This is a genomic window from Micromonospora sp. NPDC049274 (assembly GCF_040678875.1).
GTDB lineage: Bacteria > Actinomycetota > Actinomycetes > Mycobacteriales > Micromonosporaceae > Micromonospora.
This window is the reverse complement of sequence record NZ_JBFAQS010000024.1, coordinates 57,591-111,651: the sequence shown is the minus strand read 5'-3', so window position 1 is coordinate 111,651 and position 54,061 is coordinate 57,591. Positions and strand designations below refer to the sequence as shown.

Genomic DNA, 54,061 nt, shown 5'->3' with positions numbered 1-54,061 from the left:
GTGAGGGTGTGGGAGAGTAGGACACCGCCGGACAATCTTTCAGAAAAGCCCACCCCTTTCGGGGTGGGCTTTTCTGCGTTCCCGCATCGGGCACCAGCGCCCCCGATCATGGAGTTCCCGATGCCGGAAGGGCGGGATCAGTCGCGGGTCTGCATGTCCCCGCGAAGGTCGCGGAACAGGGCGCCGGCGTCGGTCACCGACCTTCCGGGGAACATCGCCATCACGACGCTGCCGTGGTCCGCCCAGCCGCACACCGCGAAGTCGCCGCCGTCGCCGCTGGTGCTGCCGCACTTCATGACGCCGCCCAGTGCACCCGCGGGGACCTCGCGAAGGCCTGTCACTGCCCCGGTCTCGTCGGACATCAGGCCGAAGAGGCTGTCCAGGTCGCGCTCGGGCTGCCAGAGCAGCGTCGTGCCACCGAAGATCAGCACCGAGCGCTTGTCGTCGGTGGGATCGCGGTAGACGGTGCCGAAGCTACGGTCCAGCTCGATGTCGGCGGCCAGGCCGCTGCGTAGGTAGTCAGCCGTGCTTTTGGCCCGCTCGCTGTCGTCCCGGGTCAGCCCCGCCACCTGGTCGGGCGAACTCAGCCGGGTGTCCTTCTGCTGCGCCACGCGCCACCCGCCGACCCCCAGCACGCTCGCACCCGCGAGACCGACGACCAGCGCGACCGTCCAACCGATCTTGCGGCGCCGGGACCAGCCGCCGGACCGCTCGCCGGGGTCGCCCCCGGTGTCCCGGGTGCTCAGCTGGATCGGCTCCTCGGTCAGCTCGATCGGCTCGCGACTGTCGTCGAGCGAACGTTGGGTGAGATGTGCGTCGGACATAGCCGACACCGTACGCGAACGACAGGTGGCGCACGTCAGGTCCGCGGAAGCCCTCCGTAGACTTGTCAGGTGACCGAGAGACTGGATGCCCGACGCCCCGACGCCCCGACCCTTGCCGGCCAGTATCAGCCCGGCGAGGTAGAGCAGCGACGGTACGAGCAGTGGGTAGCCGCTGGGCACTTCCGGGCCTCCGCCGACAGTGACAAGCCCCCCTTCACCATCGTCATCCCCCCGCCGAACGTCACCGGCTCGCTGCACATGGGCCACGCGTTCGAGCACACGCTCATGGACGCGTTGACCCGGCGCAAGCGGATGCAGGGCTTCGAGGCGCTGTGGCTGCCCGGCATGGACCATGCCGGCATCGCCACCCAGAACCTGGTCGAGCGCCAGCTCGCCGCCGAGGGCCTCTCCCGCCACGATCTCGGCCGGGAGAAGTTCGTGGAGCGGGTCTGGCAGTGGAAGGCCGAGTCCGGTGGCGCCATCCTCGGCCAGATGCGCCGCCTCGGTGACTCCGTCGACTGGGACCGGGAGCGTTTCACGATGGACGCGGGGCTGACCCGCGCCGTCCAGACGATCTTCAAGAAGCTCTTCGACGACGGCCTCATCTACCGGGCCAACCGGATCATCAACTGGTGTCCGCGCTGCCTCACCGCGCTCTCCGACATCGAGGTCGAGCACACCGACGACGACGGTGAGCTGATCTCCATCCGCTACAGCGACGAGGTCGTGGTGGCAACCACCCGGGCCGAGACGATGCTCGGCGACACCGCCGTGGCGGTGCACCCCGACGACGAGCGCTACCAGCACCTGATCGGCACCGAGGTCGAGCTGCCGTTGACCGGCCGCCGGATCCCGATCGTCGCCGACGCGCACGTCGACCCGAGCTTCGGCACCGGCATGGTGAAGGTGACGCCTGCGCACGACCCGAACGACTTCGAGATCGGCCAGCGCCACGACCTGCCCGCGCTGACCGTGATGGATGAGCGCGGCGTGATCACCGTGCCCGGCCCGTTCGAGGGACTGGACCGGTTCGAGGCGCGGCCGGCGATCGTGGCCGCCCTGCGCGAGCAGGGCCGGATCGTCGCCGAGAAGCGTCCGTACGTGCACGCGGTCGGGCACTGCTCCCGCTGCAAGACAACAGTCGAGCCGCGGCTGTCGCTGCAGTGGTTCGTCAACACCGCCCCGCTCGCGCAGGCCGCCGGCGACGCGGTCCGCGACGGTCGGGTCCGCATCGAGCCGGCCGAGTTGGCCAAGCGCTACTTCGCCTGGGTCGACAACATGCACGACTGGTGCATCTCCCGCCAGCTGTGGTGGGGGCACCGCATCCCGGTCTGGTACGGCCCGGCGGGCGAGATCGTCTGCGTCGGCCCCGACGAGGAGGCGCCGACCGGGGAGGGCTGGCACCAGGACGAGGACGTCCTGGACACGTGGTTCTCCAGCGGCCTGTGGCCGTTCTCCACCCTCGGTTGGCCCGAGCAGACCCCGGACCTGGCGAAGTTCTACCCGACGAGCGTGCTGGTCACCGGGTACGACATTCTGTTCTTCTGGGTCGCCCGGATGATGATGTTCGGCCTCTACGCGATGGACGGCCGGCCGCCCTTCGACGTGGTCGCGCTGCACGGCATGGTGCGCGACCAGTTCGGCAAGAAGATGTCGAAGTCGTTCGGCAACGTGGTCGACCCGCTGGACTGGATCGACAGGTACGGCGCCGACGCCACCCGGTTCACCCTGGCGCGGGGCGCGAACCCCGGCCAGGACGTGCCGGTCAGCGAGGAGTGGTGCCAGGGGTCGCGCAACTTCTGCAACAAGCTCTGGAACGCCACCCGGTTCGCCCTGATGAACGGCGCGCACACCACGGGTGACCTGCCGCCCGTCGAGCAGCTCTCCACCGTCGACAGGTGGATCCTGTCCCGGCTGGCGCACGTCACCGCCGAGGTCGACGAGCAGTTCGAGGCGTACGAGTTCGCCAAGGTGTGCGACCTGCTCTACCACTTCGCCTGGGACGACGTCTGCGACTGGTACGTGGAGCTGAGCAAGCCGGTGCTCGCCGAGGGCGGCGAGCGGGCCGACGCCACCCGGCGGGTGCTCGGGCACGTGCTCGACCAACTGCTGCGGCTGCTGCACCCGGTCATCCCGTTCGTCACCGAGGAGCTGTGGGTCGCGCTGACCGGCGGCGAGACGGTGCAGGCCGCGGCCTGGCCGGTGGCCGACCGGTCGCTCGTCGACGACGCCGCCGAGGCCGAGCTGGCCGGCGTGCAGCGGGTCGTCACCGAGATCCGCCGGTTCCGTTCCGACCAGGGTCTGCGCCCGACGCAGCGGGTGGCCGCCCGCCTGGACGGGCTGGCCGGGGCCGGCATCGCGGCCCACGAGCCGCTGATCCGGTCGCTGGTGCGGCTGGACGCGGCCGGCGACGACTTCCAGGCCAGCGCCACGCTGGCCATGCCCGGCGCGGTGGGTGTCGCGTTGGACACCCGGGGGTCGATCGACGTGGCTGCCGAGCGGGCCCGGCTGACGAAGGACCGTGCGGCGGCCGAGAAGGAGATCGCGCAGGCACGGGCCAAGCTCGACAACCCTGCCTTCATCGGCAAGGCCCCCGAGCCGGTCGTCGCGAAGATCCGCGAACGGCTCGCTACCGCCGAGGCCGACCTGGTCCGGATCACCGCTGCTCTGGAGACACTGCCCTCGTGACCGACCGTACCGATTTCGCCGCCGCCGAGGCCGAGCTGAACGCCCGCGGTTTCACCCGCATGGTCTTCGAGCTGGACCGCATCGAGTCGCTCCTCGACCTGCTGGGAAGCCCGCAGCGGGCGTACCCGTCGATCCACCTGACCGGCACCAATGGCAAGACCTCCACCGCGCGGATGATCGACTCGCTGCTGCGGGCGCACGGGCTGCACACCGGTCGGTACACGAGCCCGCACCTGGAGACCGTGCGGGAGCGGATCAGCCTGGACGGCGAGCCGGTGAGCGAGGAGCGGTTCGCCTCGGTTTACCGGGAGATCAAGCCGCTGGCCGAGCTGGTCGACGCACGGTCGGACGAGCCGCTGACCTACTTCGACATGACCACCGCGCTGGCGTTCGCCACGTTCGCCGACGCGCCTGTCGACATCGCGGTGGTCGAGGTGGGCCTCGGCGGCGCCGAGGATGCCACGAACGTCATCCAGGCCGGGGTCTGCGTGATCACCCCGATCGGCCTCGACCACACCGAATGGCTCGGCGACACCCTCCAGGACATCGCACTGGCCAAGGCCGGCATCATCCATCCGGGCGCCACGGTGATCGCCGCGGCGCAGGAGGAGGAGGCCGCGCGCCCCCTCCTCGAACGCTGCGCCGAGGTGGGTGCCACCATCGCCCGCGAGGGCGGCGAGTTCGGGGTCCTGAGCCGGGCGGTCGCCGTCGGCGGGCAGGTGCTCAAACTGCAGGGCCTCGGGGGCGTCTACGACGACGTGTTCCTCCCGCTGCACGGCGCGCACCAGGCGCAGAACGCCGCGGTGGCGCTCGCCGCGGTGGAGGCGTTCCTCGGTGCCGGGGCCCGGCGGCAGTTGGACGTCGAGGCCGTCCGGGAGGGCTTCGCCATGGCCAGCTCGCCGGGCCGGCTGGAGCGGGTCCGCAATGCCCCGACCGTCCTGCTCGACGGCGCGCACAACCCGCACGGCATGGCCGCGACAGTCACCGCACTGCAGGAGGAGTTCGCGTTCAGCAAGCTGGTGGCGCTGATCGGCGTGCTCGCCGACAAGGACGCGAGCAGCCTGTTGGAGCTGCTGGAGCCGGTGGCCGACGTCGTGGTGGTTACCCGCAACAGCTCGCCGCGGGCGATGCCGACGAAGGAACTCGCCGCACTGGCCGCCGAGATCTTCGGCGAGGAGCGCGTCGAGGTGGCCGAGGAGATGCCGGACGCGATCGAGCTGGCGGTCGCGCTGGCCGAGGAGGACGTCCCGGGCGAGCTCAGCGGCGTCGGAGTCCTGGTGACCGGTTCGGTGGTCACGGTGGCCGACGCACGCCGGCTGTTCAAGCGATGACCGGCCCGGAACAGGACCCGCACACCACGAGGGACCCCGCCGAGGCCCCGGCGGGGGAGCCGGGCGCCGGCCCGGCGCGGCGGTCCGGGCTGCGCAACCCCGAGCGGGCGGTACGCGGTCTGGGCGCGGGAACGCTCAGCCTGGAGGCGCTGGTGCTGCTGCTGGCCATCCAGCCGATCCGGGTGGTCGGTGGCGACCTCGGCGGGGCGGCGATCGCGGCGGTGGTGGCCCTGGCGGTGGCCGCCGTCGTGCTCGCCGGCATGATGCGCCGCCCCTGGGCCTGGCACGCCGGCACCGTGCTGCAGGGCCTGCTGATCCTGGCCGGTCTGCTGCACTGGTCGCTGTTCGCGCTGGGCATCATCTTCGCCCTGGTCTGGGCGTACGCCCTGCACGTCCGCCGGGTCATCCTCGGCTGACGGTCCGACCGGATCGGGTCAGGCGTCGGCCCGTTCGCGCCACTGGGTGAGGGCGATGCCGTGCCCGTCCGGGTCCCGGAAGGCCGCCGCCCACACCTCCAGCCTGCTGCCCCGGTTGACCACCCGAGGCGCGTACGTGAAGCGGACGCCGGAGTCGCGCAGCCGGCCGTACGCCGCCTCGATGTCGTCCACCTCGAGGTTGACGTGTACCAGCCGGCGGCTGATCGGCGCCGCTCCGGTCACCTCGCGCAGCACCAGCCGCGTCGTGCCGGAGGCGAGCACGGCATTGCCGGCGCCCTGGTCGACCTCGGTGAAGCCGAGCATGTCGCGGTAGAAGCCGAGCGACCGGGACAGGTCGGTGACCAGCAGGGTCAGGCCGACACCGCTGATCGGGCCGGCCGGATCAGCCGCGGACGCGCCGTCGTACCCGAAGATCGCCTCGTCCAGGGCCTCGGCGGTGACGGTCTCGCGGGCCGACCCGGTCGGGGTCGGATCGTCCAGTGGCAGGTCCAGCGGGTCCAGTGGGTCCATGGCGACCGGGCCGGTGCGCTGCGCGGGAGGTGGGTCGACACGCGGCGCGACGGGCGGGTCGAGGCGGTCCTCGGCGGTCGCGGGCCGGTCGTCTGGCCCCGGGTCGAAGCGGTCGTCGGGCCCCGGGTCGAAGCGGTCGTCGGGCCCCGGGTCGAAGCGGTCGTCGGGCCCCGGGTCGAAGCGGTCGTCGGGCCCCGGGCCGAAGCGGTCGTCGGGCCCCGGGCCGAAGCGGTCGTCGGGCCCCGGGTCGAAGCGGTCGCCTGGTCGGTCGGCGCGGTCGTCGAGCGGGTCGGGGCCGGGCTGGTCGAAGTGCTCCTCCGCCGGTGGGCGTGGTGCGGGGGTGGCGCGTCGGGGCAGCCCCGGGCCGGTCTGCGGCTCGACGACGACGCCTTCGAGCACCACCGGGCCGCCCGGGCTCTGGCTCATCACCACAGGCTCGCGCTCGTCGGGTGCGACCGCCGGGTCGTCGCGCAGCGGGTCCGGGCCGCGCGGGTCGCGGAACACGTCGGGGCCGCGCGGGTCGCGGAAGGGATCGCCGTCGCGGGCGTCGCGGAACACCTCACCGCCACGCGGCTCGCGGAACCCCTCGCCGTCGCGCGGATCCCGGTAGTCGTCACGAAAGTCTTCGTCCGTCGCGCGGTCCGCCCACGGCGGGGCGTCCTGCTGGATGAGCACGTCGTCCACGGCGTCGATGTCGCCGAACTCCGGTGGGAGGTCGCCGCCGACGGCCGCGGCAGTCTCGGCGTGAGTGGGCACCTCGTCCCAGAGAACCTTGACGTGCCGCTGGTCGTCCAGCGCGACCCGGATCGGCAGGGTCTGACCCAGCGACGGCCACTTGGAGACCGGCACCCGCGGCTCAATGATCTTCTTGGATCGGGGCGGCAGGCCGGGCGCGTCGATGACCAGTTGCAGCTCACACCGGCCGAACGCGTACTGGGTGGGTGGTTCGGAGGCGCTGTGCACGTGCGCCACGCCGACCACCCAGGTGCGCCCGCCGCCGCGCACGGTGGCCAGCGCGATCGCCAGCACCAGCAGGGCGACCCCGAGCGCCACGATGGCCCAGCTGGTCATCCCCAGCCCGAAGAGGACGACGAAGGTGGCCACGGTGCCGAGCACCGTGCCGATGAGCTTGCGTACCGGCGCGATGGGCCGGTTCCCGCCATTCGCCACAGTGGACCTCCCGGGGGTCAGGGCCAGGCTAGGCCGGATCGGCCACCGGAGGAAAGACCGGCCGCCGCGCCGGCGCCGGGACCGGGTCGCTAGGCTGACCGTACCGAGCCCAAGCGTTCTGCGCGTACAGGAGGAACCCAGCGTGTCCAGCAACAGCCCGGATGAGCGCAGCCTCGTGCTGATCAAGCCCGACGCGGTCCGCCGCGGCCTGGTCGGCGAGGTCCTCTCCCGCTTCGAGCGCAAGGGGCTGCGGATCGACGCGATGGTGCACCGGACGATGGACGCGGCGCTCGCCGACGCGCACTACGCCGAGCACGTCGACAAGGCGTTCTACCCGCCGCTGAAGGACTTCATGACCGGCGGTCCGCTGGTCGCCCTGGTGCTCTCCGGTGACCAGGTCATCGACGTGGTCCGTGGGCTGGTCGGCGCGACCGACGGCCGCAAGGCCGCCGCCGGCACGATCCGGGGTGACCTGTCGCTGTCCAACCGGGAGAACCTGGTGCACGCCTCCGACTCGACGGACAGCGCCAAGCGCGAGATCGCGCTCTGGTTCCCCGAGCTGGGCTGACGCTGAGCTGACGCGACACGGTCAGGGCTGATGCCCCGGTGCCGGGCTGACGCGACACGGTCTGGGCCCGCCGACGGCACCGGGATTCAGTCGACCGGCGGCAGTTTCGTCGGGTTGCCGACCACGTAGATCCCGGTGATCCGTCCGTCGGCCGCGGCGATGGTCAGCGTGTACCGACTGCCGTCCGCGCGCATGATCCACACGGCGGGTTCCCCGTTCAGCTCGACCGGACGCACGGTCATGGGGCGGCGGCCGGGGCCGTAGATCCCGGCGTAGAACCGGGCGATCCGGTCCGCGCCGGTGACCGGGTTTCGGGCGGCCCGGACCCGACCACCGCCGTCGTTCCAGGCCGTGGCGTCCGCCGCGACCAGGCCGGTGAGCGTCGCCAGGTCACCGTCGCGGGCGGCGGCGAGGAACGCGTCCAGCAACCGTTCCCGTTCGGCCCGGCTGGCGGTGAAGCGACGCTGCTCCTGATGGACCCGGTTGGTCGCCCGGTGATGGAGTTGGCGGCAGTCCTCCGGGGTCCGGTCCAGGATCTCGGCGATCTCGGCGTACGGCAGGTCGAAGGCGGTGTGCAGGACGTACACCGCCCGCTCCGGCGGGGTGAGCCGCTCCAGGACGTGCAACAACGCGGTGGAGAGCGAGTCGCGCAACTCCGCGCGGTCCAACGGTCCGAACGGCGAGGGCGCGGTCGGCACCGGCTCGGGCAGCCAGGTGCCGACGTACGTCTCGCGGGCCGCCTGCCGGGATCGCAACCGGTCCAGGGCGAGCCGGGTGACCACCCGGGACAGGTACCGGCGGGGTTCCTCGACCGCCGACCGGTCCACGCCGACCCAGCGCAGGTACGCCTCCTGGAGCACGTCCTCCGCGTCGTGCCGGCTGCCGAGCAGTCGGTACGCGAGCCCGAGCAGCATCGGCCGGTGCGCCTGGAGCGCACCGGCCGCCTCTGCCGCCTCGGTCGTCACACCTGCGCCGGGGGCTCCGTGTGCGTCGTTACGGCGATGCGATTCCACACGTTGATTGTGGCGATCGCGAGGACCAGATCCGCTAGTTCCTTCTCCGACCAGACCTTCGCGGCGGCGTCCCACACCTCGTCCGACACACCGTGCTCGCCGAGCCGGGTCACCGCGTCGGTGAGCGCCAGCGCGGTCTGCTCCCGCTCGTCGAAGAGCGACAGTGCCTCCCGCCAGGCGGACACCGCGAACAGTCGGCGGCTCGACTCGCCGGAGGCCAGGGCGTCGCGGCTGTGCATGTCCACGCAGTACGCGCAGCCGTTCAGCATCGACGCCCGCAGCTTGACCAGCTCCAGCACGGTGTGGTCGACGTTCGCCTGGACGTACTTCTCCAGGCCCGACACGGCCTGGTATCCCTGCGGCGCGACCTCGAAGAGCTTCATTCGTTGCATGACCAACTCCCTGTTCGATCCGACACCGCTACGACGCGGGAGCCGGGGCGTGCCGTGACAATCATGGCGGTGACCCGGGTCACGTCCGCCGGGGCGTGCCGTCCGGACAACAGGCGTTCCGACCGCGGACATCCGGGCCGCCGATCGCGGTCATCTCCGCCCGGTAGACCGACGGGGTCAACCCATGACCGGGAGGAAGCATGACCGAGCTTGATCGACGTACCCTGCTGCGGGCCGGCCTGGTGGCCGGGGCCGGAGTCGCCGGCGGCGCGTTGCTGAGCGGCGCCGGCGCGAACGCCGCTCCGGCCTGGCGCCCGGCGGGACGCCCCGTGCTCACCCACGGAGTGCAGAGCGGTGACGTGACCGCCGACTCGGCGCTGGTCTGGACGCGGGCCGACCGCCCGGGCCGGATGCTCGTCGAGGTGAGCCGGCGGCCCGACTTCCGGGGCGCGCGGCAACTGCGTGGCCCGGTGCTCGGCCCGAGCACGGACTTCACCGGCAAGGTCCGGCTGCGGGGCCTGCCGGACGCCGAGCGGCTGCACTACCGGGTCCGGGTGGAGAGCCTGGAGCGGCACGGAGTGGTCAGCGAGCCGCTGACCGGGTCGCTGACCACCGCGCCGGGCCGGCACCGGCGGCGCGACGTGACGTTCGTCTGGACCGGTGACATCGTCGGGCAGGGCTGGGGGATCGACAGCAACTTCGGCGGACTGTCGATCTTCCGGGCGATGCGGGAGAGGCGTCCGGACTTCTACCTGTGCAGCGGCGACACCGTGTACGCCGACGGCCCGCTTGTCGAGTCGGTGACGTTGCCCGACGGGCGGATCTGGCGCAACCTGGTGACCCCGGAGAAGAGCAAGGTCGCCGAGACGCTTACCGAGTACCGGGGACAGTTCGCCTACAACCTGCTCGACGCGCACCTGCGGGAGTTCGCCGCGGCGGTGCCGCAGATCAACCAGTGGGACGACCACGAGGTCCTCAACAACTGGTACCCGGGGGAGATCCTGGACGACCCGCGCTACACCGAGCAGCGGGTCGACGTGCTCGCAGCGCGGGCCAGTCAGGCGTTCCACGAGTGGCTGCCCGTGCCGGACAACGGGCCGCTGTACCGGCGGATCCCGTACGGGCCGCTGCTGGACGTGTTCGTGCTCGACATGCGGACCCACAAGGACCCCAACGACGGCAACACGTACGCCGACCCGAAGCGCGGTCTGCTCGGCCGGGAGCAGCGGGAGTGGCTGATCCGGGAGCTGAAGCGCTCCACGGCGACCTGGAAGGTGATCGCCAACGACCTGCCGATCGGGGTGGTGGTGCCGGACGGTCCGGGCACGCAGGAGGGTGTCGCGCAGGGCGACCCGGGCGCGCCGCTCGGCCGTGAGCTGGAGTTCGCCGAGGTGCTGCGGGCCACCCACCGGGCCGGCGTGACAGGCATGGTCTTCCTCACCGCCGACGTGCACTACTCCGCCGCGCACCACTACGACCCGGCCCGCGCGGCGGTCGGCGACTTCACGCCGTTCTGGGAGTTCGTGTCCGGGCCCGCGCACGCCGGCGCGTTCGGCCCGAACGCGCTGGACGGCACGTTCGGCCCGCAGGCGGTCTTCGTGCACGCCCCGCCGCACGCCAACACGTCGCCGGCCGAGGGCTTCCAGCACTTCGGCGAGGTGTCCATCGACGGCGGGTCGGCGGCCCTGACGGTCCACCTGCGCGACCGCGACGGCGCCTCCCTCTGGAACACCACCCTCCCGGCCCCGTAACCCCACCCCCCACCCCCCCACCCCCACCCCCTTTCGGTCGATCATGAAGTTGTTGTCACGACACGCCGCTGTGACGGGCAATAACTTCATGATCACCGGGGTGGGGTGGGGTGGGGCGGGGCGGGGCGGGGCGGGGCGGGGCGGGGCGGGGCGGGGTGGGGCGGGGTGGGGGTTAGAGGGTTTCTAGGGAGGCTCGGCGGCGGGATTCGGCTTCGAAGACCTTGAGCAGGGCGGCGGCCAGGATCGCGTACCCGACGCCGATGGCCAGTTCGGCGGCGAGCGGGGGCGCGGCGGCCCGGAACCCCTCGCCGGCGACCAGCCGGCGGGCCGCCTCGGCCGCGTGGGTGATCGGCAGCAGCCCGCCGGTGACCCGCATCCAGGCCGGCAGCCCGGCGGCCGGCACGTTCACCCCGGTCAGCAGGATCAGCAGGGCCACCGCAACGTTGGAGACCAGCCAGACGTCACGGAAGCGCAGCCCGATCGCACCAAGCGTCAGGCCGAAGAACCCGCAGGCCAACGCCGCCACCGCCAGGGTGAGCAGCAGCCCCGGCAGTGCGTCGACGGGCACCCGCAGGCCCAGCAGCAGCGACGCCGCGGTAAGCGTGGTCACCGCGATCAGCAGCCCGTTTCCGGCGTACGGCAGGACCCGACCGAGGAACACCGCGGTGCGGCTGCGGGGGGAGAGCAGTACGTGCCCGAGGGTCCCGAAGCGTCGTTCGTTGGAGACGGCCATGGTGCCGCCGAACACGCAGGCCAACGAGGCCGCCAGCACGGCGTTGCCGGTGATGTAGAAACCGTCGTCGGCGACGCCGAGCTGTCGTCCCAGGTAGGCGAAGAAGAGCAGTTGGAACAGCGGGCCGACGAGCAGCGTGCCGACGAACATCGCCGGGGTGGTCCAGTTGAACAGGGCCCGGTAGGCGATCACGCCACCGGTGCCGATCAGGCGCAGCAGTGCGGTCATCGTCGCCTCCTCAGGCCAGGGCGAGGGTGGCCGCCGCGCGGGCCCGCCGCTCCACGTGGGTCATCATGAGCGCGCCGAGGGCCAGGCAGGCCAGGCTGATCGCCAGGCAGATGCCGAGCGAGGGCCAGACCGGCCCGCTGCCGGTGGCCGCCTCCCGGACCGCCCGCGCTCCCCACGTGGTGGGCAGCACGGCGCCGATCGGGCCGGTCCAGCCGGGCAGGGCGGTGATCGGGATGAGCATCCCGGAGACCAGCCAGATGGGGTACTCCAGCGTGTTGGTGAGCGCGTTGGCGTTGCGCAGCAGCACGAACGTCGAGGCGAGCAGCAGGCCGAACATTCCGAGCCCGACGATGCAGCCGGGCACCGCCACCGCGAACGCCAGCGGGTCGGCGAAGGTCAGCCCGATGCCGTACAGCAGGCGACCCCAGGCCAGGGTGGCGAGCATGGCGTACGTGCCGGTGAGCGCGGTCGCGAGGGTGATCGGCAGCACCACCAGCGCCGGCGGCCGGGGCGCCAACATGATCATTTCCAGGGTGCCCTGCCAGCGCTGGTTCTGGATGGCGCCACCCGATCCGAACAGCACCGACGACCAGATGCCCATCAGCCCCGCCCCGACCGCCGCCTCCAGCAGCCGACCCGGCTCACCGCCGGCCCGGAACAGATAGACGGCAAGGGTCGCCTGCACCACCGGCACGATCAACGCGGTGGCGATCTCGAACGGCGAACGGCTGAGCTGCTTGGCGTGCAGCAGCGCGCCGACGGCGATCATGCGCAGCGTCCTCACACCCCCACCGCCTCGGCGGGGCGGGCCTGCGCGTCGACGCGGTTGACGATCGCCACGTACGCGTCCTCCAGGGTGGGTTGCCGGGCCGTGACCCGACCCAGCCGCACCCCGTCCAGCGCCCGCAGCACGTCCGCCTGCACGTCCACCCCCGCGTCGGACTGCACGGTCAGCATCTGCGCCGCGCCCGTGACGACGACGCTCGCCTCGCGCACCCCCGGCAGGGCGTGGATGGCGGCGAGCTGCGCGTCGCTGACCCCGTACGCCTCCACCTCCAGCACCTGCCGGCCGTCGGCGTGGTGCCGCAACTCGGCAGGGGTGCCGAGGGCCTGGATCGTGCCGTTGGCGATCACGGCGATCCGGCCGCACAGTTCGTCGGCCTCGGCCATGTAGTGGGTGGTGAGCAGCACTGTGGTGCCGGTGGCGGCGAGGTCGGCCACGGTCTGCCGCAGTTCCCGGGCCGCCACCGGGTCCACCCCGATCGACGGCTCGTCGAGGAACAGGACACTCGGCCGGTGCAGCAGTCCCCGGGCGATGTGCAGCCGCTGCCGCATGCCCCGCGAGTAGCCCTCCACCCTGTCGTTCTCCCGGCCGGTCAGCCGGACCAGCTCGAACAGCTCGGCGATCCGCCGCTTCTGCTCACGCCCCGGAACGCCGTACAGCTCGGCGAAGTAGCGCAGGTTGTCCCGCGCGGAGAGCCTGTCGTACAGGCCGCGGTCGCCGCCGAAGACGTACCCGATCCGCCGGCGTACCTCCCGGGTCTGCCGGACCACGTCGAACCCGCAGACCCGGGCCTCGCCGGCGGTCGGGATGAGCAGCGTGTTCAGCAGCTTGATGGTCGTCGTCTTGCCAGCGCCGTTCGGTCCGAGCAGGCCGAACAGCTCCCCGTTGCCGACCGTCAGGTCGACGCCGCGGACCGCCTGGACCTCCCGGCGCTGGGGTCGTAACCACCCGGTACGGCTGCGGTACGTGCGGCGCAGCCCGACCGCCTCGATCGCGTGTTCGCTCATCCCCGGAGGCTAGAAGTGGCTTGGGCGGGTGGGAAACGAATTCGGGCCGGGCCGAATCCTCAGGCCGAGGCGGACGTCGGCACGTCGCCGACGAGCTGCACCAGGGCCACGCCGGCCGGCTCCAGGCCGTACAGCACCCGACGGCCGACCCGACGGCGGTGCACCACGCCGGCGGCGAGCAGCGCGGAGAGCTGCTCCGAGACGGTGCTCGGGGCCAGTCCCAGGGTCGCGGCGAGACCCGCCGTGGTCGCCGGCCGGGTCAACGCCCGCAGCACCTGGGCCCGGCCCCGGCCGACAAGCACCGCCAACCGGTCGGTGGTCGGTGCGGCCCGAGACGCCGAAGCCGGCGCGCCCTCGGCGAGCAGCACCGCCCCGCGGGCCTGGTAGGAGACGGCGACGATCTCGGGATGGTCGGTGGAGCAGGTGAGCGCGCCCCGCGAGAAGATCAGCGGAACGAGCAGCAGCCGCTGGTTCACGGCCTCGAAGTGCTGCTCCAACGGCTTCTTGAGCGTCAGCACCGGCTTGTCCCAGCGCACGCGCTCGTGCAGGTCGGCCAGCAGCGCGTCCGGGCCGTCCGCGGCGAGCGCCCGCGCCCGGTGCAGCACCTCCTCGTCCAGCGCCGCCCGCATCGCCGGCCACCACGGCGCGATGGCCGCGTCCCAGTACGCCTCGATGCCCTCGGCGAGTCGGTCCAGGGCGGCCTGCCGGTCCGTCACGAACGGGCTCAGCCACCCGGGCAGGTCGTCCAGGCGGTGGTAGCGGGGGATCTGCTCGGCGATGACCTCGGCCGGCGTCGCGCGCAGCTCGGCGAGCTGCTCGCCCAGCGTCGGCGCGGCGGACGTGGGGACCGGGCTGAGGAAATCCGGCGCCCGCGAGCCGACGCTCAGCAGCCGGACCGGTGCGGTCGCCGGCACCTCGGCGAGGACCCGCCGGGCGTGCCGCGCCCAACCGGTGTACGGCCAGGGCGCCTCACCCGGATTGCGCTTGAGCACGTACAGGCTCGTCAACACCTCCCACAGCGGGCTGGTGGCGATCCGGGTGCGGGCCAGCGTCGGCTCGTCCAACTCGATCCGGATCACACGCCAAGCCTAGGGTCCCCGCGCGCGCCATTACTCGGCGGCGCGGCGGTGGGCGGGTCGAGTATCGTTGAGCACCGTAAGGCGATGACCCGGCCATCACCGGTGAGCCTCCGGAAGAACAGCCGGGCAACCGGCCCAGTAGAACCGGACGGGTGCGGCCCGTCACAGCCGGCAATGAGCGGGCGGTCGATCCTGACCGCCAAGCGGGGTGGTACCGCGGACCACCCGGGAGCGCCGTTTTCCAGGCGTACCCCGGACGGTTCGTCCTCGCAGACCCACGTTGAGTGAGCTGCATGAGGAGAGCGACACCCGATGGCCTATCCGTTGCACGACCCGACCGCCGCCGGTGTCCCGGCGAGCCCGGACCTGCCCGCGGTCGAGCGCCGGGTGCTGGAGCACTGGACGGCCGACAAGACCTTCGAGGCCAGCGTCGAGGCCCGCCCGGCCGGCGACGACGGCAAGAACGAGTACGTCTTCTACGACGGCCCGCCGTTCGCCAACGGCCTGCCGCACTACGGCCACCTGTTCACCGGTTACGTCAAGGACGTGGTGCCGCGCTACCAGACCATGCGCGGCCGGCACGTCGAGCGGCGCTTCGGCTGGGACTGCCACGGCCTGCCCGCCGAGGTGGTGGCCGAGAAGCAGCTCGGCATCACCAGCAAGGCCGAGATCATCGACCTGGGGGTGGCCCGGTTCAACGAGGCCTGCCGCACCTCGGTGCTGGAGTTCACCCAGGACTGGGAGCGGTACATCAACCGGCAGGCCCGCTGGGTCGACTTCGCCAACGACTACAAGACCCTCGACCTGGACTACATGGAAAGCGTCATGTGGGCCTTCAAGACCCTGCACGACAAGGGTCTGATCTACGAGGGCTTCCGGGTGCTGGCGTACTGCTGGCGCTGCGAGACGCCGCTGTCCAACACCGAGACCCGGATGGACGACGTCTACCGGGACCGGCACGACCCGACCCTGTCGGTGTGGTTCGGGCTGACCGCCGACGAGTCCGCGCCCGAGCTGGTGCGCGGGCCGGTCCGGCTGGGCGTCTGGACGACCACGCCGTGGACCCTGCCGTCGAACCTGGCGCTCGCCGTCGGCCCGGACATCGAGTACGCGGTGCTGGAGCGTGACGGGGACCGGTACGTGGTCGGCGCGGCGCGGCTGGCCGCGTACGCCAAGGAGTTGGACGGTTTCGAGCAGGTCGGCACGGTGTACGGCCGGGACCTGGTCGGACGCCGCTACACGCCGCTGTTCGACTTCCTCGTCGAGCAGGCCGGGGAGAACGCCTACCAGGTGCTCGGCGCGGAGTTCGTCACCACCGAGGACGGCACCGGGATCGTGCACCTCGCCCCGGCGTTCGGTGAGGACGACCAGAACGTCTGCAACGCCGCCGGCATCCCCACCATCGTCACTGTCGACGACCACACCCGGTTCACCGCGCTGGTCCCGCCGTACCAGGGTGAGCAGGTCTTCGACGTCAACAAGCCGGTGATCCGGGAGCTGAAGGAGCGGGGGGTGGTGCTCAAGCAGGACACCTACACCCACTCGTACCCGCACTGCTGGCGCTGCGACACCCCGCTCGTCTACAAGGCGGTGTCGTCGTGGTTCGTCGCGGTGACGACGTTCCGGGACCGGATGGTCGAGCTGAACCAGGAGATCAACTGGACGCCCGGCCACATCAAGGACGGCTCGTTCGGCAAGTGGCTGGCCAACGCCCGCGACTGGTCGATCAGCCGCAACCGGTTCTGGGGCTCGCCGATCCCGGTCTGGAAGTCCGACGACCCGAACTACCCGCGCCTCGACGTCTACGGCTCGCTCGCCGACATCGAGCGGGACTTCGGCGTACGCCTGAGCGACCTGCACCGGCCGGCGGTGGACGACCTGGTCCGCCCCAACCCGGACGACCCGACCGGTCAGTCGATGATGCGCCGGGTGCCGGAGGTGCTGGACTGCTGGTTCGAGTCCGGGTCGATGCCGTTCGCCCAGGTGCACTACCCGTTCGAGAACGCGGACTGGTTCGAGCACCACTACCCGGGTGACTTCATCGTCGAGTACATCGGGCAGACCCGCGGCTGGTTCTACACCATGCACGTGCTGGCCACCGCGCTGTTCGACAGGCCGGCGTTCCGCAACTGCCTGAGCCACGGCATCCTGCTCGGCTCGGACGGGCGCAAGATGTCCAAGAGCCTGCGCAACTACCCGGACGTCTACCACGTCTTCGACTCGTACGGCTCGGACGCGATGCGCTGGATGCTGATGTCCTCGCCGGTGCTGCGCGGCGGGGACATGGCGGTCACCGAGACGCTCATCCGCGACGCCGTCCGGCAGGTGCTGCTGCCGCTGTGGAACGTCTGGTACTTCTTCTCGCTCTACGCCAACGCGGACGGGTACCAGGCGCGGCGGCGCACCGACTCGACGCACCTGCTCGACAGGTACATCCTGGCGAAGACCAACGAGCTGGTGTCGACTGTCGGCGCGCAGATGGACGCGTACGACATCTCCGGCGCCTGCGCCACCGTCCGGTCCTACCTGGACGCGCTCACCAACTGGTACGTGCGTCGCTCGCGGGACCGGTTCTGGTCCGGGGACGCCAACGCGTTCGACACCCTGTCGACAGTGCTGGAGACGCTCTGCCGGGTGGTGGCGCCGCTCGCGCCGCTGACCGCGGAGGAGATCTGGCGTGGGCTGACCGGGGAACGGTCGGTGCACCTGACCGACTGGCCGGAGGCGAGCGAGTTCCCGGCCGACCACGACCTGGTCGCGGCGATGGACAACGTGCGGGCGGTCGCCTCGGCGGCGCTGTCGCTGCGCAAGGCCAAGGGCCTGCGGGTACGGCTGCCGCTGTCGACGCTGACCGTGGCCTCGCCGGCGGCGGAGCAGCTGCGACCGTTCGCCGACCTGATCACCGACGAGGTCAACGTGAAGGCGGTCGAGTTCAGCGCGGAGCTGTCCGAGTACTGCCAGCAGGTCCTGACCGTGGTGCCCCGGGCGCTCGGCCCGCGCGTGGGCAAGCAGGTCCAGCAGGTGATCAAGGCGGTCAAGGCGGGCGACTGGGAGCTGGTCGACGGCGCCCCGGTGGCCGCCGGCGTCACCCTGGCCGAGGGCGAGTACGAGCTGCGTCTCGTCGCGGCCGACGCCGAGCACTCCGCGCCGCTGCCCGGCGGCGAGGGTGTGGTCGTGCTGGACACCGAGGTCACCCCGGAGTTGGCGGCCGAGGGTCTGGCCCGCGACGTGGTGCGGGTTGTGCAGCAGGCCCGCCGCGACGCCGACCTGGACGTGTCGGACCGGATCGTCGTGTCGGTGTCGGCGTCCGAAGAGGTGCGCGCGGCAGTGAGCGCGTACGTCGACTTCGTCGCCGGTGAGGTGCTGGCCGACTCCATCGACTTCGCCGAGGGCCTCGACGGTTTCGCCGGCGAGGTGGGCGAGGGTGAGCGGGTGACGGTCACCGTTCGCCGGTCGTAGAGCGCGGGTGCGGACGCCTCGACACCTCCGTCCGGGAGGTGTGGAGGCGTCCGCTACCGTGACACCGCCTGCTCGCACCTCATCTGCCGGAGGACCAGTGCCCCTGCTCTACACCATCGGCAAGCTCACCGTGGCGCCCACGCTGCGGTTGGCGTTCCGCCCGACCGTGGAGGGTCTGGAACACGTGCCGGAGACCGGCGGCGCCATCTTCGCCGGCAACCATCTCTCGGTGGCCGACGAGCTGTTCCTCGGCACTGTGGTGCCCCGGCACCTGGCGTTCTGGGCCAAGTCGGAGTACTTCAAGGGCACCGGTGTGAAGGGCGCGTTCTCGAAGTTCGTCCTCACCGGTCTGGGCGCGATCCCCGTCGAACGGGCCGGTGGGCGGGCCGCGCTGTCCGCGTTCGACGCCGCCGTTCCGGCGCTGCAGGGCGGTGACCTGGTGGTGGTCTATCCGGAGGGCACCCGCTCCCCGGACGGCAAGCTCTACCGGGGGCGGACCGGCGCGGCCCGGCTGGCAATCTCCGCCGGTGTGCCGATCATCCCGGTCGGCACGATCGGCACGGACAAGGCCCAGCCGATCGGCGCCCGGGTGCCCCGCCCCGGCAGCGCCAAGATCACCGTCCGGTTCGGCAAGCCGCTGGACTTCACCGGTCGCCCGGACGACCGCACCTCGCTGCGCCAGATGACCGACGAGGTGATGAGCGAGATCCAGAAGCTCACCGGCCAGGAGTACGTCCCGCGCTACGCACCGCCGCGCGCCCACCCGGACCCGACCCGCGACGCCTGACCCGGGGCCACCGCGTTCGCCGGCGCTGCGCGTTTGGCGGCGCTGCTGCTCTCGGCCTGGGGTTTCGCGCCGCTGCGTGTCGGGGCCCTCTGGCCTCGGCCGAGCTGGCGGGCAATCTGGTCACAGGCGATATACCTGTGAGTCATATTTATGACTCAGAGGTATATGCACCGCTGACCATGTTGTCTGCCTGCGGCGTGACGCTGCGTGATGGGAGCCGCCGGGACGTCAGCCCGGCCACCGCGTCAGCCCGACCACCGCAGCGACACGCCAGCGCAGTGCTCGGGCGGGGCTCAGCCCTTCTCGGGCTGGACGATCTGGCTGCGCAGGGTGTTCAGCAGGTCGGCGCTGTCGGGAACGGAGAGCCGCGTGAACACCCCGGTGGCGATGCTGCCGTGGTCGACCGAGGTGCACACCACCACGTCACCGTCGGCCGGCCGGCCGATCGCGCACCGCTCGTGGCGACCTCGCACGCTGGTCTGCACCGTCTCGGGCGCCTCCAGCGCGTAGCGGTCGGTGAGCCGGGTGATCTCCGCGTCCGCGTCCGCCTCCGGGTTCAGCCGGAAGCCGGTGCCGCCGAAGACCGTCACCTGCTTGCCGTCCGCCGTGTCGTAGACGCCGGCGAACGTGTCCTCGGCCAGCCAGTGCTCCTGGCGTACCTCGTTCTCCAGCTGTCGGGCCGTCGCGGCGCTGCCGTCGTCCTGCCGCAGACTCAGGTCGACGACCTGCTCGGGCAGGGCGGCGCGGGCCGGGTACTGGGACGAGATCGGTAGGCCGTAGTAGGCGGGGCACCCGCAGCAACACGCCAGGGTGAGCAGCAGCAGCCACGGCCAGCGACGTCGACGACGGACCGGGACCGGAACGTACCCCTTGGGGGCTTCCCAGCCCGGTGGTGGCGTGACCGGCGGTGGCGTGGCCGACCGCCCACCCCGCCGCTGCTTCGGCGCCCGAGCCGGCGGCACCGGCCGGACCGGCGCGGTGGGCCGGGCCGTGCCGGGCTGAGCCGGCGGGGTAGGCCGGGCCGGCGGCACCGGATGGGCCGGCGGCACCGGGTAGGCGGGTGCCGGGTAGGCGGGCGACGTCGGATAGGCGGACGCTGCGGGGTGGGCGGGCGACGGCGAGACCGGGTGCGTTCCGACCGGCGGTGCGGGTGGCCCGGACCACTGCCGGGTCGACGGGGGCGCCGGGTAGTCCAGCGTCGGGGGCAGCGGCGGCAGCTCGGCGGAGGGCAGGTCCCAGCCTCCGGTGTCCACGCCGGCCCAGGGATCGACAGGGGTGCGGTGCTCGGGCGGCTGCTCGGGCAGGGGCGGCGGAGTCGGCTCGGCCGACTCACCCCAGGCGCGCCTGCGCGGCAGCGGGGGAGGGACCGGCGCGGACCCACTCCACCGGGGCGCGGGGACCACAGTGGGCGCGACGGGGGAATCCGCCGACCCGGCCTGAGCCGTCGGCCCCGCCGAGGCCTTGGGCTCCGGGGCTGTGGGGTCGGGCTGGGCCTCGGGCTCCTGGGCCGTCGGCGCTGGCTCGGCCGCGGGCTCCGGCTGGGACCGGGCGGGGGGCTCGGCCGTGGGTTCCGACTGGTCGGGGGCTGCGGGCTGGTCCGGCGGTACGGGTGGGGAGGTCGACTCGTCGGCGACCGCCGGAGCGTCGTCCGGCTCCGGGCCCGGGGTGCGCCCGTCGGCCGGCCGTGCTCCCGGCTGGGGCTCCGGCATCGCGGCAATCTCCTCTCGCGCCGGTCCGAGGTTAGTACCGCGCCGCCACCACCGCCGACCGGGCACCGAGGGAGTGCGTGAACCGGTGGCCGGTCGGGCGGCATCGTGGCGTGCGCGCGGTCACCGGCCGGTGGGCGCGTACCCTTGGCCATCATGAGTGCCCCGTCCACGACGCCGCGTGCGGCCGCGACCAATTCCGTCTGGCCCCGGCTCGAACCGCTGCTCCCTCAGGTCTCCAAGCCCATCCAGTACGTCGGCGGTGAGCTGGGTGCGGTGGTCAAGGACTGGGACGCGGCGACTGTGCGCTGGGCGCTGATGTATCCCGACGCGTACGAGGTGGGCCTGCCCAACCAGGGCGTGCAGATCCTCTACGAGGTGCTCAACGAGCTGCCCGACACCCTCGCCGAGCGGACGTACGCGGTCTGGCCCGACCTGGAGAACCTGATGCGCACGCACGGCGTGCCGCAGTTCACCGTCGACGCGCACCGACCGGTGCGCGATTTCGACGTGTTCGGCATCTCCTTCTCCACCGAGCTCGGCTACACCAACATGCTCACCGCGATCGACCTGGCCGGCATTCCGATGCTGGCCGCCGACCGCACCGACGCCGACCCGGTGATCGTGGCCGGTGGGCACGCCGCCTTCAACCCGGAGCCGATCGCCGACTTCATCGACGCCGCCGTGCTCGGCGACGGCGAGGAGGCCGTCCTGGAGATCACCGCGATCGTCCGGGAGTGGAAGGCCGAGGGCGCCCCGGGTGGCCGCGACGAGCTGCTGCTGCGGCTGGCCCGCACCGAGAGCGTGTACGTGCCGCGCTTCTACGACGTCGACTACCTCCCGGACGGCCGTATCCAGCGGGTCGTGCCGAACCGGGCGGACGTGCCGTTCCGCGTGCACAAGCGCACGACGATGGACCTGGACGCGTGGCCGTACCCGAAGAAGCCCCTCGTTCCGCTGGCCGAGACGGTGCACGAGCGGTACGCGGTGGAGATCTTCCGGGGCTGCACCCGGGGCTGCCGGTTCTGCCAGGCCGGCATGATCACCCGTCCGGTGCGCGAACGGTCGATCACCACGGTCGCGCAGATGGTCCGCGAGGGCCTGGAGTTCTCCGGCTTCAACGAGGTGGGCCTGCTGTCGCTCTCCTCCGCCGACCACTCGGAGATCGGCGACATGTGCTCGGGCCTGGCCCAGCAGTACGAGGGCACGAACGTCTCGCTGTCGCTGCCCTCGACCCGGGTGGACGCCTTCAACATCGACCTCGCGCAGGAGCTGTCCCGTAACGGGCGGCGTACCGGTCTGACCTTCGCCCCGGAGGGCGGGTCGGAGCGGATCCGCAAGGTCATCAACAAGATGGTGTCGAAGGAAGACCTGATCCGGACGGTCGTCACCGCGTACACCAACGGCTGGCGGCAGGTGAAGCTCTACTTCATGTGCGGTCTGCCCACCGAGACGGACGAGGACGTCCTCGAGATCGCCGAGATGGCGCACGAGGTGATCAGGGCCGGTCGGGCCGCCACCGGCTCCAAGGACATCCGCTGCACGGTCTCCATCGGCGGTTTCGTGCCGAAGCCGCACACCCCGTTCCAGTGGGCCGCGATGGACCGTCCGGAGGTCATCGACCACCGGCTCAAGATCCTCAAGCAGGCGATCAACTCGGACCGCTCGCTGGGTCGGGCCATCGGCTACCGCTACCACGACGGCGAGCCGTCGCTGATCGAGGGCCTGCTCTCCCGGGGCGACCGCCGGGTCGGCTCGGTGATCCGCAAGGTGTGGGAGAACGGCGGTCGGTTCGACGGGTGGAGCGAGCACTTCTCCTACCAGCGGTGGGTGGACGCGGCGGCCGAGACGCTGCCGGCGTTCGGGGTGGATCTCGACTGGTACACCACCCGGCAGCGCGAGGAGCTGGAGGTCCTTCCCTGGGACCACCTGGACTCGGGCCTGGACAAGGACTGGCTCTGGCAGGACTGGCAGGATTCGTTCAGCGAGTTCGAGCAGGACGACTGCCGGTGGACCCCGTGCTTCGACTGCGGTGTCTGTCCCTCGATGGACACCGAGATCCAGATCGGCCCCACCGGCAAGAAGCTCCTGCCGCTGACGCCGATCAAGGGCCTCAAAACCCCCACCGCCTGAGGAGCGAGACGATCAGTAAGAAAAACCAGCCGGAGGGCGGGCAGGCGCCTGTCGTTCAGCGCGCCCGCATCCGGTACGCCAAGCGCGGGCCGCTGCGGTTCACCTCGCACCGGGACTTCGCCCGGGCATTCGAGCGTGCGCTGCGCCGTGCCGCCGTACCGATCGCCTTCTCCCAGGGCTTCACCCCGCACCCGAAGATCTCCTACGCCAGCGCCGCACCGACCGGGGTGGCGAGCGAGGCGGAGTACCTGGAGATCGGCCTCCAGGCGCCGGTCGAGCCGGAGGCGCTGCGCGCGGCGCTGGACGCCGCGCTCTCGCCCGGCCTGGACGTGTTGGAGGTGGTGATCGCCGACGGTGGCAGCCTGGCGGACCGGATCGAGGCGTCGCACTGGCACATCGAGATGCCCGAGGTCGAGCCGGTGACGCTGCGCGCCGCCGTCGACGCCTTCACCGCCGCCGACGAGGTGCTGGTCGAGCGGATGACCAAGCAGGGGCGACGCACCTTCGACGCCCGCGCGGCTGTCATGTCGATCGATGTCATCTCCCCGAGGCAGACGCCTTCCGGGGCGCCGGCCGTACCGTGTGCGATACTCGAACTGGTCGTGCGGCAGGTCACCCCGTCCGTACGGCCCGATGACGTCCTTTCCGGCCTCCGCGTGGTGGCCGACCTGGAGCCGCCGGTCTCGCCGAGGGTGACCCGGCTGGCTCAGGGCACGCTGACCGCGCAGGGTGCGATCGTGGATCCGTTGGATGCGGACCGCGGCGGGGCAGCCATCGTTGGGCACTGACCGACGGTCAGCGCTCTTGCAGGCAGACTTCGGCGGTCGCGCACCACGCGCGCCCGGCGGAAACACTTTTGCGGCGACCCTGCGTGGCAGCGCTCACCCGCGCCCGGGGCAGCCAGAACTGGAGAACGTCCATGCTCGAGAACGAGCCCGAGGGCGGCGAACGGACCGGTTCACAGCCGGCCGGGGACACCGCTGACCAGAGCACCACCACCGACGGCGCCACCGGCGCGGAGCAGGCGGGCGCCGAGAGCGCCGAGCCGGCCGCACCGCCGCGGCGGGCGCGGGCCACCCGGCGTCGGGCCGCCCCGCTCAACCAGCCGGAGCAGGCCGAGGCGCCCGTCGAGGCGTCCACCGGCGGGGCCGGCGCCGTCGAGTCACCGCAGGCGGAGGTCTTCGCCCCGATCTCCGGTGACCTGGACGTCGCCCCGAAGACCCCCCGACGCCGGCGCAAGGCGGCCCCCGTCGAGACGACCGCCGAGGAGCCACTGGTCGCCGCCAGCGCGGAGCTGGCCTCCCCGGAGGTCGTTCCTCCGGTCAAGGTGACCCGGACCCGGCGCAAGAAGGCGACGCCGGCCGTCGAGGAGCCGCCCGCCGTCGCGGAGCCCGCAGCCGTCGCGGAGCCGCCCGCCGCGGCGCCGCCGGCTGTCGAGGAGCCCGTCGCCGAGGAGGACGCCGCTGAGACGCCGGCGGAGTCCGACCTGCGGGCGGCGGAAGCCGAGCTGAACGAAACGCAGGCCCTGCCGGGCGGTCCCGTCGCCGGGCAGGCTTTCGGTGCCGCGCAGGAGCGCTCCGGCGATGTCGCGCCCGGTGTGGCAGTGGCGAACGTGGCCGATGAGCCGATCGAGCCGGCCGAGGTCATCGAGGCCGAGCAGCCGCGTACCCGCCGTCGGCGGGCCGCGCTCTCCGCGCCCACAGTGCTGTTCATGGCGCCCCAGCCGGACGCCGTGCCGGTGACCCGGCCGGCGGAACCCGCTCCGGTGGCCGAGGAGCCGGCCGTCGAGGCCGAGCCGTCCCGTCGGCGGCGGCGTGGTCGCCGCGACGCCGAGCCGGTCGAGGCCGTCGAGGTCGAGGTCGAGGAGGAGCCGACCGAGGAGGCCGACGAGGCCACCGAGGCGGACGAGGACGACGACGACGACAGCGCCGCCGCGCGCCGTCGCCGCCGCCGTGGCCGCCGAGGTCGGGGCCGGGGCAAGGGCGGCGCCGACGACGCCGAGGACGACGAGTCCGACGAGGCCGCGCAGGCCGACGAGGAGGAGACCGCCGAGGCCGAGGGCGACGAGGACGAGGAGCCCGAGGGCGGGGACGGGTTGACCCGCCGTCGCCGTCGTCGCCGCCGCCGGGGCGCCGGTGACACCGAGGGCGCCGCCGCCGACGACGGCGTGCCGACCGTGGTCAAGATCCGTGAGCCGCGTCGCACTGTCGACGAGGTCCAGGGCGTGTCCGGCTCGACCCGGCTGGAGGCCAAGCGCCAGCGCCGCCGGGACGGCCGGGAGCAGCGGCGTACGCGGCCGCCGATCCTCAGCGAGTCGGAGTTCCTGGCCCGCCGGGAGGCGGTCGACCGGGTGATGGCGGTCCGGCAGCGCGGTGACCGCACCCAGATCGCCGTCCTGGAGGACGGCGTGCTGGTCGAGCACTACGTCACCCGCAACTCCTCGGGCACCATGGCCGGCAACGTCTACCTGGGCAAGGTGCAGAACGTGCTGCCCAGCATGGAGGCGGCGTTCGTCGACGTCGGCCGGGGCCGCAACGCGGTGCTGTACGCCGGCGAGGTCAACTGGGACACCTCGGGGCTGGAGGGGCGTGCCCGCTCGATCGAGCAGGCGCTGCGCTCCGGCGACTCGGTGCTGGTCCAGGTCACCAAGGACCCGATCGGGCACAAGGGTGCGCGGCTGACCAGCCACATCGCCCTCTCCGGCCGGCACCTGGTCTACGTGCCCAACGGCAACGCGTCCGGGATCAGCCGCAAGCTGCCGGACACCGAGCGCAAGCGTCTGCGTGACGTGCTCAAGAAGCTCGTCCCGGACGGCGCCGGCGTGATCGTTCGTACGGCCGCCGAGGGCGCCAGCGAGGACGAGTTGGCCCGCGACGTCAAGCGGCTCCAGGCGCAGTGGGAGGACATCCAGGCCAAGGCTGCCGAGGGCGGCGCGCCGGTGCTGCTCTACGAGGAGCCCGACCTGGTCATCCGGGTGGTCCGGGACCTGTTCAACGAGGACTTCCGCGAGCTGGTCATCGAGGGCGAGCAGTCGTTCGGCATGGTCGAGTCGTACCTGTCGCACGTCTCTCCGGACCTGGTCGACCGGGTGCGCCGGCACGTCGGCACGAGCGACGTGTTCGCCGAGTACCGGATCGACGAGCAGATCATCAAGGGCCTGGACCGGAAGGTGTTCCTGCCCTCCGGCGGCTCGCTGGTGATCGACAAGACCGAGGCCATGACTGTCGTCGACGTCAACACCGGCAAGTACACCGGCTCCGGCGGCAACCTGGAGGAGACGGTCACCCGCAACAACCTGGAGGCGGCGGAGGAGATCGTCCGCCAGCTCCGGCTGCGCGACATCGGCGGCATCGTGGTGATCGACTTCATCGACATGGTGCTGGAGTCGAACCGGGAGCTGGTGCTGCGTCGGCTCACCGAGTGCCTGGGTCGGGACCGCACCAAGCACCAGGTCACCGAGATCACCTCGCTCGGTCTGGTGCAGATGACCCGTAAGCGGATCGGCGCGGGCCTGCTGGAGGCGTTCAGCGAGACCTGCGAGTGCTGCAAGGGTCGGGGCGTCATCATCCACACCGAGCCGGTGCCGGAGAAGCCACGTACCGGTGGGACCGCGGAGAAGGTCAAGGCGGTCGCCTCGTCGGCGCCGGTCGCTCCGCCCGTCGAGGCCGGCACCGCGTCCTCCCGCCGCCGGTCGCGCAAGAGCGCTCCGGCCGAGCGCGCGGTGGTCGAGGTCGTCGACACCGACACCAGCGCCGAACCGGACGCCGACTACCAGGACACCATGGGGTACGACCTGTCCCGCTACGAGGCGGAGACCGAGGCGGCGCCTGCCGTGTCCGACAGTCAGCAGGGCGAGTCGGCCCGGCTGGCCGCTGCGGACGATCCGGACGCGCTCGCCGACGGTGACACCGACGAGGAGGCCGCCGAGGGCGGTGCGGGGCGTCGCCGCTCCCGCCGCGGTGGCACCCGGCGGCGGACCCGCCCCTGACGCCTGACCGGCCCGGTGTTTGACGAGGTCCCTTTCCCGGCAATGTGACGGGGGAGGGACCTCGCCGTTCCGGTCGCCCCGGGCCGGGAGTGGCCGGCCCCCGGTCAGGAGAAGAAGATGCGTCGCCTGCTTGCCGTCAATCTGCTGGTCGCCGTGCTCGCGATGGGCGCCGGCTGCTCCGCCGACCGTTCGGGCGGTGCGGGTCCGGCGGGTCCGACAGCCGGGGGTTCCGGGTCGGCCGCCGGGTCCGGGGGTGCTCCCGGAGGCTCGATCGGTGCGCCTGTGGGTGGCGGTGTCGCGGGCGGCAACGCGCAGGTCTGCGCCGAGGCGCGGCAGGCCGGGGCCACCGCCGTCCGGGAGTACGTGGCGGAGCTGGGCCGGATGGTCGCGGCGGTGGGTGCGGGGAACACCGCCACCGCCGATGCGGCCCGCACGAGGGCGCAGACGGCGCTGGCCGGCTGGCGGGCCGCACTGCGGGAGCAGTCGACACGGACCACCGATCCGCAGCTCAAAACGCTGCTCAGTGACATCGGCACGGAGGTCGCCGCGCTCGGCGCCGACGTCGAGTCGATCGACGAGACCGAGCTGGACCGGCTTCAGCAGCGCCTCGACCAGCTCTGCGCACGCTGAGCAGGGCGGGCCGGTTTGGGGTCCGGGCCGGCGATGGCGTACTCTTGCCTGCGGCCCACCTTTGGTGTGCCGAGTTCCCGTGTGCCCGCGCCGCCGTGCACTGCTACCCGGCGAGCCGCCACGGGGACGACCGCCAGCAGCCTCAACGACAGGGAGTCCGCCTCCGATGTACGCGATCGTCAAGACCGGCGGCAAGCAGTACAAGGTCGCCGAGGGCGACGTGATCGAGGTCGAGAAGCTCACCGGTGCCCCCGGTGACGCGGTGAAGCTCACCGCGGTGCTCCTCGTCGACGGTGACGACCTGGTGACCGACGCGGCGAAGCTTGCCGAGGTCGCGGTGTCCGGCGAAATCGCCGCGCACACCAAGGGCCCGAAGATCCGGATCCACAAGTTCAAGAACAAGACCGGCTACCACAAGCGCCAGGGTCACCGCCAGCCGTTGACCCAGGTCAAGGTGACCGGCATCTCCAGCGGGAAGTAGGTCGTCCTCCAATGGCTCACAAAAAGGGTGCGTCCAGCTCGCGTAACGGTCGTGACTCCGCGGCCCAGCGACTCGGCGTGAAGCGCTTCGGTGGTCAGGTCGTCAGCGCCGGTGAGATCCTCATCCGGCAGCGTGGCACCAAGTTCCACCCCGGTGACCTGGTCGGCCGTGGCGGCGACGACACGCTGTTCGCGCTGTCGGCCGGTGCGGTTCTGTTCGGCACCAAGCGCGGTCGCAAGACCGTCAGCATCGTTCCGCAGCAGTAGTTCTCGAGCCAAGCGGGCCGCGGACCTACGGGTCCCGGCCCGTTTGGCTTTTTTTCGAAGTGCGGGGTTGGACCTCGCTGGAAGGATTGACGCCGTGGCGACGTTCGTTGACCGGGTCGTCCTGCATCTGCAGGCCGGCGATGGTGGGCACGGTTGTGTCTCGATCCACCGCGAGAAATTCAAGCCATTCGGTGGGCCGGACGGCGGCAACGGCGGGCACGGCGGCAGCGTGTCGCTCGTCGTCGACCCGCAGGTGACCACGCTGCTCGACTTCCACTTCCACCCGCACGTCAAGGCCGACAACGGCAAGGGCGGCGCCGGGTCGAACCGGGACGGGGCCAACGGCCACAACCTGGTGCTGAAGGTGCCCAACGGCACGGTGGTCCAGACCACCGACGGCACCGTGCTGGCCGACATGGTCGGTGCCGGCACCACCTTCGAGGTGGCGCGGGGCGGGCGTGGCGGTCGCGGCAACGCCTCGCTGGCGAACGCCAAGCGCAAGGCGCCAGGCTTCGCCGAGCTGGGCGAGCCCGGCGATCAGCTGGACATCGTGCTGGAGCTGAAGAGCGTCGCGGACGTGGGCCTGGTGGGTTTCCCGTCGGCCGGTAAGTCGTCGCTGATCTCGGTGATCTCCGCCGCGAAGCCGAAGATCGCCGACTACCCGTTCACCACCCTCGTGCCCAACCTCGGCGTGGTCCGGATGGACAACCACACCTTCACCGTCGCCGACGTTCCGGGCCTGATCCCGGGCGCGGCCAACGGCAAGGGGCTGGGGTTGGAGTTCCTGCGGCACATCGAGCGCTGCGCCGTGCTGGTGCACGTCATCGACTCGGCGACCCTCGAGCCCGGCCGTGACCCGGTAGCCGACATCGACGCCATCGAGGCCGAGCTGAGCCAGTACGGCGGGCTGACCGACCGCCCGCGACTGGTGGCCGTGAACAAGGTCGACGTGCCGGACGGCCGGGACCTCGCCGAGATCGTGCGCCCGGATCTGGAGGAGCGCGGCTACCGCGTGTTCGAGGTCTCCGCGGCCACCCGCGAGGGGCTCAAGGAGCTGACGTACGCGATGGCCGAGCTGGTCGACGCGGAGCGCAAGGCCGCCCCGCCGGCCGAGCCGACCCGGATCGTGATCCGGCCGATGGCAGTGGACGACGACGGCTTCACCATTACGACCGAGGCCGACGGCTCGTTCACCGTGCGCGGCGTACGCCCGGAGCGGTGGGTCAAGCAGACGAACTTCGACAACGACGAGGCCGTCGGCTACCTCGCCGACCGGCTGGCCCGGCTCGGCGTGGAGGACAAGCTCGCCAAGGCCGGCGCCCAGCCCGGTGACCTGGTCCGGATCGGTGAGCGGGAGTTCGACTGGCAGCCGACGCTGTACGCGGGTGTGGAGTTCGTGCCCGGCAACCGGGGCACCGACGTCCGCCTGGAGGAGAAGTCGAACCGGGCCTCGGCGGCGGAGCGGCTCGCCGCGCGCAAGGCCCGCCGGGTGCGCTCGGCGGACGAGGTGGGCGCGGACGCGTCCGACTACGACGTCGACGAGATCGATGAGGACGACGCCGAGTAGCCCGTTGCTCTCCGTGATCGGGACGACTTCCGGAAACCTCCGCGAAATCCACCCCGCCTAGCGTGGAGTGATGCTGATCGAGTCGCGGCCCGCCACCGATCCCGAGGTCGCCGCCCTGCTCGTCGCCCAGCAGCGTGAGCTGCGCGAGGCCGACGGCGGGGTGGACGGGCAGGTCTTCGTTCCCCACGAGGACGTCCGCTACCTCGCGGTGGTGGTGAACGGTCGGGCGATCGCCTGCGGTGGGCTCCAGGCCCTCGACGCCGCCACCGGCGAGATCAAGCGGATGTACGTCCGGCCGGCGTACCGGGGGCGGGGCGTCGCCCGTCAACTGGTCGCCGCGCTGGAGGAGTGCGCCTTCCGGCAGGGGCACGCGGTGGTCTGCCTGGAGACCGGCACGTACCTCCCGGCGGCCATCGCGCTGTACACCTCATGCGGCTACGAACCGATCCCGGTGTACGGCGAGTATGTCGGCAACCCGTACAGCGTCTGTTTTGCCAAGCGGCTCCCGGTCGCGGCCTGACGGCGGCGGTCGGCCCGGCCGCGCCGGGGGTCAGGCGCCGGTCTCGGCGTGCGCCACGGTGACCGGCTTCGACTCCGGCGACGCGTGCTGACGCAGGACGATGCTCAGCAGGATCAGGGCGCCGACCGCCAGGAACTCGCTCTGCCAGTTCTGCATCGACTGGAACCAGAAGTCGCTGGTGCCGAGGAAGTCCCACACGCCGATCGGCGGCGCGCCGCTCTGCAACGCCTGCTCCTGGTTGTAGGCGGCGGTGCCGCCGAGCAGGTGCCCGACGAACGAGCCGGCGAAGATCAGCAGCAGCGCGAGGGAGAGGCTGTTGCGGTAGACCACCAGCGGAAGGCCACCGGCGCGTACCGGCCACGGTGACCGGGCTGTCGCGCGGCGCTCATCGTCCTCCGGCCGGTCGGTCTGGTCCACCGGCTTCGACTCGGCCGAGCCCCGCTGCACCAGGTACGCGGTGAGCAGCACGTACCCGCCCATCTGGAGGAACTCCGACTCCCAGTTCTCGAAGACCGCCTCGGCGAAGTGCCCGCTGGCCAGGTACGCCGGCCAGCTGAGCGGGGCGGCGCCGAACTCGGTCAGCTCCTCGTTGTGGGTCTGCCAGCCGAAGATGCTCTGCAACACCAGGAAGACCAGGAAAGCGCCCAGCATGGCGGCTGCCAGCGCGTTGTCGCGTATCCAGCGAGGCATCATCGACCCCCTTCACGGATCCTCGGCTGGTCACCTACCCACGCCACGGACGCCGCCAAACCACTGAATTAGCAGCTCAGGGCCTGTCGATCGGGGTGTCCAGGCGTCCGCCGGTGCCCGCCTGGTTGGACAGCAGCAGCCCGAGCGCGAGCATGCCGAAGCCGAGCGCGAGGTGCAGCCAGTTGTCGGCGGAGTTGACCGGCAGGATGTTCGCGCCGCCGTCCTCGTCGACCGCCTCGATCGCCAGGCCGTACAGCCAGAGGGCCAGGTAGATCGCCCCACCGCCGGCCAGGAAGAGCCGGGCGCCGGCGACGCTGCGGGCCAGCACCAGACCCACCAGGCCGAACAGCAGGTGCACCGCGTTGTGCAGGATCGACACCTGGAACAGCCCGAGCAGCTTGGCGTCCGAGTGGTGCCCGGCGAAGGTCAGCTCGCCGTAGTCGGTGGTGATGCCGGGGATGTAGCCGAGGATGCCGATCAGCAGGAAGACCCCGGCCACGACCAGCGCGACCACCTGCACCCGGGGCCGGGGCGTGGCAGGTCGGCCACCTCGCGCGTCTCGTGCCATCCCTGCCCCCTCCGGTGGATCTGCCGTCCGGCGAACCTCGCTGTCCGCAGCGGCGACGTGACGCAGCCCGACGATCCTCCATTTTGAAGTCGAACCCGCCGCCTCCGCAGAGAAATGCACGAAGAGGTATGGAAGCCGAAACGCAGGGTAGGTGAATTGTCAGCGGCCACGGCGTCACGGCCGCATCCCCCAGCACAACCGCGACGACTTTCCGAGCGGAAGGGAAATCATGACTTACGATCTGTCACCCACGTCTTCCACGTACGGGCACGAGTCCACCAACGGCGGCGGCGTCCGCGAGCAGGCCCGCCACGTCGGGTCCGAGGCGGCGCACGCCGGTGGCGCGGTCGCCCAGACCGCCAAGGAGCAGGGCACCGAGGTCGGCCGCGAGGCTGCCCGGCAGGCCCGCAACCTCTACGGTGAGGCCCGCAGCCAGCTCGCCAGCCAGACCGGTGAGCAGCAGCGACGGGCCGCCGGTGGACTGCGGTCGATCGCCGACGAGATGCGCTCGATGGCCGAGCAGGGTGGCCAGGCCGGCCCGGTGAGCGAGCTGGCCCGGCAGGCCGCCGACCGGGTGCACGGTGTGGCCGGCTGGCTGGAGGAGCGCGAGCCCGGCGACCTGATCAACGAGGTACGCGACTACGCGCGGCGCAACCCGGGCACCTTTCTGGTCGGCGCGGCGGTGCTCGGCGTGCTGGCCGGGCGCCTGACCCGCAGCATCTCCGACTCCGGTGACCACTCCGGCAACGGCTCCGCGGGCTACCGCGGCGCGGGGGCGTACGACCCGGAGCAGACCGCGGTGATCCCCACGCCGCCGCCCGCGCCCCGGACGGCCCCCGACGCCACCCCGCCGGGCGGCTACCTCGACCCGACTCCCGGGACGTACACCGAGCCGACCTCCGGCGGCTACGTCGACCCGACGCCGGGCGGCTACACCGACCCCACGCCGGGCGGTGCGGGTGGCTACTCCGAGCCGGCCAGCACCGGTCAGCCGCTGCCGCCGGTGACCCAGACCGACCCGCTGCCGGGCGTGCCGTCCAGCGGCAGCCCCCGCCCGTGAGGCGCCGAGTCATCCGAAGGGAGGCGACGGCATGACCATGCCGACGCAGGGGTCCGGCCTGGACTCCGGATACCACCCCGACGCGGGCGCCCCGCACACCGCGGCGGACGTGAAGGGCAGCTCACTCGGTGACCTGATGCGCCAGGTCACCACCGACCTGTCGACGCTGATGCGTCAGGAGGTCGAGCTGGCCAAGGCCGAGATCCGCCAGGAGGGCAGGAAGGCCGGCAAGGCCGCGGGCCTCTTCGGCGGCGCCGGCTTCGGCGGCTACATGGTGGCGTTGTTCGTCTCCATCGCCATCTGGCAGTTCTTGGACAACGTCATGGACTCCGGCCTGGCCGCGCTGATCGTGGCCGTCATCTGGGCCGTGGTCGCCGCGGTCCTCTACTCGATGGCCAAGAAGAACGCCCAGCACGTACGCGGGCTCAAGCAGACCAACGACAGCGTGCAGCGGATCCCCGACGCGCTCAAGCCCCACCCGGAGGGAGTCACCCGATGAGCACCGATCCCGACCAGATCCGCCGGGAGATCGAAGCCACCCGCAACAGCCTCAGCTCCGATGTGGACGCCCTGGCCTACAAGGTCAGCCCGAGCCGCATCGTCGACGACCGCAAGCAGCGGGCCCGTTCCGCGCTGCAGAATGTGAGGGACAAGGTCATGGGAACCGCTTCTGACCTCGGCCACGGCACCGGCCACGCCGCCCACTCGGTGGGTGACCGCGCCTCGTCGGCGGCCTCCAGCGTCAGCGATGCCGCGCACTCGGCGGCCTCCTCGGTCAGCGACGCCGCCCACAGCGCGCCCCGGGTCATCCGGCAGAAGTCGCAGGGCAACCCGCTGGCCGCCGGCCTGATCGCCTTCGGGGTCGGCTGGCTGGCCTCCTCGCTGATCCCGGCCTCCCAGCGGGAGCAGCAGGCCGCCACGCAGGTCAAGGACAAGGTCAGCGAGCACAGCGGCGCCGTGAAGGAGAAGTTGGGCGAGGTGGCCAGCGAGCTCAAGGACGAGCTGCGCGGGCCGGCCCAGCACGCCGCCGAGTCGGTGAAGTCCACAGCCCAGGACGCCGTGCACGCGGTCAAGGACGACGGCCGCTCGGCCGCCCAGGACGTCAAGGACCAGGCCCAGCAGGCCCGCCAGCAGGTCAGCTCCTGAGCTCACCGCACATCGCCGACAGCTCGCGGTCACTCCGGTGGCCGCGAGCTGTCGCACGTCCACCCCGGCACGGTCGCGCCACGGACGCCTGCTCAGCGCCCGCCTCGGCCCGGTCGGCGAGCGGCCTGACGGATACGGGAGTTGCCGTAGCGGACTCCGCCGTGCAGGAGGCGCTGGGCGACCGCGAACCAGCTGCAGATGCCACGTTCGAGCAGCCAGAGGGGGGCGGCCAGCGAGGTGCTCGGTGGGAAGACGATCCCGCCGTCCGCGCGGCGGCGGCCCACCTCGGCCACGGCGACGACAGCGGCCGCCGTGCCGAGCAGCAGCCGGGGCCGGCGGGACGCGACAGCCGCGGCAAGCGCCGGCAGGACCGCGAGCGCGGTCAGCAGGCGGGCCGGCTGGGCCAGATCGTCGTACGCCTGGCGGACCCGTTGGCCACGGAAGTGCGCCGCGTCCGGCGGCAGCCGGCGTACGTACAGCCAGGGCGGCGCGACCTCCGCCCCGCCGTACGCGCGCACGGTGCGGATCAGCTCCAGGTTCTCGAAGAGCACATCCGAGGCGTACCCGCCCATGGCGAGGAACGTGCTGCGGCGTACCGCGAGGGTGCCGGGGTAGTCGTTCCCGAGCGCCCGGTTGAGCAGCGTCCGCCCGGTGTCCCACCAGGCGTGCCAGGGCAGCGGGTCGAAGTAGTTCTGCGGCCGGACCAGGTCGACCCGGCCCAGCAGTCGGTGCACGGCGCGCAGCCCGGCCTCGTCGTACCGGACGTCGTCGTCGGCGATGACCACGTGTTCGTGGCATGCCGCGTCGAGGCCGGTGTGCACCCCGACCACCTTGCCGTTGAGCCCCCGCCCGGCGGGGTCGGGCGGAAGGTGCCGGACCAGCCCTCGCCATGCCGCCGCGTGCCGGGCGAAGAGCTCCGGAGGTGACCCGTCGACGACGAGCACCTCGACGAGGCCGCTCAGCCAGCGCAGGTAGCCGGTCAGCTCGTCCAGACCGGCGTCGGTGTGCCAGCGCAGCGGCAGTACGTACGTCATCGGCAGGGTGGTCGGCGGCGTGCCGGTGTGGCCGTGCCCGGCTCGGCGGGCGGCGTCACCGGTGGCCTTCGAGGGCATCGGCGCCTCCTGAGCAGGCGGTCCGCGCCCGGCGGTGGGCGGGCCGCCCGCTGCACGTGCCCGCCCTGGCGCGATCCAAACCGGGATGTCGTTTCGGCCGCCGGACCGGGGGTAGCGGTGCCGATACGGCAGTCCATCCCCGCACGACGGGTGAAGGAGACGAACATGACCAACAACGGAACGAGGTGGGCGCTGCTCGGTGTCGGCGCGGCGACCGCCGTCGGCGTCGGACGGGTGGTCGCCCGCCGTCGGCGCCGACACCAGCCCGACCGGCAGGACGGCTGGTACGTGGTGCGCCGCGCGGTGACCGTGGACCGGCCCCGGGACGCGGTGATCGGTTTCTGGACCGACCGCGAGCGGCTGGACCGCGCCCTCGGCGAGTGGGCGACCCTGGACCAGCTCGACGAGCGTCGCTGGCGCTGTGTGGCACGTGATCCCGCCGGTCGTGGCACCGAGTGGCGGGCGGAGATCACCGTCGACGAGCCGGGTGCGCTGCGCTGGCGGGTCGAGGACACGTCGACGCCGCAGGAGGGGCGGATCGAGTTGACCGACGCCCCGCAGGGCCGGGGCACCGAGATCCGCGCCGAGCTGCGCTACCGCTCGGGGCCTGTGCGCCGGCTGTTCGGGCTGGTCGGCGGCGACGAACCGGACCTGGCGTTGCGGGACACGCTGCGCCGGGCGAAGGCGCTCGTCGAGTGCGGCCAGGTGATCGACACCCGGCGTGACCCGTCCGGCCGGAGTCCGGCCCAGGAGCGGGCGACCGACCGGATGCGGGAGAAGCTGATGACGGGAGGACGGGCGTGAGGGCGCTCTGCTGGGAAGGCGTCGGCAAGCTGGCCGTCCGGGACGTGCCGGAACCGAAGATCCGCGCCGAGGGAGACCTCATCGTGCGGGTACGGGCCAGCAGCGTCTGCGGTTCGGACCTGCACCTGATCAACGGGTACCTGCCGGCGATGCGGGAGGGGGACATCCTCGGCCACGAGTTCATGGGCGAGGTGGTGGAGGTCGGGCCGGGCGTACGGCAGCACCGGGTCGGCGACCGGGTGGTGGTCGGTTCGGTGGTCGCCTGCGGTGGCTGCTGGTACTGCCGGACCGAGCAGTACTCGCTCTGCGACAACTCCAATCCGCAGCCGGTGTTCACGGAGAAGCTGTGGGGGCACTCGCCGGCCGGCATCCTGGGCTACTCGCACGCGGCGGGTGGCTATGCGGGTTCGCACGCCGAGTACATCCGGGTGCCGTTCGGCGACGTCGGCGCGTTCGGCGTACCCGAGGGGGTGCCGGACGACTCGGTGGTGTTCGCCTCCGACGCGATGCCCACCGGGTGGATGGCGGCGGACTTCTGCGGGCTCACCGGCGGGGAGGTGGTCGCCGTGTGGGGCGCCGGCGGCGTCGGCCAGATGGCGGCCCGCTCGGCGCAACTCCTCGGCGCCGAGCGGGTCATCATGATCGACCGTTTCCCGGACCGGTTGGCCACGGCGGCGGAGCGGGTCGGCGTCGAGACGATCAACTACGCCGAGACCGATGTGCTGGAGGCGCTGCGCGAGCTGACCGGTGGACGCGGGCCGGACGCCTGCATCGAGGCGGTCGGGATGGAGTCGCACGACGTCGGGCCGACCTACGCGTACGACCGGGTGAAGCAGTCGGCGCGGTTGCAGACCGACAGGCCCACCTCGGTCCGGCAGGCGATCATGGCCTGCCGCAAGGGCGGCACGGTGAGCATCGTCGGCGTGTACGCCGGCCTGATCGACAAGTTTCCGCTCGGCGCGGCCATGAACAAGGCCCTGGTGCTGCGGATGGGGCAGATGCACGCGCAGCGCTACATCCCCATGCTGCTCGACCGGCTGGCCGCTGGTGAGATCGACCCCGGCTACCTGGCTACCCACCCGATCCCCCTGGAACAGGGTGCGCGGGGCTACGAGCTGTTCGAGAAGAAGCAGGACGGCTGTCTGCGCAGCGTCCTGCACCCCTGACCGTCGCGCACCCCGTCCCGTCGGCGCCTCCCGGCATCGACGGGACGGGGTCAGGCGCGGCGGATGTTGGTGAGGGTCAGGCCGCTGGGCGGCAGCGCGGGCATCCGCCGCAGGTCCAGGGTCAGGTCCTGCGGCGGAACGTCGTAGCGCATGCCGCCGGTCAGGTTGGTGACCGCCCGCTTCATCAGGTCGACGGTGATCCACTCGCCGGCGCAGCGGTGCCCGGTGGTGTGGTCGCCGCCGCCCTGCGGGATCAGCTCGAACGGGTCGACGTGGCGGCCGGCGAAGCGCTCGGGGCGGAACAGTTCCGGCTCGGGCCAGAGCGCCGGGTGGTGGTTGGTGCCGTACAGGTCGAGCAGCACCCGCCGTCCGCGCGGGAAGTGGTGGCCCTCCCAGTCGAACGAGCGTCGGACCCGGGCGGCGGCCATCGGGAAGAACGGGTAGTAGCGACGTACCTCCTGGACGAACTGCTCGGTGGCCTCGTCGTCGCCGTGGACCCGCTGTCGCCAGCCGGGATGGTCGCGCAGGGCGAGCGCGGCGAAGACGATGTACCGATCCACGGCGACCACCGGGCGCAGCAGGTTGAGCAGTTCGACGGCGGCGATCCGACGGGGGAGCAGAGCCCCGCGCGCGTCGCGGTGCTCGGACACGATCTCCAGCGGGCTGCCGGCCGGCGCCGGGTGGATGCCGGTCCGGGCGCGTTCGACGAGGTCGCCGATCCAGCGCTCGGCGCGACGGCGGGCGAAGAGACCCCGCCAGTGCCGTGAGCCGACGACCGCCGGACCTTCGATCATGGCGTGCAGGTCGACGGCGCGGCGGTCGACCTGCGACTCGGCCAGCGGCACCCCGGCCCAGGCGCAGACCACCCGGGTCAGCAGCCGGCCCAGCTCGTCGTAGAGCGGCAGCGACCCGGCCGCCTCCCATGCGGGGATCCGCGCCCGCCACTCGTCGTCGAAGAGCTGTCCGAGGCGCTGGATGGCCGCCGGCGTCATGATCGACATGAACATGGCCTTGCGGCGGAAGTGCTCGGATCCGTCCAGCCCCTGCACACCACCGCGGCCGGTGAGCGTCCGCTGGACCCGCAGGGGCATGGCGGCGTCCCGCTGGAAGCGCTCGTTGTCGTAGAAGAGCATCGCCGCCGGCCGGCCCCGCAGGCAGATGGTCGGCGCGAGCAGGATCCGGGTCTGGAAGACATCGCTGCCGTACCTGTCGCACCGCTCACCGATGAACCGGTAGCCGGCCCGGAGCAGGGCGAGGGTGCTGTCCGGCGTGCGGTCGGCAGGCATGGTCGCCATCGGGCCTCCTCGGATGCGGGTGGTGGCCGGCGTCGCCGTCGGGCGTCTACCCGTGTCGGCGCCGCTGAATCCCCGCGCCGACAGCGCGTCGGCTGGCCCCTCCCACGGGCGGCGAAACCTGGTTGGCTTGCTGGTGGGGCCGCCATGAGCCGGCAGCACCGGTCGGCCGGCGCGGCCCCCGGCGGGCCGACGGCCACGACCACGGGGAGGGCGAATGCACGACAACAGGTCGCCGCACTGGCGGCAACGGCGGGCGGTCGGGGCGATGGGCGCGGATCGTGCCCGGCCACTCATCGGCCCGCCCGGTCGGCCGCCGAGGCCGCGCCGGTTCTTCACCGTGCACCTGGGCTTCACCGCGCCGGGCACGGCCGACGCCCGCGAGCAGGCAGTGGCGTACGCGGAGGCGCTGAGCCTGCTCCGCCCGGAGGTGGCCCTCGGTGCGGCGGCCCTGTCACCGGCCGACGCCTGGCACCGGGCCGAGCGACTGTTCTGCGGTGCCGTCGGCCCGGACGGGGAGCGTTGCGTCGATGTCGCCGAGCATCCCGGCTTCCACCACGCGCCGGGGCCGGGTGGTCTCGGCTGGGGCGACGGTGATGCCTGACCTGGCGTCGCGGGCGGCAGTCGTGCCTCGCCACCCGCGACCACCGCGCGATCAGTCCAGGTCGAACTCGCCGTCCTGCGCGCCGGCGACGAACGCGTCCCACTCGGCCTGGGTGAAGACGAGCACGGGGCCGTCCGGCTCGGCGGAGTTGCGCATCCCGATCAGGTCGTCGACGAACGCGACCTCGACGGCGCTCTCCGAGGTGTCCCCCTCGGCCCGTTGCCAGACCGCCCGGGAGAGGTCGAAGTCGCCCTTGGGGTGCTGCGCCATGGTTCTTTCCTCCAGTGCCGGGACCGTCTGGGGACCGCGTGCCGATCCCCATCGGGCAGGATAAGCGGATGCCGAGCCTGACCCGTGTAGAGGCGACCGCGCGTGGCGCGGCGATTACTGTCGAGTCCTATCAGGTGGACCTCGACCTGACCGGCGACGGGGACGTGTTCCGTTCCCGCGTCGAGATCCGGTTCCGGGCGACGCCCGGCACCGCGACCTTCGCCGAGGTCAAGCCCGCCAACCTCCTGGCGGTACGCCTCAACGACCGCGACCTCGACCCCGGCTCGTTGACCGACAACCGGCTGCCGTTGGCCGATCTCGCCGCGACGAACACCCTGTTCGTGGAGGCGGAGATGGCGTATTCCAACGCAGGGGAGGGGATGCATCGCTTCGTCGACCCGGCCGACGGCGAGACCTACCTCTACGCGGTGACGTTCCTCGACAACGTGCAGCGCATCTTCGCCGCGTTCGACCAGCCCGACCTCAAGGCGTCGTTCACCCTCTCAGTCACCGCGCCACCGCGGTGGACGGTCTCCAGCAACGCCGAGGTGGCCGCCAACCCGGCCCCGGGGCGCTGGGAGTTCGCCCCGAGCGCGCCGCTTTCGACGTACTTCTTCTCGCTGATCGCCGGTCCGTACCACGTGTTGCGGGCCGAGCACGACGGCGTTCCGCTGGGCCTCTACTGTCGACTGTCGCTCGCCGAGCACCTGGACGCCGACGCCGAGGAGATCTTCACCGTCACCCGGCAGTGCCTGGACCGGTTCCACAAGCTCTTCACCGAGCGCTACCCGTTCGGCAAGTACGACCAGGCGTTCGTCCCCGAGTTCAACGCCGGCGCGATGGAAAATCCGGGCATCGTCACCTTCCGCGACGACTACGTGTTCCGCTCGGCGGTCACCGACACCCAGCGCGAGCTGCGGGCCACCACGATCGCCCACGAGATGGCCCACATGTGGTTCGGCGACCTGGTCACCATGCGCTGGTGGGACGACCTGTGGCTCAACGAGTCCTTCGCGGAGTACCTGGGCACCCGGGTCACCGCCGAGGCGACTCGCTTCGACCAGTCGTGGACGACGTTCGCCATGCGTCGCAAGGCCTGGGGGTACGCCGCCGACCAGCGCCCCTCCACCCACCCGGTGGCCCCCGAGGAGGTGGCCGACGCCGACGAGGGCCTGCTCAACTTCGACGGCATCTCGTACGCCAAGGGCGCCTCAGTCCTGCGGCAGCTCGTGGCGTGGCTCGGCGACGAGGCGTTCCTCGCCGGCCTGAACGCGCACTTCGCCGCGCACCGCTTCGGCAACGCCACCCTCGCCGACCTGCTGGCCAGCCTGAGCGCGGCCAGCGGCCGGGACCTGTCCGGTTGGGCCGACCTGTGGCTGCGTCGGCCGCAGGTGAACACGCTGCGCGCCGAGGTCGCCGTCGACGCCGACGGCCGCTACACCGAGGTCGCAGTGGTGCAGACCGCGCCCGCGTCGCATCCGGTGCTGCGTCCGCACCGGATCGGCGTGGGCCGGTACGCGGCGGACGGCACCGTGCGGCGTGCCGAGGTGGATCTCGACCCGGCCGTCGACGGCGGTCGGACCGTGCTCGGCGAGCTGACAGGCGAGCCGGCGGCCCAGTTGCTGCTGCTCAACGACGGCGACCTGACCTTCGCCAAGGTGCGCCTCGACGAGGCGTCGGCGGACGCCGTCGCGCTGGTCCTGCCGAGCCTGACCGACCCGCTGACCCGGGCGGTGCTCTGGAGCGAGGCGCTGGACGCGGTGACCGACGGCGAGCGGCCGGTCGGCGGCCTGGTCGACCTGATGGTCGCGGCGCTGCCCGCCGAGACCGAGGTGATCATCGCGGAGGACGTGCTGACCCTCAGCCGGTCCCTGGTGGACCGCTATCTCGACCCGTTGGCCCGGTCGGCGGCGCTGGCCCGGATCGCCCTGGCCTGCCGGCAGCTGCTGGACGGCGCCACGGCGGGGGAGTCGTTGCAGCTCGCCGCCGCACGTGGCTGGATCGCCGCGACCACCGACACGGACCTGCTTGTCGGTTGGCTCGCCGGCCGGGACGTGCCGGCCGGGTTGAAGGTCGACGCCGAGCTGCGGTGGGTGGTGCTGCGCCGGCTCGTGGTGCTGGGCGCGGCAGGCGAGGCGGAGATCGCCGCCGAGGCGGCCGCCGACGTCAGCTCCACCGGCGCGGAACGGGCCGCCCGCTGCCGGGCCGCCGTGGGCGACCCGGCCGCGAAGCAGACGGCCTGGGAGATCATCGTGCGTGACACCGAACTGTCCAACCGGCTGCTGGAGGCGACGGCCGAGGGGTTCTGGCAGCCCGAGCAGGCGGAACTGACCGCCCCGTACGTCGAGCGGTACTTCACCGAGATGCCGGCTGCCGCGCGTCGGCGTACCGCGTGGACGGCCGACCGGGTGGCCAAGCTGGCGTTTCCCCACTACGCCGTGGCGCAGCCGACGCGGGAGGCGGCCGCGGCGCTGCTGGCCCGCGACGACCTGACCCCGGGCCTGCGCCGGGTGGTCACCGACGCGGACGACGACCTGCGGCGCGCGCTCGTCGCCCGGACGGCGGTGGCCGCCGCGGCGGCCTGAGCCGAGGCGGGCGCGGGGTGGCGTGACGGCACCCCGCGCCAGGCGTTCAGCGCAGCGCGGGCTCCGCCGTCACCGGTGTGTCGAAGTCGATGACGTAGCGCTGCTCGTGGGCGATGGTCCGCTCCGGGTCCATCGCCGTCCGCACGAGCAGCGGCATCAGCAGCGGCATCAGCGTGCGGGCGACCGGCCCCGGGGCCTTGGCGTGGTTGATCCGCGCCGCGCGGGCGGCGACCTTCTCGACCCGGTTGCGGCGCAGCCGCACGTACGCGTCGAACGCCGACGCCACGTCGGGCAGGTCCCGCAGGCAGCGGGCGAGCTGCACGCCACTCTCGATGGCGAGCGAGGCGCCCTGCCCGGAGCTGTTCGACGGCGCGTGTGCCGCGTCGCCGACCAGCACCATCCGCCCCCGGTACCAGTGCGGCACCGGCGGCATGATCTGCAACGAGCCGACCACCTGGAGTTCGTCGGCTGCGCTGGTGGCCATCAGCTCCCGCCCCGGGTCGTCGTCGCCGTAGCTGGTGCGCAGCGTGTCCAGCCACTGGTCCGCCGGCACCGCGCGGGCCTCGACGAGACTCATGGGTCGCTGCTGCGGCAGGTTGGCACCCCAGCGGGTGCCGCCGCCGGGCTCCGGCCAGTACAGGTAGTAGCCACGTCGCCCGAACGCGAACGTCATCGTGCCCGGCGCGACACCCACCTCGTGCCGGGCCACCGCCTCGAAACTGAGCAGTCCGGTGAATCGGGGGCCGGGCGCGGCCGGGTCGATGAGGCCACGGACCGTCGACCGGATTCCGTCCGCGCCGACCAGGACGTCGGCGGTGGCCGTGCTGCCGTCCTCGAAGCGGGCGGTCACGCCGCTGTCGGTCTGCTCGACGGCCACCAGGCGCCGGCCGTAGGCGAAGGCGACGCCCTCGGCGACCGCCCGGTCGTGCAGTACGCGGTGCAGCTCGGCACGGTGCACCACCCGCAGCGGCGGCACCCCGGCCAGCGTGGGCAGGTCGATGCGTCGACGGCCGACGGCCATGACACTGCGGTCGATCGGGGTGGCGGTCGCCGTCACCGCCTCGTCGGCGCCGACCGCCCGCAGGGCCGCCACGCCGTTGGGCGCGAGCGCGAGGGTGCCGCCGATGCCGCCCACCCCACTGGCCGTGGCCGGGTACGCCTCGTGGACGGTGGCGGTGATGCCGGCGCGGTGCAGTGCGAGTGCCGTCACCGGGCCGGCGATGCCGCCGCCGATGACGATCGCGGTTCGTACCGTGGTCATGCTCTCTCCCTGGGTGTCGTCGGTGCGTGCGCGCGAACCGACCTGGGAGGGAACCCGGTTATCCTCGTGGTTGCCGCTTCGGGCCGGGTGCCTGCTCAGGTGTCGGTTCGAGGTAGGGCTCCGGCGGGGTGTTGGCGCACCCCGCCGGAGCTGTCTTTCTCAGTCGGTGGTGTCCGGGGCGCTGCCGGTCCTCTCTGCCAGCTCGGTCAGCTCGGCCGGCATCTCGCCGGTCTCGTGGAAGGCCCGCCACATGTCCAGTCCCGGGTAGCTGCCGGAGGTCAGCTCGGCGAGCAGGGCCCGCAGCCAGGTTGTCTCGGCGGCTCGCACGGCCAGGTCGTACTCCGACTCCACCAGGAACAGCCGGGGGATCTCCGACAGGTAGGTGTCGAGCGTCTCGCGGTCCCGGCGCAGCGCGTCGTCCAGCAGGTCCAGCCTCTGCCGCAGCAGGTCGATGGCCTCGTCCGGGTGCAGGGCGGCGAGCACGGACAGACCGGCCCGGAAGCGGGGATGCTCCGGCATCGGGGTGGAGACCAGCTCGCGCGCCCAGTCGACAAGCTCCGCCCGCCCGGCGTCGGTGATCCGGTAGACGGTGCGTTCCGGGCGTCGCCCCTCGCGCAGGCTCTCGACCGCCTCGATCATGCCGTGTTTGTCCATATTGCCGATGACCGTGTAGAAGGAGCCCCACTTGAACTCCATGTCCTGGTCCTTGCCCCAGGCGCGCAGTGTGGTGGCCATCTCGTACGGGTGCATCGGCCGCTGGACCAGGGCGGACAGCACGGCCAGTGCCAGCAGGTTGCCGACCTTGCGCCGCTTCGGCATGACCTGCCTCCCTTGCTCGTGAACGATTACTCGTAAACGAGTATACGCGCACCGGGTCCGCCTGCAAGTGATCGACTCGCGTTCCATGAAGTTGCGGATTCCGGGCCGGTGCGACCCACCGATTTCCAGCAAGCCGATTCGATCACCGCGGGAAGCGAGTCGATCAGCGCGTGCCGGGCCGGCCTCGCCCGTTGCCGGGCCGGGATGGCCGCCCCGGACGCCCGGCCTACGATCACGGGGTGGAGGAAGATATCCGGCGGATCGGGATCATGGGCGGCACCTTCGACCCGATCCACCACGGGCACCTCGTCGCGGCCAGCGAGGTGGCGGACCGGTTCGGCCTGGACGAGGTGGTCTTCGTCCCGACCGGCCAGCCCTGGCAGAAGGCTGACGAGCCGGTCAGCCCCGCCGAGGACCGGTACCTCATGACGGTCATCGCCACCGCCTCCAACCCCCGGTTCCAGGTCAGCCGCGTCGACATCGACCGCAGCGGGCCGACCTACACCGTCGACACCCTGCGCGACCTCCAGGCCGAGTACGGCCCCAAGGTGCAGCTGTTCTTCATCACCGGCGCGGACGCGCTGCAACGCATCCTGTCCTGGAAGGACCTGGACGAGATCTTCGAGCTGGCCCACTTCATCGGGGTGACCCGGCCCGGCTTTCCGCTGACCGACAAGCACCTGCCGGCGGACACGGTCAGCCTGATCCAGGTGCCCGCGATGTCCATCTCGTCGACCGACTGCCGCGCCCGCGTGGCCCGGGGCGAGCCGGTCTGGTATCTGGTGCCCGACGGTGTGGTGCAGTACATCGCCAAGCGAAGCCTCTATCAGCCCTGATCCCGCCCGGTATGCACCGCTTCGTGCCCCTAACCGACCAGAACTGACGGGTCGGGACCTCGCCGGGTGTGAGACGCTTGGAGCATCGCAGGTTGATCGAAGGAGAACGGTGACAGTTTCCGAACGCGCTCACGAGCTGGCTATCGCTGCCGCCCAGGCCGCCGCCGACAAGAAGGCGCAGGACATCGCGATCATCGACGTCGGCGACCAGCTCGCCATCACCGACGCGTTCCTGCTCGCCGCCGCCCCCAACGAGCGTCAGGTGCTCGCCATCGTCGACGCCATCGAGGAGCGCCTGCTGGAGCTTCCGGAGAAGGCCAAGCCGATCCGGCGCGAGGGTGAGCGGGGCGGCCGCTGGGTGCTGCTCGACTACGTCGACATCGTGGTGCACGTCCAGCACACCGAGGAGCGCGAGTTCTACGGGCTCGACCGCCTCTGGAAGGACTGCCCCACCATCCCGTTCGTCGACCGCGACCTGGTCGAGGCCGACGCCGGCGGGACCGCCGCGGCCGAATGACCCGGCTGATCGTCTGGCGGCACGGCAACACCGACTGGAACGCCGCCAACCGCGTCCAGGGGCAGACCGACGTACCCCTCAACGAGCGGGGCCGCGACCAGGCCCGCGCCGCCGCGCCGCTGCTCGCGGCGCTGCATCCCGACGCCATCGTGTCCAGCGACCTGAGTCGCGCCGCGGAGACCGCGGCGGCGTTGGCCGCGCTGACCGGGCTGCCGGTCCGCACCGACGCCCGGCTGCGCGAGCGGCACTTCGGCCAGTGGCAGGGCCTGCACCTCACCGAGGTCGCCGAGCGGTTCCCCGCCGAGTACGCCCGCTGGCGAGCCGGCGACCCCGACCCGGGCGCCGATCTGGAACCGTTGCACGATCTCGGTGAACGTGTCGCCGCGGCCCTGCGGGAAGCGGCCGACGCGGCCCCCGACGGCACGGTGGTCATCGCCACCCACGGCGGCGGCTCCCGGCAGGGCATCGGTCACCTGCTCGGCTGGGACCCGGGCGTGCTGCGCAGCGTCGGCTCCCTGGCCAACTGCCACTGGACCGAGTTGCGGCGCGCACCCAGCGCGCCGGCCGTCGGCCGTCCCCAGGACGTCCGGGGTTGGCAGCTGCGGGCCCACAACGTCGGCCTGATCAGCGCGCCGGTCGCCGTCGACGCGATCTGAGGGTTCGCGCTTCGGCGTTCGGGGCCTCGATCGGCTAGCGTGCCGGGCATGCCCGTCGCGGTCGTCATCGATTCCACCGCCTACCTTCCGCCCGAGCTGTCGCACGCGCACCGGCTGACGGTGATTCCGCTGACCGTCGTGCTCAACGGCGCGGAAGGGCTGGAAGGGGTGGAGACCCAGCCCGCCGACGCCACCCGGGCGCTGAGCGCCCGCCGGGTCACGGCGACCACCTCCCGCCCGGCGCCCGAGCAGTTCGCCCGGACGTACCGCCGCCTCCTCGACGACGGCGCCGACGGCATCGTCTCGGTGCACCTGTCCTCCGGCCTGTCCGGCACCGTCGAGGCGGCCCGGCTGGCCGCCGCCGACCTCGACGGTCGCGTCGAGGTCGTCGACAGCCGCTCCGCCGGCATGGGACTCGGCTTCCCGGCCATCGCGGCCGCCACGGCCGCCGAGGCCGGGGCAGACCTCACGGGTGTACGCGACGCGGCGCTCGCCGCCGTCGCCCGGACCACCGTCTGGTTCTACGTCGACACGTTGGAGTTCCTCCGCCGGGGCGGCCGGATCAACGCGGCCGAGGCGCTGCTCGGCACCGCCCTGTCGGTCAAACCGATCATGCACATGCCGGACGGCGCGATAGTGCTGCGCGAGAAGGTGCGTACCGCCAGCCGGGGAGTGGCCCGTCTCGTCGACCTGGCCGTCGAGGCCGCCGGCGACGACGACGTGGACCTCGGCGTGCACCACCTGGCCGCGCCGCAGCGTGCCGAGGCGCTGCTCGCCGCGCTCACCGAGCGGCTCGGTGCCCGGCTACGCGACACGTACGTCTCCGAGGCCGGCGCGGTGGTCGCCGCGCACGCCGGGCCGGGGCTGGCGTGCGTGGTCGTACACCGCCGGTCGGAGAGCTGAGCCGGTGGACACCGCCTGCGTGGTGACCGGGGGCGGCCGCGGCGTCGGCCGGGCCGTGGTGCAACGGCTGGTGACGACGGGCGTCACAGTCGTCGTCGTGGAGCGCGACGCCGAGGCGGTGGACTGGCTGGCCGGACACCCGGCAGCCGACCGCCTGCTGTCGGTGGTCGGCGACGCCGGTGACGAGCGGGTGGCCGAGCACGCCGCAGAGGTGGCGGAGCGCGCTGCCCGACTCACCGGCTGGGTGAACAACGCGGCGGTCTTCCGGGACGCGGCGTTGCACTCGGCCTCGGCCGACACCGTCCTGGACCTGATCGGGCTTAACCTGCGCCCGGCCGTGGTGGGCGCGGCGGTGGCGGTCCGCCGGTTCCTGGCGCACGGCACGGGCGGGGCCATCGTGAACGTCTCGTCGCACCAGGCCCGCCGGCCGGTTTCGGGCGCCCTGCCGTACGCCACGGCGAAGGCCGCCGTGGAGGGGCTGACCCGGGCGTTGGCCGTCGAGTACGGGCGGCACGGCATCCGCGCCAACGCCGTCGCGCTCGGCTCGATCGCCACCGAGCGGCACGCCGAGTTCCTCGCCGCGCAGGAGCCGTCCCAGGCCCAGTGGATCGACGCCGAGCTGACCCGGCTGCACCCCGTGGGCCGGATCGGGCGTGCGGAGGAGGTGGCGGAGGCGGTCGCGTACCTGCTGTCGCCGGCCGCCAGCTTCGTCAACGGGGTGACGCTGCCGGTCGACGGCGGACGAGCGGTGCTCGGCCTCGACCCGGAGGCCCGCTGATCCGCTGATCCGCTGATCCGCTGATCCGCTGATCCGCTGATCCGCTGATCCGCTGGTCGGTTGGTTCGGCGCGAGCGTGCTGCCTCCGCGTCGTGGCGCTGACGCCGAGGCAGCACGCCCGGCTGCGTGATCAGCTACGCAGGGCCCACTGCTGGTTCTGCTGTCCGTTGCAGGCCCAGAGGATGAGCTTCGTGCCGTTGGCGGTGCCGGCGCTGTTGGCGTCGAGGCAGAGGCCCGACTGGACGCCGGTGATGGAGCCGTTGGAGTTGAGGTTCCACTGCTGGTTGGTCTGGCCGTTGCAGTCCCAGATGATCACCTGGGTGCCGTTGGCGGTGCCCCGGCCGTTGGCGTCGAGGCACTTGTTGCCGTACACCTGGATCTGCTTTCCGGCGGTGTAGGTCCAGCGTTGGGCGGCGCTGTTGCTGATGCAGTCCCACAGTTGCACCTGGGTGCCGTTGGTGGTCGTGCCGTTGGGGACGTCGACGCAGCGGCCGGACTGGGCGCCCACGACCTGGACGTTCTGCTGCGGGCTGCCGCCGCCGGCTGGCGCGTACGCGGCGCCGGCGATGTTGGCCTGGACGGCGTCTTCGGTGGCGGCCGACGGGTAGCCGGACGTCAGCACACCCTCGAAGAAGGTGCCCCGGCCGGAGACGCTGTTGTCGCCGCCGATGCCGAGCAGGATGGCCCCCTCCTTCTTCATCGGGTTGTAGCCGTTGGGGCGTCGACCGTCGAAGTAGGTGGTGAGGCCACCCGACTGCCCGTTCCCGCCCCGGATCGCCCAGTGGTTCGGCTCGCCCTTGACCATGGCGGTCACGAAGCGGTGGTTGATGGGCGCGATGTTGTTGTAGCCGGCGTTCACCCCGGAGAAGAGCCCCCACTCCAGGTCGGCCATCACCCAGGGGCCGGCGCCGGCGCCGTAGCCCCACTGCTTGTTCGCGCCGAAGTAGACGGTCTCCATGATGGCCGGCGAGTCGGCCTGGCCGTCCGTCTGGGCGTTGCCGTAGTCGAAGCAGCACCACTGGTTGTAGTGGGTGCCGTCGACGACCGCGTAGATGCCCTCCGGCTGGTCGCCCGTCGCGACACCGTTCGTGTTGTTGTTGCGGTATCCGGTGCCGGGGGCGATGTAGACGCCGTACGCCTTCTGGCCGCCGATCGTGATCGGGGCGGCCTTCGCGTCGGCGAGATTGTCCCAGCCGCCCGGCTGGGGACCGGGCCAGTAGCCGGGTGGGGCCTGGGTGAGGCGGTTGTTGCGGCCGGACTGGTCGTACAGGATCGTGATGACGCAGCTCGTGTTGGCGCAGAACGTGTCCTGCGTGGCCGCGTTGACGACGCCGCCGGCAGCGAGCACGCCGACGTCGCGGGTGGTGTTGTCCGACGAGCGGCGGACCTGGTAGAGCGGGCCGTTGTACGCGCCGTACAGGGCTCGGGTGGTGCTGTGCGCGGCTACGCACGGCGTGCCGCCGGCGGCGTAGATGTCGCACGGGCCGGTCCCGGCTGCCCGGGCGACGCCGGGCGTCTCCGAGACCACGTAGGCGCCGGCGCCGGCGGCGAGGACCACCAGGGTCCCCGCGGCGGCCAGCAAACGGCTCAGCCTTCTCTTGACGTCCATGGATTCCTCTTCACTGCTGGTGGGGTGGTGGGGATGGGTGGCGGCCAGGCGGTCGGGGGCCCACGGACGTCGACGGAGGGTGTCCGTCGTGCGGGCGCGCGGCCCCAGCGGGACGGCGCGGGTCGGCGGTGCGGGACGTGCCGCGTGCCCCGTTTCCGGTGGGTGGGCGCGGTACGGGATCGATCCGCTGGGCGCTGGTTCACCGTGACGTCACACGTCACACCTCTCACATTAATGGTTGTCCATGCACCCGCGCTACCTCTCGTGCCCGACCCCGGTGCGCCGCGACCTGTCGTCGTCCCGGGTTGCCGATAGCAGATCCGGACATGATCAGGGCGTTGTCCACAGTGGCGCCGGTTGTCCACAGGTCGAGGTCGCAGCACCCCGGCGTTCCGCCCGTCGTCCTAGCGTCGCGGTGTGTCGCAGGACGAGGAGACAGAGGTACGCCAGCGTCTGCGCCGGTTGACGGCCCGGACGGGTGGCGGCGGGCCGCTCGGGGAGACGCTCCCGCCGTCACTCCGGGTCGGTGCGCCGCTGGCCAACCCGGCGGACGTGCCACCCGAACCCGACGGCGGTGCGGCACGGCTGCCCGGGCCCGGGGCGTTCGATCCGGGGCGGCGCGGCGTACGGGCGCTGGCGGTCGTCGCCCTCGTGGTGGTGCTGGCCGCCGCCGGTTGGGCCTGGCGGTCCCGGCCGCACGCGGAACCGGTCGCCCCGCCGACCGCCGAGGCGGCCCCGGCCGTTGCGTCGGAGCAGGGGAGCGCCTCGGCGTCCGGCGAGCTGGTGGTGGCGGTCGCGGGCAAAGTCCGCAGGCCCGGGTTGGTGCGCCTGCCGGCCGGGGCGCGGCTCGCCGACGCCGTGCAGGCGGCAGGCGGCCCGCTGCCCGGGGTCGACGTGGCGCTGCTCAACCCCGCCCGCAAGGTCACCGACGGCGAGTTGATCGTGGTCGGGGTGACGCCACCACCGGCACCGGGCGGTGGGGCCGATCCGGCGGCTGGCGGAGCACCGGCGGCCGGCGGTCCGCTGAACCTCAACACCGCGACGCTGGCCCAGCTCGACGCGCTGCCCGGGGTGGGGCCGGTGCTCGCCCAACGGATCCTCGCCTACCGGGATCAGCACGGCGGGTTCAAGGGCGTCGGTGACCTGCGCCAGGTCGACGGGATCGGTGACGCGCGCTACGAGCAGCTCAAGGACCTGGTGACGGTGTGAGCGCTGGTCGCCCGGCACCGTCGCGTCGCGCCGCCGTTGCTTCACCCGGGGCCCCGCCGCCCGATCTTCGGCTCGCCGGGCTGGCCGTGGCCGCCTGGCTCACCGCGCTCACCGGCCTGCACGTCGGCGTCCGCCCGCTCCTGCTGGTGGGCGGGACAGCGGCCGTGCTCTCGGCGTTGAGCGCCCTGCACCTGGTCGGCAGAATCGGTCAGCCCCGGGCTTCCGCCCGGCGGCACGGCTGGATCGTCGTCGCGGTCGGCCTCGGCGTGCTCTGTGGCGCGGCGGCGACCGCCGGCCGCCTGGCCGTCCGGGACGCGCCGCCGATCCGCGTCCTGGCCGAGCAGCGTGCTCCGGTCACCGCCGAGCTGGTCGTCCGGGATGATCCACGCCCGATCCGATCCGCCGGCCGTCCCGGCATGCTGCTGGTGTCGAGTGAGCTGAAACGGCTGACCGGGCCGAACGGCCAGCGGGTCCACACATCGGCGCGGCTGCTGGTCCTGGCCACCGACCCGGGCTGGCGAGGTCTGCTGCCCGGGCAGCGCGTGACCGCCGAGGGTCGCCTCGGTGTTCCGCGCGGCGGCGATCTCACCGCGGCGGTGCTCGGCGTCACCGGTCCCCCCGAGCGCCACGGTGCGCCGTCCTGGGCGCAGCGCGCCGCCGGCACGCTACGAGGCGGCCTGCAGCGGGCCTGCGCGCCGCTCCCCGACGACCCGGGTGGCCTGCTACCAGGGCTGGTCGTGGGGGACATCAGCCGCCTGCCACCCGCCGTCGAGGAGGACTTCCGGGCGACCGGGATGACACACCTCAATGCCGTCTCGGGCAGCAACGTCGCGATCGTGTTGGGTGCGGTGCTGTTGGTGGCCCGCTGGGCGCGCGCCGGCCCGTGGCTCGCCGGCCTGCTCTGCGCGGTGGCGCTTGTGGGTTTCGTCATCCTGGTCCGCCCGTCGCCGAGCGTCGTCCGGGCCGCCACGATGGGGGCGATCGGGCTCGTCGCGCTGGCAGCCGGTCGGCCCCGGGCCGCACTGCCCGCACTGGCCGCCGCCGTCACGGTGCTGGTGCTGGCCGACCCCGAGTTGGCCGGCGACGCCGGGTTCGCGCTGTCGGTGCTGGCCACCGGGGGTCTGCTGCTGCTCGCGCCGCGCTGGCGGGACGGGCTGCGCCGCCGAGGTGTCCCGGCCGGGTTGGCCGAGGCGTTGGCGGTGCCGGCGGCCGCCCAGGTGGCCTGCGGGCCGGTCGTCGCCGGCATCTCCGGCACGGTCAGCCTGGTGGCCGTGCCGGCCAACCTGCTGGCGGTGCCGGCCATCGCTCCGGCCACGGTGCTGGGCGTGACGGCTGCCGTGCTGTCACCGGTCTGGCCGGCCGGCGCCGGGTTCGTCGCGTGGCTGGCCAGCTGGCCGGCCTGGTGGCTTGTCGTCCTCGCCCGCCACGGCGCCCGTCTCCCCGCCGGCACCCTGCCCTGGCCGGGCGGCGCCTGGGGTGCCCTGCTGTTGGCCGGGCTGACCGTGGCGCTGCTGGTCGCCGCACGTCGACCGCTGGTACGCCGGCTGGTGGCGATCGTCGCTCTCGCCGCGCTGCTCGGCGCCCTCCCGGTCCGACTGCTGGCCACCGGCTGGCCGCCGACCGGCTGGGTGGTGGTGGCCTGTGCCGTGGGGCAGGGCGACGCCCTGGTGCTGCCCGTCGCCCCGGGCCGGGCGGTGGTTGTCGACGCCGGACCGGACCCGGGCGCGGTGGACGGGTGCCTGCGGCGGCTGGGCATCCGGGAGGTGCCGCTGCTGGTGGTCAGTCACTTCCACGTCGACCACGTGGGCGGTGTGGCCGGGGTGTTCCGAGGCCGGCGGGTGACCGCCGTGCTGACGCCACCATCGACGGACCCGGCGAGCGGCCGGGACGCGGTCCGGGCGGCGGCGATGAGCGGGCGGGCCGCGCTGCTCGGCACCACCGCCGGGGCGTTGCATCGGGTCGGTGGTGTCGACCTGCTCGTGCTCGGTCCTCCGTACCCGCTGGCCGGCACCAGGTCCGACCCGAACAACAACTCGTTGCTGCTGCGCGCCACCGTCGCCGGCGTGCGAATCCTGCTGCCCGGCGACGCCGAGACCGAGGAGCAGCACGCCGTGTTGGCCCGCATGGCACCGGAACAGCTACGTGCGGACGTGTTGAAGGTCGCCCACCACGGCTCGGCGTATCAGGACGATGGCTTCCTGGCCGCCGTCCGGCCGGCAGTCGCGTTGGTGCCGGTCGGTGCGGGCAACACCTACGGGCACCCGAACCCGGCGCTGCTGGCCCGGCTGAGCAGGAGCGGCACCCGGGTCCTGCGGACCGACACCGACGGCGACCTGGCGGCGATCCGAACCGGCGCCGGCCTCGCGGTGGCCCACCGAGGGGTGCCACCCGGACGACCATCGTGAGAGGCGACCGGCGCCATTCGGCCTGCCCTCGCGTGGAAATTGCAACACCGGGAGGGAAATGACGGCCGTCTTGCGGATTAGATGGTGAACCGAGGTAAATGTCTGGATTTGCGCTAAGTGCGGGCTGTCCCGCCCGGGCGGCGAATGAGCAGGCCCGTACTCGCCATGGGCCGTGCGAATATGGGCGACGTGACCCCCGCCAGCCTCGCACCCATTCTGCTCGTCCTCGGCGACGAGGAGTTGCTCGCCACGCGCGCCGTGACCGAAGCTGTCGAGCGGGTCCGCGGCATCGACGCCGGGGCGGACGTTCGCGAGTACCAGGCAGGTGCGCTCACCGTCGGTGAGATCGCCGAGATGCTCAGCCCGTCGCTGTTCGGTGGGCGGCGGCTGCTCATCCTGCGCTCCGGCCAGGACGCCCGGAAGGACCTGGTCGCGGCGCTGCTGGCGTATGCGAAGAATCCCGACCCGGACGTCCAGTTGCTGGTGCTGCACCTGGGCGGGGCCAAGGGCAAGGCGTTCGCCGACGGGCTGCGGTCGGCCGGTGCGACGGTAGTCCCCGCCGCCAAGCTCAAGGGGCACCGCGAACGGGTCGCCTTCGTCCGCGACGAGATACGCCGGGCCGGCGGAAAGTGCACCGACGACGCCGCCGAGGCGCTGATCGCGGCCGTCGGCAACGACATGCGCGAGCTGGCCGCCGCCTGCTCCCAGCTCATCGCCGACACCGACGGGCGGATCAGCGCCGAGACGGTGGCCCGCTACTACCGGGGCCGGGTCGAGGTGACCGGCTTCACGGTGGCGGACGCCACAATGGTCGGCGACGTGCCGGCCGCTCTGGAGGCGCTGCGTTGGGCCCTGCACGTCGGCGTCGACCCGGTGCCCATCGCCGACGCCCTGGCCGACGGGGTGCGTACGGTGGCCCGGGTGGCGTCGGCCGGGCGAGGCAACCCGTACCAGCTCGCCAGCAGTCTCGGGATGCCGGCCTGGAAGATCGAGCGGGCGCAGCGGCAGGGGCGCGGCTGGACGCCGGAGGGGCTGGTCCGGGCCATGCAGGTCGCCGCCGAGTGCAACGCGGCCGTCAAGGGCGGCTCGGACGACCGGGCGTACGCCCTGGAGCGGGCGGTCTTCTCGGTGGCGGCCGCCCGGCAGGGCAGCAGCCGGTGACGGGGCCGAACCGTACGGCGTGGGCCACCATGCCCGCCGACGAGGAGCGGTACCGGCCGCTCTACGCCCGGCTCCTCGGCCTGCGGTTCGTCAACCCCGGAGGGGTGCTCTGCTTCCTCTTCTTCGAGGGCGCCATCGCCCTGGCGGTGCTGCTCGCCCTCGCGGAGCTGGTGACCTGGTGGGCGGTGCTGGTGCTGCCCGTCGTGGTGGCGGCGATGGTCAAGCTCAACGACATGGTGGCCGCCGTGGTGGTGCGTTCCGCCGCGCTCGTGCCCGAGCAGGAGCGGGACCGTTTCCGCCGACAGATGGAGCCGGTGGTCGGTCGCGCCCGGGTCGCGAACGCCATGACACCAGTGATGGTCACCGCCGATCCGATGCGCCCCGCCCGCCGCACCGACCAGTCGGACTGATCGCCGCCGAGCGCGCTGCCGTCGTGGACGACGAGCCCGGTGGGCCACGGCGTCGCCGACAGCACGGATGCGCCGACCAGCCGCTTCGCCAACGTCGCGGGCGTGCCGATCAGCCGCTTCGCCAACGTCGCGGGCGTGCCGACCAGCC

The 54,061-nt window shown here is 72.5% G+C and carries 48 protein-coding genes; 31 read left to right on the top strand and 17 right to left on the bottom strand.

Annotated elements, in window-relative coordinates:
• Positions 1-137: 137 nt before the first annotated feature.
• Positions 138-824, bottom strand: a complete 687-nt coding sequence (locus AB0K10_RS30855; protein WP_363689356.1) for a hypothetical protein — start codon at positions 822-824, stop codon at positions 138-140.
• A gap of 69 nt (positions 825-893) precedes the next feature.
• Between AB0K10_RS30855 and AB0K10_RS30850 the strand changes: the two genes are divergently transcribed.
• Genes AB0K10_RS30850 through AB0K10_RS30840 form a run of 3 tightly spaced genes read left to right on the top strand, consistent with a single transcriptional unit; the run spans position 894 to position 5,259 of the window.
• Complete coding sequence (locus AB0K10_RS30850) at positions 894-3,512, top strand: valine--tRNA ligase (RefSeq protein WP_363689354.1); 2,619 nt, start codon at positions 894-896, stop codon at positions 3,510-3,512.
• Positions 3,509-4,843 carry a folylpolyglutamate synthase/dihydrofolate synthase family protein gene (locus AB0K10_RS30845; protein WP_363689352.1) on the top strand — a complete coding sequence of 445 codons (1,335 nt, stop codon included), beginning with the start codon at positions 3,509-3,511 and terminating at the stop codon, positions 4,841-4,843. Before AB0K10_RS30850 ends, AB0K10_RS30845 begins: the two co-directional genes overlap by 4 nt.
• Positions 4,840-5,259 carry a DUF4233 domain-containing protein gene (locus AB0K10_RS30840; protein ID WP_363689350.1) on the top strand — a complete coding sequence of 140 codons (420 nt, stop codon included), beginning with the start codon at positions 4,840-4,842 and terminating at the stop codon, positions 5,257-5,259. Before AB0K10_RS30845 ends, AB0K10_RS30840 begins: the two co-directional genes overlap by 4 nt.
• A gap of 18 nt (positions 5,260-5,277) precedes the next feature.
• Here AB0K10_RS30840 and AB0K10_RS30835 read toward each other — a convergent pair whose 3' ends face one another.
• Complete coding sequence (locus AB0K10_RS30835) at positions 5,278-6,960, bottom strand: VOC family protein (RefSeq protein WP_363689348.1); 1,683 nt, start codon at positions 6,958-6,960, stop codon at positions 5,278-5,280.
• Positions 6,961-7,102: 142 nt separating this feature from the next.
• On the opposite strand from AB0K10_RS30835, the gene ndk reads away from it, so the two are divergent.
• Positions 7,103-7,528 carry a nucleoside-diphosphate kinase gene (gene ndk / locus AB0K10_RS30830; RefSeq protein WP_363689346.1) on the top strand — a complete coding sequence of 142 codons (426 nt, stop codon included), beginning with the start codon at positions 7,103-7,105 and terminating at the stop codon, positions 7,526-7,528.
• Positions 7,529-7,614: 86 nt separating this feature from the next.
• On the opposite strand, the gene sigJ is transcribed toward ndk, so the two are convergent.
• Both sigJ and AB0K10_RS30820 read right to left on the bottom strand, forming a co-directional pair.
• Entirely contained in the window at positions 7,615-8,493 is an 879-nt protein-coding gene (sigJ, locus tag AB0K10_RS30825) for an RNA polymerase sigma factor SigJ (RefSeq protein ID WP_363689344.1), read from the bottom strand.
• Positions 8,490-8,933 carry a carboxymuconolactone decarboxylase family protein gene (locus AB0K10_RS30820; RefSeq protein ID WP_363689342.1) on the bottom strand — a complete coding sequence of 148 codons (444 nt, stop codon included), beginning with the start codon at positions 8,931-8,933 and terminating at the stop codon, positions 8,490-8,492. The genes sigJ and AB0K10_RS30820 overlap by 4 nt, the downstream gene beginning before the upstream one ends.
• A gap of 200 nt (positions 8,934-9,133) precedes the next feature.
• On the opposite strand from AB0K10_RS30820, the gene AB0K10_RS30815 reads away from it, so the two are divergent.
• Entirely contained in the window at positions 9,134-10,684 is a 1,551-nt protein-coding gene (locus AB0K10_RS30815; RefSeq protein ID WP_363689340.1) for an alkaline phosphatase D family protein, read from the top strand.
• A 172-nt stretch (positions 10,685-10,856) separates the two neighbouring features.
• On the opposite strand, the gene AB0K10_RS30810 is transcribed toward AB0K10_RS30815, so the two are convergent.
• Genes AB0K10_RS30810 through AB0K10_RS30795 form a run of 4 tightly spaced genes read right to left on the bottom strand, consistent with a single transcriptional unit; the run spans position 10,857 to position 14,515 of the window.
• The gene (locus AB0K10_RS30810; protein WP_363689338.1) at positions 10,857-11,645 is read right to left on the bottom strand and encodes an ABC transporter permease; all 789 of its coding nucleotides are present in this window, start codon (positions 11,643-11,645) and stop codon (positions 10,857-10,859) included.
• 10 nt (positions 11,646-11,655) lie between these two features.
• Positions 11,656-12,429 carry an ABC transporter permease gene (locus AB0K10_RS30805; RefSeq protein ID WP_363689336.1) on the bottom strand — a complete coding sequence of 258 codons (774 nt, stop codon included), beginning with the start codon at positions 12,427-12,429 and terminating at the stop codon, positions 11,656-11,658.
• Positions 12,426-13,436: an ABC transporter ATP-binding protein gene (locus AB0K10_RS30800; protein WP_363689334.1), complete on the bottom strand. Its 1,011-nt coding sequence runs from the start codon at positions 13,434-13,436 to the stop codon at positions 12,426-12,428. Before AB0K10_RS30800 ends, AB0K10_RS30805 begins: the two co-directional genes overlap by 4 nt.
• 59 nt (positions 13,437-13,495) lie before the next feature.
• Positions 13,496-14,515, bottom strand: a complete 1,020-nt coding sequence (locus AB0K10_RS30795) for an ArsR family transcriptional regulator (RefSeq protein WP_363689332.1) — start codon at positions 14,513-14,515, stop codon at positions 13,496-13,498.
• A gap of 312 nt (positions 14,516-14,827) precedes the next feature.
• On the opposite strand from AB0K10_RS30795, the gene ileS reads away from it, so the two are divergent.
• Positions 14,828-17,974, top strand: coding sequence for an isoleucine--tRNA ligase (ileS, locus tag AB0K10_RS30790; protein WP_363689330.1), 3,147 nt, complete (start codon positions 14,828-14,830; stop codon positions 17,972-17,974).
• A 97-nt stretch (positions 17,975-18,071) separates the two neighbouring features.
• Complete coding sequence (locus AB0K10_RS30785) at positions 18,072-18,761, top strand: lysophospholipid acyltransferase family protein (protein WP_363689328.1); 690 nt, start codon at positions 18,072-18,074, stop codon at positions 18,759-18,761.
• Positions 18,762-19,054: 293 nt separating this feature from the next.
• On the opposite strand, the gene AB0K10_RS30780 is transcribed toward AB0K10_RS30785, so the two are convergent.
• Positions 19,055-20,470 (bottom strand): hypothetical protein, encoded by a 1,416-nt coding sequence (locus AB0K10_RS30780; RefSeq protein WP_363689326.1) that lies wholly within the window; start codon positions 20,468-20,470, stop codon positions 19,055-19,057.
• Between the two features lie 153 nt (positions 20,471-20,623).
• Here AB0K10_RS30780 and AB0K10_RS30775 point away from each other — a divergent pair, with 153 nt between their 5' ends.
• The 8 genes from AB0K10_RS30775 (at position 20,624) to AB0K10_RS30740 (ending at position 30,052) form a co-directional block, all read left to right on the top strand.
• A complete protein-coding gene (locus AB0K10_RS30775; RefSeq protein ID WP_363689324.1) occupies positions 20,624-22,600 on the top strand; it encodes a TIGR03960 family B12-binding radical SAM protein in 1,977 nt (658 codons plus the stop codon).
• A gap of 68 nt (positions 22,601-22,668) precedes the next feature.
• The gene (locus AB0K10_RS30770) at positions 22,669-23,388 is read left to right on the top strand and encodes a TIGR03936 family radical SAM-associated protein (RefSeq protein ID WP_363689370.1); all 720 of its coding nucleotides are present in this window, start codon (positions 22,669-22,671) and stop codon (positions 23,386-23,388) included.
• A 131-nt stretch (positions 23,389-23,519) separates the two neighbouring features.
• Positions 23,520-26,588: an Rne/Rng family ribonuclease gene (locus tag AB0K10_RS30765; protein WP_363689322.1), complete on the top strand. Its 3,069-nt coding sequence runs from the start codon at positions 23,520-23,522 to the stop codon at positions 26,586-26,588.
• 117 nt (positions 26,589-26,705) lie between these two features.
• Positions 26,706-27,218, top strand: a complete 513-nt coding sequence (locus AB0K10_RS30760) for a hypothetical protein (RefSeq protein WP_363689320.1) — start codon at positions 26,706-26,708, stop codon at positions 27,216-27,218.
• 166 nt (positions 27,219-27,384) lie between these two features.
• Positions 27,385-27,699 (top strand): 50S ribosomal protein L21, encoded by a 315-nt coding sequence (gene rplU, locus AB0K10_RS30755; protein WP_007464063.1) that lies wholly within the window; start codon positions 27,385-27,387, stop codon positions 27,697-27,699.
• Between the two features lie 11 nt (positions 27,700-27,710).
• A complete protein-coding gene (rpmA, locus tag AB0K10_RS30750; RefSeq protein ID WP_074313740.1) occupies positions 27,711-27,965 on the top strand; it encodes a 50S ribosomal protein L27 in 255 nt (84 codons plus the stop codon).
• A 94-nt stretch (positions 27,966-28,059) separates the two neighbouring features.
• Entirely contained in the window at positions 28,060-29,532 is a 1,473-nt protein-coding gene (obgE, locus tag AB0K10_RS30745; protein ID WP_363689318.1) for a GTPase ObgE, read from the top strand.
• Positions 29,533-29,602: 70 nt separating this feature from the next.
• Positions 29,603-30,052, top strand: a complete 450-nt coding sequence (locus AB0K10_RS30740) for a GNAT family N-acetyltransferase (protein ID WP_363689316.1) — start codon at positions 29,603-29,605, stop codon at positions 30,050-30,052.
• Positions 30,053-30,082: 30 nt separating this feature from the next.
• On the opposite strand, the gene AB0K10_RS30735 is transcribed toward AB0K10_RS30740, so the two are convergent.
• On the bottom strand, positions 30,083-30,742 hold the full coding sequence (locus tag AB0K10_RS30735; protein ID WP_363689314.1) for a DUF6766 family protein: 660 nt from the start codon (positions 30,740-30,742) through the stop codon (positions 30,083-30,085).
• 76 nt (positions 30,743-30,818) lie between these two features.
• Entirely contained in the window at positions 30,819-31,310 is a 492-nt protein-coding gene (locus AB0K10_RS30730) for a DUF4383 domain-containing protein (protein WP_363689312.1), read from the bottom strand.
• A gap of 229 nt (positions 31,311-31,539) precedes the next feature.
• Between AB0K10_RS30730 and AB0K10_RS30725 the strand changes: the two genes are divergently transcribed.
• Genes AB0K10_RS30725 through AB0K10_RS30715 form a run of 3 tightly spaced genes read left to right on the top strand, consistent with a single transcriptional unit; the run spans position 31,540 to position 33,516 of the window.
• Positions 31,540-32,370: a hypothetical protein gene (locus AB0K10_RS30725; RefSeq protein WP_363689310.1), complete on the top strand. Its 831-nt coding sequence runs from the start codon at positions 31,540-31,542 to the stop codon at positions 32,368-32,370.
• Between the two features lie 31 nt (positions 32,371-32,401).
• On the top strand, positions 32,402-32,869 hold the full coding sequence (locus tag AB0K10_RS30720; protein WP_363689308.1) for a phage holin family protein: 468 nt from the start codon (positions 32,402-32,404) through the stop codon (positions 32,867-32,869).
• Complete coding sequence (locus AB0K10_RS30715) at positions 32,866-33,516, top strand: DUF3618 domain-containing protein (RefSeq protein WP_363689306.1); 651 nt, start codon at positions 32,866-32,868, stop codon at positions 33,514-33,516. The genes AB0K10_RS30720 and AB0K10_RS30715 overlap by 4 nt, the downstream gene beginning before the upstream one ends.
• Before the next feature lie 92 nt (positions 33,517-33,608).
• Here AB0K10_RS30715 and AB0K10_RS30710 read toward each other — a convergent pair whose 3' ends face one another.
• Positions 33,609-34,628, bottom strand: a complete 1,020-nt coding sequence (locus AB0K10_RS30710) for a glycosyltransferase (protein WP_363689304.1) — start codon at positions 34,626-34,628, stop codon at positions 33,609-33,611.
• A 165-nt stretch (positions 34,629-34,793) separates the two neighbouring features.
• On the opposite strand from AB0K10_RS30710, the gene AB0K10_RS30705 reads away from it, so the two are divergent.
• Both AB0K10_RS30705 and AB0K10_RS30700 read left to right on the top strand, forming a co-directional pair.
• Positions 34,794-35,432, top strand: coding sequence for a cyclase (locus tag AB0K10_RS30705; protein ID WP_363689302.1), 639 nt, complete (start codon positions 34,794-34,796; stop codon positions 35,430-35,432).
• Positions 35,429-36,598 (top strand): zinc-dependent alcohol dehydrogenase, encoded by a 1,170-nt coding sequence (locus AB0K10_RS30700; RefSeq protein ID WP_363689300.1) that lies wholly within the window; start codon positions 35,429-35,431, stop codon positions 36,596-36,598. The genes AB0K10_RS30705 and AB0K10_RS30700 overlap by 4 nt, the downstream gene beginning before the upstream one ends.
• Positions 36,599-36,648: 50 nt before the next feature.
• Here AB0K10_RS30700 and AB0K10_RS30695 read toward each other — a convergent pair whose 3' ends face one another.
• Positions 36,649-37,893 (bottom strand): cytochrome P450, encoded by a 1,245-nt coding sequence (locus AB0K10_RS30695; protein ID WP_363689298.1) that lies wholly within the window; start codon positions 37,891-37,893, stop codon positions 36,649-36,651.
• 214 nt (positions 37,894-38,107) lie between these two features.
• Here AB0K10_RS30695 and AB0K10_RS30690 point away from each other — a divergent pair, with 214 nt between their 5' ends.
• Positions 38,108-38,494 (top strand): hypothetical protein, encoded by a 387-nt coding sequence (locus tag AB0K10_RS30690; protein WP_363689296.1) that lies wholly within the window; start codon positions 38,108-38,110, stop codon positions 38,492-38,494.
• A 51-nt stretch (positions 38,495-38,545) separates the two neighbouring features.
• Here the strand turns inward: AB0K10_RS30690 and AB0K10_RS30685 are convergent, their stop codons facing one another.
• Positions 38,546-38,764 carry a DUF397 domain-containing protein gene (locus tag AB0K10_RS30685; RefSeq protein WP_091346888.1) on the bottom strand — a complete coding sequence of 73 codons (219 nt, stop codon included), beginning with the start codon at positions 38,762-38,764 and terminating at the stop codon, positions 38,546-38,548.
• Between the two features lie 68 nt (positions 38,765-38,832).
• Here AB0K10_RS30685 and pepN point away from each other — a divergent pair, with 68 nt between their 5' ends.
• Positions 38,833-41,349, top strand: a complete 2,517-nt coding sequence (gene pepN / locus AB0K10_RS30680; RefSeq protein WP_363689294.1) for an aminopeptidase N — start codon at positions 38,833-38,835, stop codon at positions 41,347-41,349.
• A 46-nt stretch (positions 41,350-41,395) separates the two neighbouring features.
• Here pepN and AB0K10_RS30675 read toward each other — a convergent pair whose 3' ends face one another.
• Positions 41,396-42,610 carry an FAD-dependent monooxygenase gene (locus tag AB0K10_RS30675; protein ID WP_363689292.1) on the bottom strand — a complete coding sequence of 405 codons (1,215 nt, stop codon included), beginning with the start codon at positions 42,608-42,610 and terminating at the stop codon, positions 41,396-41,398.
• A 159-nt stretch (positions 42,611-42,769) separates the two neighbouring features.
• Entirely contained in the window at positions 42,770-43,429 is a 660-nt protein-coding gene (locus AB0K10_RS30670) for a PadR family transcriptional regulator (protein WP_363689290.1), read from the bottom strand.
• A 239-nt stretch (positions 43,430-43,668) separates the two neighbouring features.
• On the opposite strand from AB0K10_RS30670, the gene nadD reads away from it, so the two are divergent.
• The 5 genes from nadD (at position 43,669) to AB0K10_RS30645 (ending at position 47,119) form a co-directional block, all read left to right on the top strand.
• The gene (gene nadD / locus AB0K10_RS30665) at positions 43,669-44,265 is read left to right on the top strand and encodes a nicotinate-nucleotide adenylyltransferase (RefSeq protein WP_363689288.1); all 597 of its coding nucleotides are present in this window, start codon (positions 43,669-43,671) and stop codon (positions 44,263-44,265) included.
• Between the two features lie 109 nt (positions 44,266-44,374).
• Complete coding sequence (rsfS, locus tag AB0K10_RS30660; protein WP_007464025.1) at positions 44,375-44,782, top strand: ribosome silencing factor; 408 nt, start codon at positions 44,375-44,377, stop codon at positions 44,780-44,782.
• Complete coding sequence (locus AB0K10_RS30655) at positions 44,779-45,438, top strand: histidine phosphatase family protein (protein ID WP_363689286.1); 660 nt, start codon at positions 44,779-44,781, stop codon at positions 45,436-45,438. Before rsfS ends, AB0K10_RS30655 begins: the two co-directional genes overlap by 4 nt.
• Positions 45,439-45,486: 48 nt before the next feature.
• Positions 45,487-46,341 carry a DegV family protein gene (locus tag AB0K10_RS30650; RefSeq protein WP_363689284.1) on the top strand — a complete coding sequence of 285 codons (855 nt, stop codon included), beginning with the start codon at positions 45,487-45,489 and terminating at the stop codon, positions 46,339-46,341.
• A 4-nt stretch (positions 46,342-46,345) separates the two neighbouring features.
• Positions 46,346-47,119: an SDR family oxidoreductase gene (locus AB0K10_RS30645; RefSeq protein ID WP_363689282.1), complete on the top strand. Its 774-nt coding sequence runs from the start codon at positions 46,346-46,348 to the stop codon at positions 47,117-47,119.
• Positions 47,120-47,249: 130 nt separating this feature from the next.
• Here the strand turns inward: AB0K10_RS30645 and AB0K10_RS30640 are convergent, their stop codons facing one another.
• A complete protein-coding gene (locus tag AB0K10_RS30640; RefSeq protein ID WP_363689280.1) occupies positions 47,250-48,728 on the bottom strand; it encodes an arabinofuranosidase catalytic domain-containing protein in 1,479 nt (492 codons plus the stop codon).
• Positions 48,729-49,145: 417 nt separating this feature from the next.
• Here AB0K10_RS30640 and AB0K10_RS30635 point away from each other — a divergent pair, with 417 nt between their 5' ends.
• The 4 genes from AB0K10_RS30635 to AB0K10_RS30620 all read left to right on the top strand — a co-directional run bounded on the left by AB0K10_RS30635 (position 49,146) and on the right by AB0K10_RS30620 (position 53,913).
• A complete protein-coding gene (locus AB0K10_RS30635; RefSeq protein WP_363689278.1) occupies positions 49,146-49,937 on the top strand; it encodes a ComEA family DNA-binding protein in 792 nt (263 codons plus the stop codon).
• Positions 49,934-52,342, top strand: coding sequence for a ComEC/Rec2 family competence protein (locus tag AB0K10_RS30630; RefSeq protein WP_363689276.1), 2,409 nt, complete (start codon positions 49,934-49,936; stop codon positions 52,340-52,342). Before AB0K10_RS30635 ends, AB0K10_RS30630 begins: the two co-directional genes overlap by 4 nt.
• Before the next feature lie 180 nt (positions 52,343-52,522).
• On the top strand, positions 52,523-53,503 hold the full coding sequence (gene holA / locus AB0K10_RS30625; protein WP_363689368.1) for a DNA polymerase III subunit delta: 981 nt from the start codon (positions 52,523-52,525) through the stop codon (positions 53,501-53,503).
• Positions 53,500-53,913 (top strand): hypothetical protein, encoded by a 414-nt coding sequence (locus tag AB0K10_RS30620; RefSeq protein WP_363689274.1) that lies wholly within the window; start codon positions 53,500-53,502, stop codon positions 53,911-53,913. Before holA ends, AB0K10_RS30620 begins: the two co-directional genes overlap by 4 nt.
• Positions 53,914-54,061: the final 148 nt, after the last annotated feature.

What these genes read in the sequence shown, in the direction of transcription:
- AB0K10_RS30705 (WP_363689302.1), top strand. Translation starts at nt 34,794, where the DNA reads ATGACCAACAACGGAACGAGGTGGGCGCTGCTCGGTGTCGGCGCGGCG.
- rpmA (WP_074313740.1), top strand. Translation starts at nt 27,711, where the DNA reads ATGGCTCACAAAAAGGGTGCGTCCAGCTCGCGTAACGGTCGTGACTCC.
- AB0K10_RS30690 (WP_363689296.1), top strand. Translation starts at nt 38,108, where the DNA reads ATGCACGACAACAGGTCGCCGCACTGGCGGCAACGGCGGGCGGTCGGG.
- AB0K10_RS30715 (WP_363689306.1), top strand. Translation starts at nt 32,866, where the DNA reads ATGAGCACCGATCCCGACCAGATCCGCCGGGAGATCGAAGCCACCCGC.
- AB0K10_RS30650 (WP_363689284.1), top strand. Translation starts at nt 45,487, where the DNA reads ATGCCCGTCGCGGTCGTCATCGATTCCACCGCCTACCTTCCGCCCGAG.
- ileS (WP_363689330.1), top strand. Translation starts at nt 14,828, where the DNA reads ATGGCCTATCCGTTGCACGACCCGACCGCCGCCGGTGTCCCGGCGAGC.
- AB0K10_RS30730 (WP_363689312.1), bottom strand. Translation starts at nt 31,310, where the DNA reads ATGGCACGAGACGCGCGAGGTGGCCGACCTGCCACGCCCCGGCCCCGG.
- AB0K10_RS30765 (WP_363689322.1), top strand. Translation starts at nt 23,520, where the DNA reads ATGCTCGAGAACGAGCCCGAGGGCGGCGAACGGACCGGTTCACAGCCG.
- AB0K10_RS30710 (WP_363689304.1), bottom strand. Translation starts at nt 34,628, where the DNA reads ATGCCCTCGAAGGCCACCGGTGACGCCGCCCGCCGAGCCGGGCACGGC.
- AB0K10_RS30695 (WP_363689298.1), bottom strand. Translation starts at nt 37,893, where the DNA reads ATGGCGACCATGCCTGCCGACCGCACGCCGGACAGCACCCTCGCCCTG.
- rplU (WP_007464063.1), top strand. Translation starts at nt 27,385, where the DNA reads ATGTACGCGATCGTCAAGACCGGCGGCAAGCAGTACAAGGTCGCCGAG.
- AB0K10_RS30760 (WP_363689320.1), top strand. Translation starts at nt 26,706, where the DNA reads ATGCGTCGCCTGCTTGCCGTCAATCTGCTGGTCGCCGTGCTCGCGATG.
- AB0K10_RS30740 (WP_363689316.1), top strand. Translation starts at nt 29,603, where the DNA reads ATGCTGATCGAGTCGCGGCCCGCCACCGATCCCGAGGTCGCCGCCCTG.
- AB0K10_RS30810 (WP_363689338.1), bottom strand. Translation starts at nt 11,645, where the DNA reads ATGACCGCACTGCTGCGCCTGATCGGCACCGGTGGCGTGATCGCCTAC.
- AB0K10_RS30840 (WP_363689350.1), top strand. Translation starts at nt 4,840, where the DNA reads ATGACCGGCCCGGAACAGGACCCGCACACCACGAGGGACCCCGCCGAG.
- AB0K10_RS30685 (WP_091346888.1), bottom strand. Translation starts at nt 38,764, where the DNA reads ATGGCGCAGCACCCCAAGGGCGACTTCGACCTCTCCCGGGCGGTCTGG.
- AB0K10_RS30855 (WP_363689356.1), bottom strand. Translation starts at nt 824, where the DNA reads ATGTCCGACGCACATCTCACCCAACGTTCGCTCGACGACAGTCGCGAG.
- AB0K10_RS30780 (WP_363689326.1), bottom strand. Translation starts at nt 20,470, where the DNA reads ATGCCGGAGCCCCAGCCGGGAGCACGGCCGGCCGACGGGCGCACCCCG.
- AB0K10_RS30815 (WP_363689340.1), top strand. Translation starts at nt 9,134, where the DNA reads ATGACCGAGCTTGATCGACGTACCCTGCTGCGGGCCGGCCTGGTGGCC.
- AB0K10_RS30675 (WP_363689292.1), bottom strand. Translation starts at nt 42,610, where the DNA reads ATGACCACGGTACGAACCGCGATCGTCATCGGCGGCGGCATCGCCGGC.
- AB0K10_RS30725 (WP_363689310.1), top strand. Translation starts at nt 31,540, where the DNA reads ATGACTTACGATCTGTCACCCACGTCTTCCACGTACGGGCACGAGTCC.
- AB0K10_RS30820 (WP_363689342.1), bottom strand. Translation starts at nt 8,933, where the DNA reads ATGCAACGAATGAAGCTCTTCGAGGTCGCGCCGCAGGGATACCAGGCC.
- holA (WP_363689368.1), top strand. Translation starts at nt 52,523, where the DNA reads ATGGGCGACGTGACCCCCGCCAGCCTCGCACCCATTCTGCTCGTCCTC.
- AB0K10_RS30640 (WP_363689280.1), bottom strand. Translation starts at nt 48,728, where the DNA reads ATGGACGTCAAGAGAAGGCTGAGCCGTTTGCTGGCCGCCGCGGGGACC.
- AB0K10_RS30800 (WP_363689334.1), bottom strand. Translation starts at nt 13,436, where the DNA reads ATGAGCGAACACGCGATCGAGGCGGTCGGGCTGCGCCGCACGTACCGC.
- AB0K10_RS30655 (WP_363689286.1), top strand. Translation starts at nt 44,779, where the DNA reads ATGACCCGGCTGATCGTCTGGCGGCACGGCAACACCGACTGGAACGCC.
- AB0K10_RS30775 (WP_363689324.1), top strand. Translation starts at nt 20,624, where the DNA reads ATGAGTGCCCCGTCCACGACGCCGCGTGCGGCCGCGACCAATTCCGTC.
- AB0K10_RS30735 (WP_363689314.1), bottom strand. Translation starts at nt 30,742, where the DNA reads ATGCCTCGCTGGATACGCGACAACGCGCTGGCAGCCGCCATGCTGGGC.
- AB0K10_RS30670 (WP_363689290.1), bottom strand. Translation starts at nt 43,429, where the DNA reads ATGCCGAAGCGGCGCAAGGTCGGCAACCTGCTGGCACTGGCCGTGCTG.
- AB0K10_RS30720 (WP_363689308.1), top strand. Translation starts at nt 32,402, where the DNA reads ATGACCATGCCGACGCAGGGGTCCGGCCTGGACTCCGGATACCACCCC.
- pepN (WP_363689294.1), top strand. Translation starts at nt 38,833, where the DNA reads ATGCCGAGCCTGACCCGTGTAGAGGCGACCGCGCGTGGCGCGGCGATT.